At 50.0% G+C, this 57,671-nt stretch carries 51 protein-coding genes (1 of these 51 cut by a window edge); 17 read left to right on the top strand and 34 right to left on the bottom strand.

The genetic code is table 11. The features are described from left to right. On the top strand, window positions 1–1,144 hold the 3' portion of the coding sequence (locus DWY25_RS15230; RefSeq protein WP_244925993.1) for a peptide ABC transporter substrate-binding protein. The gene continues 485 nt to the left of window position 1, outside the view; only the last 1,144 of its 1,629 coding nucleotides appear in the window; its start codon lies beyond the left edge, outside the window; the stop codon is at window positions 1,142–1,144. A gap of 103 nt (window positions 1,145–1,247) precedes the next feature. Here the strand turns inward: DWY25_RS15230 and DWY25_RS15225 are convergent, their stop codons facing one another. The 4 genes from DWY25_RS15225 to DWY25_RS15210 form a co-directional block, all read right to left on the bottom strand. Continuing rightward, the gene (locus tag DWY25_RS15225; protein ID WP_117895939.1) at window positions 1,248–2,204 is read right to left on the bottom strand and encodes a siderophore ABC transporter substrate-binding protein; all 957 of its coding nucleotides are present in this window, start codon (window positions 2,202–2,204) and stop codon (window positions 1,248–1,250) included. Between the two features lie 129 nt (window positions 2,205–2,333). Next, window positions 2,334–3,086, bottom strand: coding sequence for an iron ABC transporter ATP-binding protein (locus DWY25_RS15220; protein ID WP_117895938.1), 753 nt, complete (start codon window positions 3,084–3,086; stop codon window positions 2,334–2,336). Beyond that, window positions 3,080–4,051 (bottom strand): iron chelate uptake ABC transporter family permease subunit, encoded by a 972-nt coding sequence (locus DWY25_RS15215; protein ID WP_117895937.1) that lies wholly within the window; start codon window positions 4,049–4,051, stop codon window positions 3,080–3,082. Before DWY25_RS15215 ends, DWY25_RS15220 begins: the two co-directional genes overlap by 7 nt. After that, window positions 4,048–5,052: an ABC transporter permease gene (locus DWY25_RS15210; protein ID WP_147336701.1), complete on the bottom strand. Its 1,005-nt coding sequence runs from the start codon at window positions 5,050–5,052 to the stop codon at window positions 4,048–4,050. The genes DWY25_RS15215 and DWY25_RS15210 overlap by 4 nt, the downstream gene beginning before the upstream one ends. A gap of 325 nt (window positions 5,053–5,377) precedes the next feature. Between DWY25_RS15210 and DWY25_RS15205 the strand changes: the two genes are divergently transcribed. From DWY25_RS15205 to DWY25_RS15185, 5 genes are all read left to right on the top strand, one after another. Next, window positions 5,378–6,889: a response regulator gene (locus DWY25_RS15205; protein ID WP_117895936.1), complete on the top strand. Its 1,512-nt coding sequence runs from the start codon at window positions 5,378–5,380 to the stop codon at window positions 6,887–6,889. Continuing rightward, window positions 6,886–8,652, top strand: a complete 1,767-nt coding sequence (locus tag DWY25_RS15200; RefSeq protein ID WP_117895935.1) for a sensor histidine kinase — start codon at window positions 6,886–6,888, stop codon at window positions 8,650–8,652. Before DWY25_RS15205 ends, DWY25_RS15200 begins: the two co-directional genes overlap by 4 nt. After that, on the top strand, window positions 8,649–9,929 hold the full coding sequence (locus DWY25_RS15195) for an extracellular solute-binding protein (protein WP_117895934.1): 1,281 nt from the start codon (window positions 8,649–8,651) through the stop codon (window positions 9,927–9,929). Before DWY25_RS15200 ends, DWY25_RS15195 begins: the two co-directional genes overlap by 4 nt. Further along, window positions 9,926–11,644 carry a flavocytochrome c gene (locus tag DWY25_RS15190; RefSeq protein ID WP_117895933.1) on the top strand — a complete coding sequence of 573 codons (1,719 nt, stop codon included), beginning with the start codon at window positions 9,926–9,928 and terminating at the stop codon, window positions 11,642–11,644. The genes DWY25_RS15195 and DWY25_RS15190 overlap by 4 nt, the downstream gene beginning before the upstream one ends. Window positions 11,645–11,746: 102 nt before the next feature. Then, complete coding sequence (locus DWY25_RS15185) at window positions 11,747–13,537, top strand: FAD-dependent oxidoreductase (protein WP_117895932.1); 1,791 nt, start codon at window positions 11,747–11,749, stop codon at window positions 13,535–13,537. Between the two features lie 224 nt (window positions 13,538–13,761). On the opposite strand, the gene DWY25_RS15180 is transcribed toward DWY25_RS15185, so the two are convergent. Continuing rightward, entirely contained in the window at window positions 13,762–14,955 is a 1,194-nt protein-coding gene (locus DWY25_RS15180; protein ID WP_117895931.1) for an FprA family A-type flavoprotein, read from the bottom strand. A gap of 438 nt (window positions 14,956–15,393) precedes the next feature. Here DWY25_RS15180 and DWY25_RS15175 point away from each other — a divergent pair, with 438 nt between their 5' ends. Then, entirely contained in the window at window positions 15,394–15,594 is a 201-nt protein-coding gene (locus tag DWY25_RS15175; RefSeq protein WP_006059981.1) for a cold-shock protein, read from the top strand. Window positions 15,595–15,668: 74 nt separating this feature from the next. Here the strand turns inward: DWY25_RS15175 and DWY25_RS15170 are convergent, their stop codons facing one another. The 4 genes from DWY25_RS15170 to DWY25_RS15155 form a co-directional block, all read right to left on the bottom strand. Then, on the bottom strand, window positions 15,669–16,292 hold the full coding sequence (locus tag DWY25_RS15170) for a hypothetical protein (protein WP_117895930.1): 624 nt from the start codon (window positions 16,290–16,292) through the stop codon (window positions 15,669–15,671). A gap of 149 nt (window positions 16,293–16,441) precedes the next feature. Further along, window positions 16,442–16,981 (bottom strand): rubrerythrin, encoded by a 540-nt coding sequence (gene rbr / locus DWY25_RS15165; protein WP_117895929.1) that lies wholly within the window; start codon window positions 16,979–16,981, stop codon window positions 16,442–16,444. After that, window positions 16,972–17,394, bottom strand: a complete 423-nt coding sequence (locus DWY25_RS15160) for a Fur family transcriptional regulator (protein ID WP_039864911.1) — start codon at window positions 17,392–17,394, stop codon at window positions 16,972–16,974. Before DWY25_RS15160 ends, rbr begins: the two co-directional genes overlap by 10 nt. 164 nt (window positions 17,395–17,558) lie before the next feature. Continuing rightward, window positions 17,559–18,365 (bottom strand): pyridoxamine 5'-phosphate oxidase family protein, encoded by an 807-nt coding sequence (locus DWY25_RS15155; RefSeq protein ID WP_006059977.1) that lies wholly within the window; start codon window positions 18,363–18,365, stop codon window positions 17,559–17,561. A 123-nt stretch (window positions 18,366–18,488) separates the two neighbouring features. Between DWY25_RS15155 and DWY25_RS15150 the strand changes: the two genes are divergently transcribed. Further along, on the top strand, window positions 18,489–19,352 hold the full coding sequence (locus tag DWY25_RS15150; RefSeq protein ID WP_117895928.1) for a helix-turn-helix transcriptional regulator: 864 nt from the start codon (window positions 18,489–18,491) through the stop codon (window positions 19,350–19,352). Between the two features lie 196 nt (window positions 19,353–19,548). On the opposite strand, the gene rsmI is transcribed toward DWY25_RS15150, so the two are convergent. From rsmI to DWY25_RS15115, 6 genes are all read right to left on the bottom strand, one after another. Beyond that, the gene (rsmI, locus tag DWY25_RS15145) at window positions 19,549–20,400 is read right to left on the bottom strand and encodes a 16S rRNA (cytidine(1402)-2'-O)-methyltransferase (protein WP_117895927.1); all 852 of its coding nucleotides are present in this window, start codon (window positions 20,398–20,400) and stop codon (window positions 19,549–19,551) included. After that, entirely contained in the window at window positions 20,397–21,749 is a 1,353-nt protein-coding gene (locus DWY25_RS15140; protein ID WP_117895926.1) for a PSP1 domain-containing protein, read from the bottom strand. Before DWY25_RS15140 ends, rsmI begins: the two co-directional genes overlap by 4 nt. Beyond that, window positions 21,742–22,737, bottom strand: a complete 996-nt coding sequence (locus DWY25_RS15135) for a hypothetical protein (RefSeq protein ID WP_006059973.1) — start codon at window positions 22,735–22,737, stop codon at window positions 21,742–21,744. Before DWY25_RS15135 ends, DWY25_RS15140 begins: the two co-directional genes overlap by 8 nt. Beyond that, a complete protein-coding gene (gene tmk / locus DWY25_RS15130) occupies window positions 22,724–23,359 on the bottom strand; it encodes a dTMP kinase (protein WP_117895925.1) in 636 nt (211 codons plus the stop codon). Before tmk ends, DWY25_RS15135 begins: the two co-directional genes overlap by 14 nt. 207 nt (window positions 23,360–23,566) lie before the next feature. After that, entirely contained in the window at window positions 23,567–25,039 is a 1,473-nt protein-coding gene (locus DWY25_RS15125) for a hypothetical protein (RefSeq protein ID WP_147336700.1), read from the bottom strand. 360 nt (window positions 25,040–25,399) lie between these two features. Beyond that, complete coding sequence (locus tag DWY25_RS15115) at window positions 25,400–27,127, bottom strand: FAD-dependent oxidoreductase (RefSeq protein ID WP_117895922.1); 1,728 nt, start codon at window positions 27,125–27,127, stop codon at window positions 25,400–25,402. A gap of 65 nt (window positions 27,128–27,192) precedes the next feature. Between DWY25_RS15115 and DWY25_RS15110 the strand changes: the two genes are divergently transcribed. Beyond that, complete coding sequence (locus tag DWY25_RS15110) at window positions 27,193–28,005, top strand: MerR family transcriptional regulator (RefSeq protein ID WP_117895921.1); 813 nt, start codon at window positions 27,193–27,195, stop codon at window positions 28,003–28,005. 171 nt (window positions 28,006–28,176) lie between these two features. Here the strand turns inward: DWY25_RS15110 and DWY25_RS15105 are convergent, their stop codons facing one another. The 7 genes from DWY25_RS15105 to DWY25_RS15075 all read right to left on the bottom strand — a co-directional run bounded on the left by DWY25_RS15105 (window position 28,177) and on the right by DWY25_RS15075 (window position 35,384). After that, window positions 28,177–28,905, bottom strand: a complete 729-nt coding sequence (locus DWY25_RS15105; protein WP_117895920.1) for a TetR/AcrR family transcriptional regulator — start codon at window positions 28,903–28,905, stop codon at window positions 28,177–28,179. Window positions 28,906–29,044: 139 nt separating this feature from the next. After that, window positions 29,045–30,655 carry an FAD-dependent oxidoreductase gene (locus DWY25_RS15100; RefSeq protein WP_117895919.1) on the bottom strand — a complete coding sequence of 537 codons (1,611 nt, stop codon included), beginning with the start codon at window positions 30,653–30,655 and terminating at the stop codon, window positions 29,045–29,047. Between the two features lie 346 nt (window positions 30,656–31,001). Next, window positions 31,002–31,529 (bottom strand): QueT transporter family protein, encoded by a 528-nt coding sequence (locus tag DWY25_RS15095; RefSeq protein WP_117895918.1) that lies wholly within the window; start codon window positions 31,527–31,529, stop codon window positions 31,002–31,004. Window positions 31,530–31,936: 407 nt separating this feature from the next. Continuing rightward, on the bottom strand, window positions 31,937–33,148 hold the full coding sequence (locus DWY25_RS17780) for a HipA domain-containing protein (RefSeq protein ID WP_187117674.1): 1,212 nt from the start codon (window positions 33,146–33,148) through the stop codon (window positions 31,937–31,939). A gap of 375 nt (window positions 33,149–33,523) precedes the next feature. Further along, window positions 33,524–34,084 carry a hypothetical protein gene (locus DWY25_RS15085; RefSeq protein ID WP_117895916.1) on the bottom strand — a complete coding sequence of 187 codons (561 nt, stop codon included), beginning with the start codon at window positions 34,082–34,084 and terminating at the stop codon, window positions 33,524–33,526. Then, window positions 34,081–34,905 carry a hypothetical protein gene (locus DWY25_RS15080; protein WP_117895915.1) on the bottom strand — a complete coding sequence of 275 codons (825 nt, stop codon included), beginning with the start codon at window positions 34,903–34,905 and terminating at the stop codon, window positions 34,081–34,083. The genes DWY25_RS15085 and DWY25_RS15080 overlap by 4 nt, the downstream gene beginning before the upstream one ends. Before the next feature lie 38 nt (window positions 34,906–34,943). Continuing rightward, on the bottom strand, window positions 34,944–35,384 hold the full coding sequence (locus tag DWY25_RS15075; RefSeq protein ID WP_117895914.1) for a DUF3788 family protein: 441 nt from the start codon (window positions 35,382–35,384) through the stop codon (window positions 34,944–34,946). Window positions 35,385–35,651: 267 nt separating this feature from the next. Here DWY25_RS15075 and DWY25_RS15070 point away from each other — a divergent pair, with 267 nt between their 5' ends. The 3 genes from DWY25_RS15070 to DWY25_RS15060 are packed head-to-tail and all read left to right on the top strand — an operon-like array spanning window position 35,652 to window position 38,900. Next, a complete protein-coding gene (locus DWY25_RS15070; protein ID WP_117895913.1) occupies window positions 35,652–36,599 on the top strand; it encodes an AAA family ATPase in 948 nt (315 codons plus the stop codon). 7 nt (window positions 36,600–36,606) lie between these two features. Beyond that, entirely contained in the window at window positions 36,607–37,728 is a 1,122-nt protein-coding gene (locus tag DWY25_RS15065) for a DUF58 domain-containing protein (RefSeq protein WP_117895912.1), read from the top strand. Beyond that, window positions 37,725–38,900 (top strand): DUF4129 domain-containing protein, encoded by a 1,176-nt coding sequence (locus DWY25_RS15060; RefSeq protein WP_117895911.1) that lies wholly within the window; start codon window positions 37,725–37,727, stop codon window positions 38,898–38,900. The genes DWY25_RS15065 and DWY25_RS15060 overlap by 4 nt, the downstream gene beginning before the upstream one ends. Window positions 38,901–39,178: 278 nt before the next feature. On the opposite strand, the gene DWY25_RS15055 is transcribed toward DWY25_RS15060, so the two are convergent. The 5 genes from DWY25_RS15055 to DWY25_RS15035 form a co-directional block, all read right to left on the bottom strand. Continuing rightward, on the bottom strand, window positions 39,179–40,186 hold the full coding sequence (locus tag DWY25_RS15055; protein WP_117895910.1) for a type II TA system antitoxin MqsA family protein: 1,008 nt from the start codon (window positions 40,184–40,186) through the stop codon (window positions 39,179–39,181). A gap of 19 nt (window positions 40,187–40,205) precedes the next feature. Continuing rightward, window positions 40,206–40,550, bottom strand: a complete 345-nt coding sequence (locus DWY25_RS15050; RefSeq protein ID WP_244925992.1) for a type II toxin-antitoxin system MqsR family toxin — start codon at window positions 40,548–40,550, stop codon at window positions 40,206–40,208. A gap of 129 nt (window positions 40,551–40,679) precedes the next feature. After that, complete coding sequence (locus DWY25_RS15045; protein WP_117895909.1) at window positions 40,680–41,021, bottom strand: TfoX/Sxy family protein; 342 nt, start codon at window positions 41,019–41,021, stop codon at window positions 40,680–40,682. 2 nt (window positions 41,022–41,023) lie between these two features. Further along, on the bottom strand, window positions 41,024–42,637 hold the full coding sequence (gene ggt, locus DWY25_RS15040) for a gamma-glutamyltransferase (protein ID WP_117895908.1): 1,614 nt from the start codon (window positions 42,635–42,637) through the stop codon (window positions 41,024–41,026). Next, window positions 42,634–43,176 (bottom strand): NUDIX domain-containing protein, encoded by a 543-nt coding sequence (locus DWY25_RS15035; protein WP_117895907.1) that lies wholly within the window; start codon window positions 43,174–43,176, stop codon window positions 42,634–42,636. The genes ggt and DWY25_RS15035 overlap by 4 nt, the downstream gene beginning before the upstream one ends. A gap of 507 nt (window positions 43,177–43,683) precedes the next feature. Between DWY25_RS15035 and DWY25_RS15030 the strand changes: the two genes are divergently transcribed. From DWY25_RS15030 to DWY25_RS15020, 3 genes are all read left to right on the top strand, one after another. Next, complete coding sequence (locus DWY25_RS15030) at window positions 43,684–44,703, top strand: LCP family protein (protein WP_117895906.1); 1,020 nt, start codon at window positions 43,684–43,686, stop codon at window positions 44,701–44,703. A gap of 62 nt (window positions 44,704–44,765) precedes the next feature. Next, window positions 44,766–45,482 (top strand): DUF554 domain-containing protein, encoded by a 717-nt coding sequence (locus DWY25_RS15025; protein WP_117895905.1) that lies wholly within the window; start codon window positions 44,766–44,768, stop codon window positions 45,480–45,482. A 181-nt stretch (window positions 45,483–45,663) separates the two neighbouring features. Continuing rightward, window positions 45,664–46,974, top strand: a complete 1,311-nt coding sequence (locus DWY25_RS15020; RefSeq protein ID WP_117895904.1) for a hypothetical protein — start codon at window positions 45,664–45,666, stop codon at window positions 46,972–46,974. 181 nt (window positions 46,975–47,155) lie between these two features. On the opposite strand, the gene DWY25_RS15015 is transcribed toward DWY25_RS15020, so the two are convergent. Continuing rightward, entirely contained in the window at window positions 47,156–48,526 is a 1,371-nt protein-coding gene (locus DWY25_RS15015) for an MATE family efflux transporter (RefSeq protein WP_181981856.1), read from the bottom strand. 438 nt (window positions 48,527–48,964) lie between these two features. Between DWY25_RS15015 and DWY25_RS15010 the strand changes: the two genes are divergently transcribed. Next, a complete protein-coding gene (locus tag DWY25_RS15010; protein ID WP_244925994.1) occupies window positions 48,965–50,740 on the top strand; it encodes an LTA synthase family protein in 1,776 nt (591 codons plus the stop codon). Between the two features lie 441 nt (window positions 50,741–51,181). On the opposite strand, the gene pbp4b is transcribed toward DWY25_RS15010, so the two are convergent. The 3 genes from pbp4b to DWY25_RS14995 all read right to left on the bottom strand — a co-directional run bounded on the left by pbp4b (window position 51,182) and on the right by DWY25_RS14995 (window position 54,776). Continuing rightward, window positions 51,182–53,134, bottom strand: a complete 1,953-nt coding sequence (pbp4b, locus tag DWY25_RS15005) for a penicillin binding protein PBP4B (protein WP_117895901.1) — start codon at window positions 53,132–53,134, stop codon at window positions 51,182–51,184. Window positions 53,135–53,843: 709 nt separating this feature from the next. Further along, a complete protein-coding gene (locus tag DWY25_RS15000) occupies window positions 53,844–54,506 on the bottom strand; it encodes an HAD family hydrolase (protein WP_006057864.1) in 663 nt (220 codons plus the stop codon). 57 nt (window positions 54,507–54,563) lie between these two features. Then, on the bottom strand, window positions 54,564–54,776 hold the full coding sequence (locus DWY25_RS14995) for a thermostable hemolysin delta-VPH (protein ID WP_117895900.1): 213 nt from the start codon (window positions 54,774–54,776) through the stop codon (window positions 54,564–54,566). 162 nt (window positions 54,777–54,938) lie between these two features. Here DWY25_RS14995 and DWY25_RS14990 point away from each other — a divergent pair, with 162 nt between their 5' ends. Further along, the gene (locus DWY25_RS14990) at window positions 54,939–55,532 is read left to right on the top strand and encodes a hypothetical protein (protein WP_039863782.1); all 594 of its coding nucleotides are present in this window, start codon (window positions 54,939–54,941) and stop codon (window positions 55,530–55,532) included. A gap of 104 nt (window positions 55,533–55,636) precedes the next feature. Here the strand turns inward: DWY25_RS14990 and DWY25_RS14985 are convergent, their stop codons facing one another. The 3 genes from DWY25_RS14985 to DWY25_RS14975 all read right to left on the bottom strand — a co-directional run. Beyond that, complete coding sequence (locus tag DWY25_RS14985) at window positions 55,637–56,665, bottom strand: CPBP family intramembrane glutamic endopeptidase (RefSeq protein ID WP_181981855.1); 1,029 nt, start codon at window positions 56,663–56,665, stop codon at window positions 55,637–55,639. Window positions 56,666–56,921: 256 nt separating this feature from the next. Then, window positions 56,922–57,356, bottom strand: coding sequence for a hypothetical protein (locus DWY25_RS14980; RefSeq protein WP_117895898.1), 435 nt, complete (start codon window positions 57,354–57,356; stop codon window positions 56,922–56,924). A 23-nt stretch (window positions 57,357–57,379) separates the two neighbouring features. Next, the coding region (locus tag DWY25_RS14975) for a hypothetical protein (RefSeq protein WP_220412964.1) at window positions 57,380–57,671 on the bottom strand (292 nt) is incomplete at its 5' end.

Raw genomic sequence — 57,671 nt, 5'->3', positions numbered from 1 at the left:
CGTTGAAACACCGGACGACGCGACGCTCGTTCTGACTCTGAAACAACCCTGCGCCTTTTTCCTGAATTTGTTATGCGGCAACGTCTGGTCGCCATTAAGAGCCGACTTTGCGGATCCGCATGATTCCACCTGGGCGCTGAAGCCGGGTTATCCAAGTATCGGCGCATATCAGCTGGCGGAGTGCAACGAGAATGAAAAAGCCGTCATCGTTAAAAATGACAGCTACTACAATGCCGACGCGATCACGCTGGATCAGATCACCTTCCTCGTTATGCCGGACAGCGACGCCCAGTCATTTGCTTATAAAAATGGTGAAATTGATATCGCACTGAATGTTCCGGTTGACGTTGGCGTCAATTATCCTAACCAGAACGAAGTCTGGAATATTCCGTCTCCGACCTCTTACTTCATCGCGCTCAATTCTGGATCTACCGCTCCGGAATGTCTGAAAGACAGCCGGGTTCGGAAAGCGCTGGCGATTTCAATTGATAAAGAAGCCCTGGCATCCACATTGGGACCGGAAGAATACTATCAGGCTCTGGCCGGCTATGTTCCAGTCGGATTGAATGGGATCGACGGGGACTTCCGGAAGGAAGCCGACGCGCAAGGCACTATGCAGGCCTACGATCCGGAACAGGCGAAGACACTGCTGAAAGAAGCCGGGTATGATGAAACAAATCCGTTGAAAATCAAATACAAATATTCTTCCTCCTTCATCCACGCCGACGTCGCGCAGATCTTGGAAGCGATGTGGAAAACCATCGGGATCGACTGTGAACTGGAAGTTGTGGAATCCGGCGTTTTCTACAATCAGATCGACAACGGCGACTTCGAGCTTTCCCGTTACGGTTATACCGCCAGCGACGATCCTTCTCAATTTCTGACCTTGTGGACAATCGGACAACAAGTTGTTCCGGCCGTCGAGGATCCTGCTTATGATCAAATGATTCAGGAGGCAGCGGCGATCGTCGATCATACGGAATACATGAACGCGCTGCATGCGGCTGAAGAATACCTGATCGAGGAACAATCCTATATCATTCCGCTGTTCAGCTACAACACGCCAATTCTCAAGAGTGAAAAAATCCAGAATGCCACCAAGAAAGGCACGACGCCGTATTACGGCTACGTCACGCTGCAATAGCTTCCAAATTTTCTCTCCCCGCTAAACTCCCTTACACTCGTTTAGAGTAAAAAGGATGAACGTGTGCTTCTCATGAGCGAAGCCGCCTTCATCCTTTTGTTTTTTATTTCAGTAATGCCGCTTCCAGATCCTGAAGCATCACATCCAGCGCGGTAATTCCGCCTTCCGCCAGGTACCAGACCGTCGGCGTGAGGTAGACGATGTTGCCGTTCTGCGCGGCCAGCGTCTTGGCTGTCAGTTCGTTCTTCATGACTTCCTCCGCCAGCTTTGCGCCTTCGGTATTGATCGCAGAATCACGGTCAAGCACGAAGATATATTCCGGATTCAGCTTGACCAGCAGTTCCATCGACGATTCGTTGCCATGCGTGGAATCAATGTCGTTCGCCAGATTGGTAAAGCCGATTTCATTGCCGATCAGCGAGCACCGGCTGCCATTGCCGAGGGTATTGAAGTTGCTGGAAGTGACCATGCCGATCACCGCGGTTTTGCCTTCCGCCGCCTGGCGCAGCGTTTCAATCCGGCTGTCAAAACCGGCCAGCTGCTCCTTGGCTTTGTCTTCCATATTAAATAAGGAAGCTACGGTCATGGCGTTCTGCTTCACACTTTCCACAATGCCCAGCTCAGCGTCCGTACTCAGATACACAACCGGGGCAATCTCAGACAACGCATCGTATTGTGCGCTCAGCCGGCCGCCGATGAAAATCAGATCCGGTTCGCTGGCCATCAGCGCTTCCCTATCCACTTCTTTCAACGTTCCCAGATTCACGATTGCTTCATTTTCATTATACGTTTTCAGATAATCGACCGTTGAGGATTTCGGCATGCCGACAACGCGGCCGCCCAGGCCCCAGCTGTCCAGCATATCCAGCACCGCCATGTCCAGAACCGCAATCCGCTGCGGATCCGCCGGGACTTCCAGCGACACCCTTTCCTGATTGCCGTTGAGCGTCGTGATCGTCATCGTGGGCTTCGATTCCGACTGCCCCTCATTCTGGGGTTTGGCGGTGCAGGCTGTAAGCATTAACAAGCCGGCTGCCATGAATACTGCTAATTTTTTCATTGTTTCTCTCCTTTTTATTTATTTCTTCCAAGTCTTGATCGGGTGTTTCAGGCGGGAACTTCCCCGCCAACTGTCCTTCATTCAAAGTCCGGCGGCAACTTTTCTCTGACCTTCCTGCGAATCAGGTCTTTAATAATAGATCGACAACGGCCGGCCCGCGACCTGTTGGATCTCAAAGTCCACGCCGTAGATTGCCGAAAGGTTTTCCTTGGTGATCACGTCCTCAACGGTTCCAAATTGCGCGACCCTGCCGTTCACGAACGCGCAGATATAATCCGAATAAAACGCCGCGTAGTTAATTTCATGCAAGACCAGAATCACCGTTTTTCCCAATTCATCGCACAGCCGCCGCACAATTTTCATCATGTTCGACGCATGGTAGATGTCGAGGTTGTTCGTCGGTTCGTCCAACAGAATATAATCAGTATCCTGAGCGATGACCATCGCGATCATCGCCCGCTGCCGCTGCCCGCCGGACAGCTCGTCGATAAATTGATCGGCGATCGCTTCCAGCTCCATGTAGGCCAGCGCTTCGTCCGCTTTCTGCCGGTCTTCTTCCTGCAGCCGCCCCTGGCTATAAGGAAAACGGCCAAAGCTGACCAGCTCGCGCACCGTGAGCTTCATCTGAATGTTGTTGGACTGCGTCAGAATCGCCAGCCGCTTGGACAAGTCGCGGCTGTTCCATTGAGCCAGATCCTTGCCTTCAAAATGCACCAGCCCCGCATCCTTGGCGACCAGCCGGGAGATCATCCCCATCACCGTTGATTTGCCTGCGCCGTTCGGGCCGATCAGGGACAGAACCTTGCCCTTGGGAATCTCGAAGCTGACTTCGTCGACAACGCGCTTGGTGCCGTAGTGTTTTGTCAGTTGCTGAATTAACATATCCGCTGCCTCCCTTTGCCAAATAATAAAATCAGGAAATACAAACCGCCGCCGATCGTGATCAGCACGCTGATCGGGATGCTGTAAGAAAAGCCATGCTCGACCACCAGCTGTCCGCCGACCAGAACGATCATTCCCAGCACCGCCGAGCCGAAGATCAGCCAGGTGTGCTTGTACGTCTTAAACAGCTGCCGCGACAGATTCGCGATGATCAAGCCCAAAAAAGAAATCGGGCCAACCAGCGCCGTGGCGATCGCGATCAGCACCGTCACGCCCAGCAATAACCGGCGGATTGTCTTATCCACGTCCACACCCAGGTTAATCGCCTGATTCTTTCCCAGCGCGATCACATCGAGCAGCTTCAGCTCTTTCCGCAGCGCGAAGATCACTAAGCCGATCAACACGGCTGAGATCGCCAGCAGACTGGAATTGACGTTGGAAAAGCTGGCGACCAGCGAGCCTAACAGCGCGTCGTATTCGTTGGGATCCATGATCCGGGTCAGTGTCGTCTGCATGCTGGAGAAAAACGTCGACATGACTGTGCCTGCCAGCAGCACATAGAGAATCTGATGCTTCATCTTTTTAAACAACGTCCCGTAAATCAGGATCGCAGCCGCTCCCATGATCGTCAGATCGACGAGGAATGATAGTTGCGGATGTCGGGCGATCAAACTGCCGGAGCCGAGAAAGAACACCACCGCCGTATGAATCAGGGCATACAGTGAATTCATCCCCAGCAGGCAGGGCGTCACAATCGTGTTCTGAATCAATGTCTGAAAGACAATTGACGCACCGCCGATACAGAAGGCTGTCACGAGCATAACTAACAATTTCGGCACGCGCAGGCGCATTGCGAATTCGACATATTTTGGATTGACATTGAGCGTCAGATAACCGATCACCGCCAGAATGACCAGTGTGATCAGAATCGCTGCTTTTAATTGATTGACATCTTGGCGTTTCATCCCCTGCAGCCTCCTTCCGGTTTTCTGACAATACGGGCTTTCCCGTTGAGCCGCATCCAGAGCAGACCGATGAAGATCAGACTGCCCAGAATCCCGACGATCAGCTCGATCGGCAGCTCATACGGAGCGATGACCACCCGGCCGAGCATGTCGCAGACCAGGACAAACAACGCCCCGAACAGCGCGGTATCGGCCAAAGTTCCGCGCAGCTTGTCGCCCTTGAACATCGTCACCAGATTGGGAACGATCAGTCCTATGTAGGAAATACTGCCGGCCACGACGACGATACTGGCCGTGATCATCGCGGCGATCGTCAGTCCCAGAAACAACACGGCGTTATAGGGCACGCCGAGGTTCTTTGAGAAATCCTTGCCCATGCCGACGATATTGAAATGATTGGCAAACAGAAACGCCGCGAGAACTAACGGCACAACCAGAATGACCAGCTCGTAGCGGCCCTTCATCACTAAGGAAAAGTGCCCGACCAGCCACGAGGAGAGCGCCTGCGTCATTTCATATTTATACGCCAGATAGTTCGTGATTCCGCCGATCACATTGCCGAACATAATGCCGACTAATGGCACCATCACGACGTCCTTGAACTGAATCCGCTGAATAAACGCCACAAAGATCCAGGTTCCCGCAATCGCGCTGACGAAGGCAAAACCCGCGCGCACCCACAGCGTCGAGCCAGGCATGAACAGAAAAGCGAACAGAATTCCCAGCTGAGCGGAGGAAATCGTCGCGCCGGTCGTGGGCGAAACAAATTTATTCATACATAGCTGCTGCATGATCAGGCCCGCGACGCTCATGCCCATTCCGGTGCACAAAATTGCCAACAGCCGCGGCAAGCGGGACAGCACCAGAATTTCCAGTGCTTCCCAGTTCCCGTTCAGCACATCTGACACACTGAAATTGACCACGCCGATAAACAGTGAAAGCACAGAACAGAGAACCAGAACTGCCGCCAGAAGCAGCGTACTTCTAACTCGTTGAAGCATAGCGATCTCCTTTCAGAAATAGTTGTTAGTTTAATCTAACTTCGATCGAAAAAGAAAAGAGTCGACGCCGGATCGATTCTTTCTGTTTAAGTTAGCTGATTCTAACCTTAAGCTCGTTCAGTTTACCATGCACTCTGAAAAAAAGCAAGTCCTCTCGTTTCTGCTTCGCTGGTATATATTGTTAAGAAACGAAAGTCAGTAATTCTCTCATTCTTTCATGGATGGTTTTCAGCTAGCTTGTTTTGTCAAGATAGCCGGGTTCACATTTTGCCTGAATTCCTGAACTATGATACACTGGAATCAATGAGAGAAAAAGAGGGGTGCTATGAATCAATCCGAGTCTTCTTTATGCCGTGTTTTCCTGGTCGACGACGATCTTCTGGTTCTGGATGATCTGCGGGAATTAATCGCCTGGGAAGCGGAAGGTTTTGAAATCATCGGAACCGCCGGCAATGGGGAACAGGCGTTAGCGCAGCTAGCCCAAACCCCGGCGGATCTGGTCTTCGTCGATATCGAGATGCCGCGGTTAAACGGACTAGATTTTATCCGCCGGCTGCGCCAGATCGATCCGCAGGTGCAGACGCTGCTGCTGACCGCCTTTTCACGTTTTGATTACGCGCGGGAAGCGGTCTCGCTGGGTGTCTACAATTACATCCTCAAGCATGAGCTGACCGCCGAGGTGCTGCTTGAAAATCTGCGCGGAATGCGTGAACAGCGTAAGCAGCGCAAGGCCGCCAGCTATCTGGACGAACAAACCCGCTTCCGCCAGCTGCTTTGGGGCAACGATGAAGGCGCATTGGACTCCGCGTCCGAACCGTTTGCTTCCCACAAGGGAATCGGTCTGGTCTGCCTGCGGCATCTGCCTTCACTGGACGAATTGAGTCATCCTGCGGACACGCTGTCCACGGACGTTTTTTTAGCTTCCGTCCAACAAGCTTTGCTTCCGCTGCGCAAAATCCGTTCCTTTCTGGTCTTTCCTCAATCCGCACAGGAATTGTGGTTTGCCGTGGAAGTGGACCAGCCAGGGGACAGCGTACCTTATGAATTCTGCACCGCGCTGCGGGAAGCATTAGAAAACAAACTCACTCCAGCCGGATTCTTTGTCAGTCCCATCGCCCCCGACCGCCAGGAATTACGCCGGCTGTATCGTTTGATGAATCAGCGGCAGACGCAGCTGTTCTACTTTGCCCCCGGCCGGATTACCTTACTCCATGAATGTCCGGTTTTTGATCCCTTCGACGCCGCGGATTGGGAAGTACGGCTGACCCAGACCGACACCCTCGCCGCGCTGCGTCCGGTGCTTTCCGCGTTTCTCGACGCGCTCGCGCAGCATCGGCCGCCGCTGCCGCAGGTCTTGTTAGCGATCAAGCTGATGCTGCAGAAGCTGCAGAAAATGCTGCCGGCTGCCGTTCTCGCTGACGACAATTTTTCCCAATGGAAAACGATCAGCACCTTTCAGGAGCTGAACGCATTTGTGCATCGTTGGCTGCCAGCTTTAGAAACTCAGGCGCAGACCAGCCGCAAAACCAGTTTCATGCTGAACTATTTACAGGAACACTGCGCCGATGAAAACGTGCTCGACGATCTCTCGCAGACGCTGCAGATGAACCGGGAATATTTAAGCAAGCTGCTGAAAAAAGAAACCGGTCAGACGTTGGCTCAGACGCTGCTTGAGCTGCGGCTGCAGAAAGCGATGCGGCTGCTGAAGCAAAACGATTTGAAAATCTATGAGGTCGCGCAGCGATGCGGATTCCATTCCAGCCAGTATTTCGCGATCGTCTTCTATAAGAAATACCACGTTTATCCCAGCGATATACTGAAGGAGCCTTACGCATGAGGCCCTTAATTCTCCGCAGGCGGCTTGCTTCGCTGCTTCCGCCCCGGCTCTCCGTCAAGCTGGCCGCGGCGCTGGGGGCGCTGGTGCTGGTCATGACAAGCGTAACCAGCTTCGTTTCCTATCATTATTTCGCGCACATCCTGACCCAGGAAAACCTGAAAAAAGACGCTCAGGTGCTCCGGCAAAACGCCCAGCAGCTGGAAAGCTCCGTCCAGGAACTGATGATCATCACGCGGAATCTTCTGGCTGACCCCCAGCTTCAGCAATTCTGCCATACCGAAGATCCCAACTATTTCCAGCGCGAGGAAGCCGCCGAGCTGTTAACCCGCTATCTGTCGGTTCAGGATCTGCTTCACAGCGCGTTGATTCTGCGTGAGGATCAGGTTTTATGGAATCTCTACCCGCTCGATCAAACCTTTGATGCGCTGAAAACATCGCCGGATGAAATTCGTCCGGCTGGATTCACGGAAGCCTTCCAAGTTCATTCCGGCGTCGATTCCTTCTGGCTGGCCGCTTATCATACGCCGATTTCCGATCTCGCCCATCCTCAGCAGAAAATTGGTGAGTTGTGGGTTCTGCTGGACCTGCGGCAGTTAGAATCCCGGATCGCAACCTGGAATCTGCCTCAGCAGGAGATGACGCTGATGCAGGGACAAACCGTTCTGATTCCCTCCCCTTCCGGAATCAATGAACAAAGACTAGACGCCGTCAACACCCTTTCAAGCACCGCCGTCCAGCCGGTCCAAAGCGGATACTACCTGACCAGTCCGGTTGAAGGTACGCCCTATACGCTGCTTTCCTACCGGCCGCATGCCGCGCTGCGCGGCCGGGCTTCCTTTCTGATCGTCTTTTTCATCTTGTTTTCCTTGTTGATCTTTCTGTTGTTTTTACTGATTCTTTCGCGCATCGTCAAACAGTTCACCGCCCCGTTAACCACGCTGACCGACGGCTTGAATCAATTTGCATCCGGCGATCTGACAACGCAGATTGACATCCATAGCCACGATGAGCTGGAAGTGCTGGGCGATACATTCAATACGATGGTTGTCCGGATTCATCAGCTGCTGGATCAGGCAGTGGAAGATGAAAAAATCCGCAAGAAGTTAAAATTCGACATGATGATCTCGAAGATTCATCCTCATTTCATCTATAATACGTTAAATTCCGTGATCGTGATGGCCCGCCGGGGCGGAAATCAGGAGGTTGTCGACATGGTGCGGGCTTTGATCTTGATTTTACAGGATGGAATGGCGGTGCATGAGGATCTGTTGATGGATACGATCGCCCGCGAACGTTCCGTGATCGAAGCGTATGTCACAATTCAAAATTACCGTTATAAGCAGAAATTCAGCGTCGTCTACGATATTGAGCCCGGCTTGGAAGAACAGCTGATCGCCAAGAATATCCTTCAGCCGCTTGTTGAAAATGCGATTTTCCACGGGATCATTCCCAAGGATGGGCCCGGACAGCTGACGCTTTCCATTCATCGGCGACAGGATCAGCTGCATGTTGAGGTCCGCGACGACGGCGTCGGTCTGCGCCCGGAACTGGCGGCGCTCATCGAACAGGGAGCGGAAGCGCTCAGCGCCCACCGTCAGGCAGAGAAAAACAGCGTGCATTCGATCGCGCTGGTCAATGTCTGCGAACGACTGGAATTTCTTTATGGTCATCCCATCCATCTGAAAGTACAGAGTGAACTTGGAAAAGGGACGGCCTTTCTCTTCGATCTGCCGCTGGTGACGAAAGGAGGAAGCACCTCATGAAATTTTACCGCCTCAGCTTGGTCGTTTTAACGCTGGCCCTGGCGCTCTTTCTGTCCGCCGCGTTTTCAGCGCCGCCGGCTGCGCCGGCAAATCCGCCGCAGGAAGTGCTCACCGTCTGGGGCTGGGATGATTTTCTCCCCGACGCCTTCGCTGAATACCAAAAAGCGCATCCTGAGATCGCGCTTAACTACACCGTAGTAGAAAAAAGCGAAATGCTGCAGCGATTCAAATTGGCGCTGGCGCTCAATCAGCCGCTGCCGGACATCTGTATTCTGGAAAGTGAAACGCTGGATGGGATCGATGGCTCTGAGCTGTTTCTCGATCTGGAGGAAGCGCCTTATTCTCTGCCCCGCGATCAGGTGCTGGAGTTCCGGCTGGCCCAGTTTGAGAATGAACAGGGACATCTATGGGCCGTGCCGGCAACACTGTCTGCCAGCGGCATCGCCTACAACCGCGCCATTGCCCAGGCTTTCTTACAAACTGAGGATCCTGTTCAGGTTGGCATCGTCTTCAGCAGCTGGGCCGATGTCGTCAGCAAGGGATTGAAGTTCCGGAAGCAGTTCCCGGAGAAGGCGATGTTCGCTTCACTGGAAGACGCCGCGGTGATGTTGTTTGGTCAGTCCCGCACGCCTTACCTTCAAAACAATACGCTGCTTCAGCCCTACCGCTTTCTCAATGCTTTCCAGATTCTGGACGCGCTGCAGGAGGCCGGATTAGCTTTGTCCTATCAACAATATTCGCCGCAGTGGATGAATTCGCTGGAAACAGATCAGGTCTTCTTTTATCCCTGCTCGCTCTGGTTAATGTCGATGGGCATTTTCCATACCGGTCAATCCTGGGGCTTCACCCGGGCGCCCAGCGGCAGTTATGCCTGGGGCGGCACGGTCTGGGCGATCCCCAAGACCAGCCGTCATGCCGAAGCTGCCTGGAACTTCATTCAGGCTGTACTGCTTTCGCCTTCGGGCGCGGCTTACGCGAAGAATCATGGCACCGGCACGCTCATCAGCTACAGTCCAGCCTATGCCGAGGAAGGATATCAGGATCTGATCATGGAAGATTTCGCCGGCCAGAACATCGGCAAGATGTATTTCGATCAGATTTTCCCCGAAGTTCAGACCCGGCCTGCCGGAGAAAATGAAGCGTTGTTAAAGGAAGTCTATCTGCAGACCGTACGGGCAATGATGGGAATGCCGGAAATGAACGGCGAGGAAGCTTACGTCTTGTTTTTACAAAAGCTGCGTCAGCGGCTGCCCGATTACCAGGAGGAATCCGCATGAAAATAAAAATCATTCTGGCCTGGCTCAGCCTGGCGCTGATCAGCGGCTGCGCCGCTTCCTCAACCCGCTGTCAAATCGAAGGTTATCTGGGGCCCATGGAAATCGAAGTCCGCAGCCAGAATCAGCGAATTACTGAACTCCGCGTTCTTTCTCATGAAGATACCGCGGAAATCGCCGATCCCGCCTTTGCGGAATTTATCGCTCAGGTGCTGGAATATCAAACCCTGCAGATCGATGCCGTCGCCGGAGCGACCGAATCCTGCCAGGCTCTGCGTCGGGGGATTGAACAGCTGCTGAAACGTCAGGGTTTTACCGACGAACAATGTTTCCGGCCGCTCCCGGAAACGCCGGTCAAGCAGGAAGAACCGCTTAAGACCTACGATGTCGTTGTGATCGGCGGAGGCGGAGCCGGACTGACGGCCGCGGTGAGCGCAGCTCAGCAGGGTGCGTCAGTCGCGGTGCTGGAGAAAACCGGCAGTCTGGGCGGCAATACGATTCGGGCCACGGCGATGTATAACTGCGTCGACGACGCACTTCAGCGTCCGCTCAACATTGCGGACAGCGAACAACTGTTTTTTGAAGAAACCTACAACGGCGGGCATCAGAAGGCCAAGCCGGAACTCGTGCGGATCCTGACCTCCCAAGCGGATGAAGGATTAGCTTTCCTGCAGGAGCTGGGGCTGCAGATCGACACGGTGATCGACAACTGTCTGGGCGGCGAACATGCCCGCGGACATTACTCCAAAGCGCATAACGGAACGGATTTCATTCAGGTGCTCGGCGACGCCTGCGCCCGGGAAGGCGTCGATCTCTATCTCAATACGAAGGCGGAAGCTCTGCTTCAGGACGACTCCGGCGCAATTATCGGCGTGACGGCGGCGCATGAACGCCAGACGATCCAGTTCGAGGCGCGCCGGGGTGTGATTCTGGCGACCGGCGGCTTCGGCTACAACGTGGAGATGCGGATGCACTATGACCAGAGTTTAACCGGCGACCTGCTTTGCAGCAATGCTCCGGGAACGCTCGGCGAGGGGATCGTCATGGCGGAGGCCGTTGGTGCTTCCTTAATGAATATGGAATACATCGAGCTGTATCCGATGGCCGATATTTATGACGGAGGACTGCACAATTCCATTCCCAACGCGATCAACCACGGCATTCTCGTCAACACGCAGGGCGACCGCTTTATCCGCGAGGACGCCGGCCGCGACGAGCTGGCCGAAGCGATCCGCAGCCAGGAACATGGTTTTGTGTATTCGATCGCCGACGATGATTTTTCCACATTGCAGGAAGACCGTGACTTCCTGGAAGGACTGGTGCTGATGGGACAGGTTGTCAAAGCGGACAGTCTGGACGAGCTGGCCCGCCTGTTGGATCTGGATCCGGTTTTATTGAATACGGCAATTGCCGACTATAACCGCAGTGTCGAGGCGCAGAACGATCCCCGGTTCCACCGCAAAACGCTGATCAACAAAATCGATCATCCCCCTTTCTACGCTACCGCAAAAACCGTCACCGTGCATCATACGCTGGGCGGGGTGGAAATCAATGAAAGGACACAGGTGCTGAATTCGCAGAAGCAGCCGATTCCCCATCTCTTCGCCGCGGGCGAGGTCACCGGCGGAATTCATGGCGCCAACCGTTTAGGCGGCAATTCATTCCCGGACTGCATTGTTTTCGGCCGGATCGCGGGAACTGAGGCTGCCCGGAATTAAATCCGCATCCGGATATCTGAAACTTGAACAGAATGTCCAGTTTTTCGCTCGACCCCCGCTTGTGATTTTTTTATAATTTCCTTATTCAAGGAGGAAAGAGAAATGAAGAAATACCTTGCCCTGATTCTTGGCTTATGCCTGACTGTGGGCTTAGGCGGCTGCGCGAACACGCCCGCCGAAAAAACACCGGAAACCCAACCGGAATCCGGTAACGAACAATTTGACATCGTCATCGTCGGCGCCGGCGGCGCCGGTCTGGCCGCGGCTGTGGAAGCGCATGAACAAGGCGCTGACAACATCCTGGTTTTAGAAAAAATGTCCTTTGCGGGCGGCAGCACAACGATGGCGTTCGGCGGCTTTAACTGCACGAACTCCCGCTTCATGGATGAACAGGGGAAAGAAGAAACCCCGGTGATGTTAGTAGACAAAATCGTCAAAAACGGCGCAGGTTTCGCGGATGTCGACATGGCCGGCATTATCGCGATGGAAACGCCGAAAGTCATCGAATGGCTGGACGGCTTTGGATCCGAATGGGGAAAGATCCGCTATGCCGACCTGCACTGCCCGACCGACGGCACAATCCCGGGCGTTGAATTAGTCAAGGTCTTAAAAGAACAGGCGGAGAAAAACGGCATTGAAATCCGCTACAACAGTCCGGCTGTCGATCTGATCGCCGATGAAAGCGGACGGGTCAGCGGCGTTCAGGTCAAAGATGCCAACGGCGAATATACCATTGACGCTCAGGCTGTCATTCTGGCAACCGGCGGTTTTGAAAGCAACCCGGAAATGATCGCGAAATACGATAATCCAGGTCTGGCCCATATTCATTTAGCGCCAAGCCAGGGAAATATGGGCGACGGCATCGTGATGGCGGAAAAGCTGGGCGCAGAACTTCGCAACATGGATCTGATCCAGCTGTCCTGCGCGGTCGCTCCGTTCTCCATCCAGATGCAGCTGCCGATTAAAAACAACGGCGTCGTTTTCATCAACAAGGAAGGCAAGCGCTTCACTAACGAATACAGCGAAGCCAGCTCCGACCGTCGGATTACCGAGGATATCCTGAAGCAAACCGACGCGGAATGCTTCGGCGTTTACAACGAAACGATTTACCAGACGTTCATGGCAATTGAGGAAAAAGATTTCTTCGATGAATACCGCATGACCGGCATCGACAACAGCGGCACCGTCATCAAGGCGGATACGCTGGAAGAACTGGCGGAAAAGCTGGGCGTCGATCAGGAAACCTTCCTGGCGACCATGAACGGCTTAAAGACAGACAACATCGGCAACGAAGAAGTTGTCAAACTGGCGGATACCTACAAATCAGGTCCTTACTATGCCGTTACCTTAACACCGGGCGTCATGGATACTTTAGGCGGCGTTCTGGCGGATACCACCGGCCGCGTTATCAATAAAGAAGGCAAGCCGATCAAAGGCTTGTACGCGGCAGGCGAAGTCATCGGCAACGTTCAGGGTGCTTATTACTCTGTCGGCCTGGGCGAAGCGGTCGTCTTCGGACGTGTCTCTGCCCGCAATGCGATCGAATACATTAAAGATCGCCAGGGACTGACGGAACATGTTCCGTTTGACCGCGGTACTCCGCAGGAAAATAACGCGGAAACTGCCAAAGGCAATTTCACGGACGGCACGTTTACCGGTGAAGGCCAGGGCAACAACGGTCCGATCAAAGTAGAAGTCACAGTCAAAGACGGCAGCATCACGGAGATCCAGGTTCTGGAACAAGCGGAAACCCCAAACATCTATGCCGGAGCGGAAGAACAGTTCATTCCGGAACTGATCAAAACGCAGAATCTGGAAATTGACGCCGTCGCAGGCGCAACCAATTCCAGCAACGGACTGCGCGAAGCGGTCAAGAATGCGTTAAAGCAATAAACAACACGATTCCCTTCCGTTTTAAACTTCCCTTACTGTAAAGCGTTAACCTGAAGTCGGATCGCGAAGATCCAAAAACAATCTCCCCCCAAAAAAACAGACGATTTCCGCTGCGGCGGCGACCGTCTGTTTTTGTTATTTCACTGTTGGTCTTGAATCGGATCCGAAAGAAAGCGGATTTCTTTAATGACAGAAAGATGGCTTACCGGCTGAAGGAATCCAGCTTATTCCCCTGTGATTTGTTTTACCCAGTCGCGGCCCGCCTGTTCCGCTTCCGCAAGCTGCGCCGGCGATGGCTTAAACCGGACTTTCAAAGCGGGCATAACCGTAATCCGCAGCTGCTTTAACCGTTCTTCCAAATGCGCGAAGGCTTCCCCGCTCCAGCCATAGCTGCCGAAGACCGCGGCATATTTTCCGCCATGCACAACCGGATTCAAATAGGAAAGAAGCGTCCAGACCGGCGGCAGCGCTTCCGCCAGGATCGTCGGCGATCCCAGCAGAAATCCCCGGGCCTGTTCCAGCTTTTCCACCACTTCCGCAGTTGGGGTCTGCGTGAGTTCTACCAATTCTGCCTGCCAGCCGGCGCTTTCAATCCCGCGGGCAATGGCCTGGGCCAGCTGCTCTGTGTAGCCGTAAGCACTGACATACGCCAGAATCAGCTTGTTTTCTAATTGCGGCTCAACGTTCCATTGGCGATATTGCTCTACTATCCCATCCAACCCGCAATCCAGCACCGGTCCGTGTCCCGGACAGATCATCTTTATATCCAGACCTTCAACCTTGTCCAGCGCTTTCCGCATAAATGGACGGAACGGCTTTAGAATGTGATCGTAATAGTATTTTAACGCGCCCTGATACGCTTCGTGATCCTTGACCTCGCTCACGCGCAGCCCTTCAAAGGCATAATGCGCGCCGAAGGAATCGCAGGTAAACAAAATCCCGTCTTCCTGCACCAGCGTGTACATCGTATCCGGCCAATGCAGATTCGGCGCCATGATCAACTGCAGCGTCTTTCCGCCCAGGTCCAGCGTCATGCCTTCTTTCGCAATCAGCGAACGGAAATCCTGATTTACGATTTCCTTTAAGAACTGCAGCGCTGCCGGACTGCCGACCACCGTCAGGTCCGGATTGATTTCCAACAGTCTGGCAATCGAACCCGCATGATCCGGCTCTGTGTGATTGACGATCAAATAATCAATCTGCGCGATCGGCAGCACCGCTTCGATATGCTTTCGGAATTCATCAAAAAACGGCAGCTTGACCGTTTCAATCAGTGCGGTTTTTTCCAAGCCTTTTAACAGATAAGCATTGTAGGTCGTTCCATATTCTGTTTCCATGATAATATCAAAGACCTTCAGCTGCGGATCCTGGACACCCACCCAGGTCAGGTCGTTCGTTAATTGTTGATGGATTGCCATCTTGCATCACTCCTTCATTCATTGTTTCCCAAAATCCGGGAAATTAACAAAAATCTTTTATTCCTGACCATCATAGTCAAATTCTGAACAAATTTCTATCAGAATGCTCAAAATCAGGAAATTTCTGGTTTACGGGCAGAGGAGAGTCAGACGCCCAGGGCATCGAGGAATACGCCGCGGCAATACTATGAAAAACAGGGTTTCCTGACTTTAACACTGTCGTTTTATAATTCTGAATCTCTTCATAAATGCTTCGATTTCGAACAAATATTGACAATTTCGGCGAAGTTTATTATGAAATCCGGATTGATTCTGTCAGAGAATCGTGCTATATTGTAAATAGATTTTTTAGGCTATAACTATAATTTCACATGACGAAAGGATAGTTACTTCCCAAACTCATGTGTCTTTTATTATAGTGGCATAGGAGGACAGCTCATGGTTACAGGAAAAGTCAAATGGTTTAACGCTGAAAAAGGCTACGGTTTCATTACAACGGATGAAGGAAAAGACGTCTTCGTTCATTATTCCGCGATTCAGACAGACGGCTTTAAAACGTTAGACGACGGCGAAGCGGTCAGCTTTGAAGTCGTGCAGAGCGACCGCGGCGAACAGGCGGCCAATGTCTGCAAGCTCTAATCGTTTTCCATTCCAGGACGCGTAAAAGCACTCATTCGAGTGCTTTTTCTTATCTTTCTTCTTGTGAAAACCGGTCAGCTTATAATTTGTTTCTCCCCAGGCGCTTTGTCCGTTAACCGCATTGGCGGATAGATCAGACAGGCGACGTTCATGTCCGCTTTTTGCTTCATCCAGTAACAGGCAACGGGAAACGGCAGTTCTTCCGCGTCCTGTTCCATAGCGTCGTTCTGACGATCCTGGATGAACAGCCACACCGCGGACGGATAGTCCTTGGTTTTAACGCCTTTTAACAGGTGGTCGAGTTCAGCGCTGATCTTCCGTTCCTTCTTCACTTTGATAAAGTCCAGGGTCTGACTTCGATTGAGCGGCTGTCCCTGATGAACGAGCTGACTGATCATCTTCACCAGCCACTCTCCGTTCCACGGCTCGATCAATCCCCGGCGGATTTGCCAGGACGGAATCGCTCTGCATGGTTTGGGACTCAGGACCAGGACCGGTTCGGAAAAAGCGACGGCCAGCTGCGGATCGACAGCGGTTGAGGAACAGAGAATAGTTTGATCCCATTTTTCGGGGCGGCGTGCTGCATCTACGAGTTGGATGTATTCAATGACGAGATCGCCCGTCTGATGCCGGATCCGGTGAACCTGATCCTCGGCCTGCGGGTCAACCGGATCGCATTGCAGAATTCTGATTTTCATAGCGGTACCCTCCGATTCTGTTTTCAGTGTATGTCCTGAATATCCTGAATATGAATGCGATCTGCGGTGAATCGCGCGAAAATCCAAACAGGTAGTTTTTCCGGAAACAAAAAAAGGACCCGCACAGCGGATCCGATGAATCAGAGAAATTAATAGTTTGCTTTTTCAACTTCGAAGAAAGACTTCGCATAGCCGCACAGCGGGCACAGACCCGGAGCATTCTTGCCGACCAGGGTATAACCGCAGATCTGGCATTTCCACATCACGTCTTCTTCTTTCTTGAAGACTTTGTCTTCTTTGACATTGCTCAGCAGAGCGAGGTAACGTTCTTCATGACGCTTTTCGATCTTCGCGACCATATCCATCTGCGCTGCGATCTTGTTGAAGCCTTCTTCACGCGCGATCTTAGCGAATTCAGCATACATGTCTGTCCATTCGTAGTTTTCACCATTAGCTGCATCCTGCAGGTTAACGTCTGTCGCCGGGATCTGATCGCCATGCAGAGCCTTGAACCACAGCATCGCATGTTCCTGTTCGTTGCGCGCTGTTTCCTCAAAGATGTTCGCGATCTGTTCCATGCCCTCAGCACGAGCCTTCATTGCATAGTAAGTGTACTTGTTGCGCGCCTGGGATTCACCGGCAAAAGCTGTCATTAAGTTCTGTTCTGTTTTTGATCCTTTTAATTCCATTGTTCTTTACCTCTTTCTTTCTCTTTTTCCTGTTTGTCTTTACACTGGTTGCAGCAGCCTTCCAACGAAATATTCAGATCTTCCACGCTGACGCCCATCTGGTCTTCAACCTGGCGGATCATCTGCTCCTCCACGGAGAACGAAACGTCGAAATACCGCTTACAGTATCGACAGTAGAAGTGATGATGCTTTTTCGGGTTTCCATCATACATGAACCCGGCGCTGCGGTCCTGGAACTTTTGGATTTCACCCATTTCCGTCAACAGATTCAAGTTGCGGTAGACCGTCGCGATTCCGATGGAAGGATCGGCCTGCTTTACCTTCTGGTAAACCTGGTCGGCATTCATGTGAATTCCTTCTCCGCGCATCACGTCCAAGATCAGCTGGCGTTGTCTTGAATTCCTGCGAATCATCATCCCACCTCCTAATAACGATAACTGTTATCATTATAGCATAAGTTTCCTGGGTGTCAATAGCTCTGCACGGATTTTTCTATAATTTTTCTGCTCTGCCTGCTTCTTTTTTAAAGATGAAAAAGCGAAAAAGAAAAACGGGATGAGGCTCCCGCTTTCTTCCTTTAATGAACGTAATAAACCTGCCGGACAGACTTGCCGAAATACGGACTTTCCGGATCATACCACTCCGGGCGAGTACTTCCTTCTTTGTTATAGGACCACTGCAGTGAGTTCACAACATACTCAGTCGGATCAATTTCAATCCAGTCATTAACTTCCAGCAATTTGGTGATAATCGCCGGCTGTTTCTCTCCCATAGCCGCCCAACCTTCAGCGCCATAGAGTGTTTCCAGATACAATGCAGCTGCTTTTTGCGCCTCTTCTGAAGCTGGATCCATCAGCTTTGCGGTGCCCTTGATCTGAACTCCATAGGAGTTGAAATAATCATTTTTATAAGCGATATATTCTTCTTCCGGTATCTGTTTATACCAATACAGGACAACCTTCGGATTCTTTGCGATATGCACGCATTTTTCTGTTCCTTTTTCACTGGAAGCGTACAGTTTCATAGTTTGAGGATCCAAAACGAATTCCACCGATGACAAACCCGGTTCATTATTGTAGGAAGTGGCGATTTGATACATTTCACGATAAGAATAAATTGTTTGTCCCGCTTCATCCTTTTTTAAAGGCCACCCCCGCAGATAATCCAAAGCCAGCTCACGAATTTCCGGCTGACTCAGCTGTTGACTTTCATCAATGGCAACAGAAGCTGTGGTCAATGCGTCTTCCATTTTGATATAACCGTTAGCTTCTGGATTTTTAACCCAACCTTCTGCTTCCAATTCTGCGTCAGTTTTAGGAGCCGGAGCTGTACTGCAGCCTGTCAGGAGTAAAGCTGCCAAAAATAACATTCTTAATTTTTTCATATTTCTTCCCTCTTTCTATGTTCTTATCATGTCACATTGTTTATTTTTGCACAAGATCCCAATCAGACCGACTAGGATAAAATTCAGAACTTCGATATAATAAAAAAAAGGAGAATCCCGCTTATGAAATACCGCAATTTATTAATACCTAGTCAAAGTTGTATGGATTCTGTTTCCGTTACCCTTCAAAAATATCAATATCAGATTTTTGCTTATCGCCATACTTTTCAGAACCGCGTTCGTCAGTTATCTAATGTCCTCATTCCGCATATCAAACTGGCCGTAATTCGTCAGGGAGAATGTTCAGCCACGATTCAGGGTCAGACCTTCCATGCCGGGCCTGCTGATTTATTCTTGATCCCGCCCTATCTGCTTCACAGTGCTCAGTTCATCACTGATTCTTTAGAAACTTATGAGCTGCTTTTTCAAGTCAGCGGCCTGTTTAATCAGGAACAATGGCTGACCCTGTTTCATCATCAGCTCTGGTTTCAACAGTTGATTGATGAACCGACCTTCAATCTTATACGCTATTGCTTCGATAACGCAGAAAAACAAACAGCGGGTTATGTTTTAGGCCTCCAGCATTTGATCAGTCAGCTTACAGTCATGATGCTCAAAGAGGATCCGAACTCTTTTGCTTCTTCGCGTGCAGACAGCGCTATGCTTTCAACCGCGGAAAAATTTTTATATGAATTAGAAAAATCAAACGAAGCGTTAAGCGTCCAAGACTATTGCGACCGTCTTCATGTTTCGCAAAGTTATCTGTGCCGCTGCACATTAGCCGTTATTCAGCTGTCGCCGCAATCGTTGATTATACAACACCGTTTGTACCGCTCGCTCACGCTGCTTGCCGATCCTGATTTATCTGTCAGGCAGATCTCAGAACAGCTACATTATTTGCATCCCAGTTATTTTTCCAAACAGTTTAAAGCCACTTTTTCCCTGACGCCTAACGAGTATCGGAATCTATACTACCGAAAGCCTTAAGAAACAGACAAGTTGATCTGCAACGATTCGGCTGAAGCACAGATTATTAAATCTTAGGATAGTTTGTTTTTCGATATCCTCATAATATTCTAGGAATTTTCCTTCGAATCTTGATCGACGCATCTATTGTAATTACTTTTAGATAAAAAAAGCTCTTTCCCCAGCGACATTCAGCTGTTAGGAAAAGAGCTTTCTTTTAAGATTCCTGATGATAAGCGCGGTAAATCTCATTCTTAGACATGCCGTATTCCTTGGCGATCTGTTTGATCGCATCCGTCGCCGACATGCCGGACTGAATTCGTTCATTGATCTGCTCGGTAATCAGCGCCATGTCGATGACCGGCTGACTTTCTTCAGCGCAGCCTTCGATCACGACGACCATCTCACCTTTTAATTCGGCGGCCGCTTCCTTGATTTCACTCAATGTCCCGCGCAGAAATTCTTCATGTCGTTTCGTAATCTCACGCGCCAGACACGCCTTGCGATCGCCCAGGACATCCAGGCAATGTCCCAGCATCCGTTCAATCCGGTGCGGGGCTTCATAGAAGATCAACGTAAACGGCAAAGCTTTCAGCCCTTCCAGCTCCTTCACGCATTCGCGGTCGTTGCTGGAAAGAAATCCCTTGAACAAAAACGGCTGGGCTTTCAAACCGGAGGCGACCAGCGCGTTAAGCGAAGCGCTGCAGCCGGAAACCGGCACAACGTTATAACCGGCGGCGGTCACCTGTTCAACGATATTCTGGCCGGGATCGGAAATCAACGGATATCCGGCGTCGGAAACCACAGCGACCGACTGGCCCTGTTCCAGCAGGTTCAACAACCCCTTAGCGCTTTCCCGTTCATTATGGGAATGATGCGCGATCATACGGGTATGGATATCGAACACCTGAAGCAGCTTCATCGTATTGCGGGTATCCTCCGCGGCGATCACATCGACCGAACGTAAGATCTCAATCGCCCGGGGCGTCATTTCCTCAAGATTGCCGATCGGCGTCGGGACGAGATACAACGTTGGTTTTTCATTGGTAAAGCTCTGCTGACGAATCATTTCTGATCCTCGCCCGCCTCGTTTTTCGGCTGACCTTCCTTGCGGTTGGCATGACGGCGACGGCGGTTCGGGCGTTTGCGTTCCTGATTGCGGATTTCGCCTTCCCCTTCCTGAGGCTTGGCTTCGCCTTCAGGCTTACTTTCCTTAACACTTTCCCGCGGCTTTAACTGCTTCCGGTTTTCCTGCGGTTTGCGTTCCTCGCGGCGTTTTTCTTCCGGTTTGCGTTCTTCCGCTTTCTTTTCCGGCTTTTTGTCGGCCGGGCGTTTGTTTCCATCTTTCCGTTCCGGTTTCTTCTCCTCCGGTTTCCGGGCGTTGTCTTTGCGCTCAGCTTTTCGTTCGGCGTCCTTACTTTCCGCGCCGCGGCGTTCCGGACTTTCCTTCCGGTCATTCTCTTTCCGATCTTCTTTCCGTTCGTTCTCCCGGCGCTCATCCTTGCGTTCGCCAGACCGCGCGTCTTTTTCTTTATTCTTCGCGTTCTGGGCTTCCGGCCGGCGGAACACACCCTTTTCCATCAGATCTGACAACGCGATGAACTGGACGTTCTCCCGGTTTTCCAGCTTCGCCGTCCCGTTGATCACGTTCATCGACGTCACACGGTACAGCTTGCCTTCATACTCAACCTGGGCATTCATCTTCGGCAGTCCGGCGCGCAGCTGCTTGTAATTTTCATCCTCAAATTTCAGACAGCACATCAGCTTGCCGCACTGTCCGGAAAGCTTCTGGATATTCAAGGCCAGCAGCTGATTCTTCGCCATGTTGATCGACACGACGTCAAAATCATCCATGAACCGTGAGCAGCAGGTTTCCATCCCGCAGGTGCCTAAGCCGCCGATGATTTTCGCTTTGTCGCGGGGACCGATCTGACGCAGCTCAATCCGGCACTTGAAAATCCCCGCCAGTTCTTTTAACAGCTCGCGGAAATCGACGCGCTCGTCCGCAACGTAAACAAAGATAATCTTGCTTCGATCCAGCGTATATTCGCAGCTGATCAGATTCATATCCAGCTTGAGCCGCGCCACTGCTTCCTGACAGCGGGCCAGCGCTTCCTTGGCCAGATCTTTATTTTCAGCGTACATCTCGCGGTCATGCCGGGTCGCTTTGCGCAACACCGGCTTTAACGGCGTATTCTGGGTGTGCATCGACACATCGCGCAGATTGCTGATGATCTCGCCCATCTCCACACCCCGCACCGTTTCCACGACGACATAATCGCCATATTCCAGCGTTTCGTCATTTGTTCCAAAGCTGTACGCTTTCCGTGAATTCTTAAACCGTACCGATACGACATAGCGGTACGCAGGAACCGGCTTGACTTCTTCCGTTTTTACAGTTTCCTGATTTTCACTCATCTTTCATTCCCTCCTTCATTTGATAAATTAACTGATCCGCCAAAAGCGGCAGATTATAACTACGGGATAACTTGTCCCGGCATTCAAGTAAGACGATGATCAGCTGATCGAGCCGCAGCGGACGCTGATTCCATTTTACAATCTCTTCCGCCATCCAGGCCGGACCTTCCGTATGTCCTACCGCGGCGTCACGAAGAAATTGAAGCAGGCAGTCGATAAAATAGCCGAAGGTTCGCTTATCCTTCTCTTTATCCTTGCTTCCGAGATATTCCGTCTGCATCCAGACAAGCACTTCTTCCTCCCGCAGCGGGAATTCACGGATAAACCGGCGCATCATCAGCATACCATTCTGATAGGCTTCATCCTCGGCGGTCTGCTTAATCTGATCGACATCGCGGATCAGATGCGATAACAGATAGCCGTCGGTTTCATCAAGCTGTTCCTCCAGAGCGATCTGATGGATCTGGCGTTGCGTCAGCGGCCGGAAGGTCAGCGTCTGACAGCGGGACACAATCGTCGGCAGGATCCGATCCTGATTTTCCACAATCAGAATCGCGAGGGTATCGGAGCCTTGCGGTTCTTCGAGAAATTTTAACAGGCTGTTGAGCGCTTCCGGGGTCGTGTTCTCCGCGTTGTTGAGAATATAGACCTTCTGTCCGCTGCGTTCCAATCCAGTTTTGTTAAACCGTTCCTGCAAAGACAGGATTTCATCTTTTTTAATTGACTTGGACGCGCCGTCCAGCAGAATCAGATCGGCGTAATTCGCTTCAGCGATCCGCTGGCAGTCGCTGCATTCCTCACAGGCGAATCCGTCGTGGACATGCTGACAGATCAGACTCTGCGCTAACAACAAGGCTGTTTCCAGCCGCGGCGTGCCTTTCTGTCCGACAAACAGGAACGCGTGCGCCAGTTTTTTCTGCACTAGCGCGTGTTTCAGCGTCTGATAGACAACCGGCTGCTGCGCCTCCAGGCGTTCAGCGAACTTCACGATGAATCAACGCTCCTATCGCTTTGACACAGTCCGCAATCACCTGATCGACAGGCTGAGCTGCGTCGATCACGATCATCCGTTCAGCAAACCGGTCACGCACCTGCCGATAGCCTTCGCAGACGCGCAGGTGAAAATCAATCTTTTCCTGATCGAGCCGGTCTTTGTTTTGCCGGGTGGCGATCCGGTCCAGTCCCTGCTGCGGAGCCAGATCGAGATACAGGGTTTTATCCGGCCAGTGGCCTTCGATCGCAAACTCGTTGATCGATAAAACTTCCTCGATCCCTAAATTACGGCCGACGCCCTGATAAGCCAGCGAACTGTCGACAAAGCGGTCGCAGATCACGACTTTCCCCGCTTCTAAGGCCGGTAGCACTTTTTCAATCAAATGCTGACGCCGGGCCGCGGCGTAAAGCAGCGCTTCCGTCTTGCTGTCCATCGCTGTGTTGGCGGGATCCAGAATCACGCTTCGGATTTGTTCCGCGATCTCGATGCCCCCGGGTTCCCGGGTATATATGGATTCAATTCCGGCTTCCTGCAGCCGCTTCGCTACCGCAGTGCTGACGGTGGTTTTCCCACTGCCGTCCGGACCTTCAAATGTAATAAAATATCCTTTTTTCATGTGCTTTCACCCTTGATCTCTTGTGCTATTATATCACGGTTATCCACCATTACGCCACAACCTTTCCCTTCCTGTTGTCCCCCGTTCACTCATAAAAGAACACTACCCGCGCTCTGACGGATAGTGTTCTTTTTATATTTTCGTTTTCCAGTTTATCTTCCGCCTGACATCGCAGGCCAGCGGAGTTTTCACCGGGTATTCCCGGGTCTAATACCGGACAGCCCAAAGCAGACGATAGAATTGATCGTCGCCGGTGTCTTCCAGCTCCGCGGTCCAGTGCGGCATACGATCCAAATTGTCTTTCACCGTTTGAATAACCTTGGGGTTGGCATTCCACTGCCCATTATCATTTTCCACCGGAATCCCTTCTACAATCAGCTTATCCTCCCATTGAGGCACATAGGTCACAAAATCCACGGTGATTCGATTGTCTGATTGCTTTTGATCCAGCACCATGACGCCGGGACTGGCTTCCAGCCAGTCGCCTTCACGGGAATAAGCGATATAGCTGTTCACGCTTTGACTGTAAACGACGCCGCTGCTTAATTTCCGGTTGTCATAATCATCATAAACATAATCCTGCCCGCTTAACACCTTTGCCGCCTTGTTCATGTCCGGCTGGGTGACCAGCGAACCATAGCCCTCGCGGATCGCGTAGTCCGCAAACCGCACCTGCCCTTCGGCATTCAAGCAATATCGGCCATCGCAACCATATTTAGGAATTGCACTCATCAAAGTTGGCGCCAGCGCTTCCCAATTGATCGCGGACGGATCGTCGAAACCCTGGTCCATCGCCGTGAACAGGTACAACGTTTTCTCAAGCTTTGACGTGTTCTTTAGATAGATCGTATCTTTATCATTGAAATTCATTTCCACTTCCAGCGTGATCTCCGGCGTCACGCCATTCGGTTCCAGAACATTGACCGGATTTTCCGGGGTTTTATCAACCCGGATTGCAATGTTGTCCGGATCGATTCCCCGCTCAAGCTTCGTAGCGGTCACTACCATCGCTTTGATAATCATCCTCTGTTCAATCGACTGATTCCAGTACCGCTTAAAGAAGCTCAGACATTGGCCGTAAAGCGACGGTGCAAAATTCATTTTCTGTCCTAACGTTTCAGAACCTGCTTCGCCATCCTGGATCTCGGCAGTCTCCGGATCAAACTGAATCACGAAGCGCTGATCGTCTTCCGTCACGATTTCCGCATTCCAGGAGGATTCTGATCCTTCCAGCGCCATCGTAAGTTCAGCGGAGAACACCGCGGTCTTGACGATGCGGTCTTTCTTTTTGTACTCAAGGGTTACGTCAGAAAAAGCAAACTTAATTTCTGAATCGGTCAGGTTAACGATAATGTTTCCCTTACCTTTCGCATCGGTAAAGATCCACTCTTTGTCGTGGATAACCAGCTCATATTCATGGCTGAATTCATAGATTGTGGAATTCAAAGCCTGAATCAAGCCTCGATCCTTGAACAGCTTTGGCAAAAGCGTTTCCATGTCCGGCATCGGCGTCGGAACCAAGGTAGGCATCGGCACGTCCGTTGTGGACGTGGGCGAGGGATCTGGTCCTTCCTGCGCTGGCTGCGCGGCGCAGCCGCAGAGGAGTGTTACGATCAACCCGACTGTCAGTATTTTTATCCACCGTCGTTGCTTCTCTCTCTGCTTTCTTTCTCTTCCCATGGTTTCACCCCCTTATTCATCATTTCTTCTTTAACTTCATTGTAAAGGATAGACCGGAAGGAAGGCAAGGCATTCCTTAAATAACGCCGGATTTGTCCACGATTGAATAGTCGGTCATAGATCAAAAGCAAAAAAGAGAAAACCCGCCCTTCGTTAACGAAGGAACCGATTTCCTCTGCTGTGATATTCCAAAATTTGGATGCTGTTTTAATCCTAAAGCCGTTTTTATTCATGGTCTTTGCTTAGTAGCCGGCTTTCACAATATACCCGATGCAGCGCGGTTTCACGTCCATAAAGCTTCGGCACGTTCCACGGGAATCGTTTACATATGCATCGCACAAAAATGTCTGCTGCCCTATTTTATTGTGACAAAGCAAAGCTAGCCGCATTTTCACCGCTGATTTTCCCAAAAACAAGATTGGTCGTCATCGGATTTAAGCCATTGACGCCTTCCTGCGCACATTCACCGACAGCATAAAAACCCGGGATGATCTCACCTTTGGAATTGAGTACTTCAGTTTCTGTATTCGTCGGAATCCCGCCAAATGTTCCCTGAATGGAAGGCTTAACAACGATACCATAGAATGTATCTCCACTAGTTAAATCCGCAAGTGTTTTTCTTGAAAACTCGACGTCCACTCCATTTTTAACCTGTTCTTGGTATTTCTCTATCGTTTGCACTAATGCATCGGCATCGATTTCCATTTTTTCAGCCAGTTCCGGAAGGGATGAAGCGACGGTGAAATACCCTTTCTCAGCGTAAGCTTTTATCGTTTCATTTGTTTCCAGAAGTGTGTTGTCAAACAGAACGATTGCTTCCTGTTTCGTCTGACTATTGATCACTGGTGAAATCCCGTAGCTTCCCTGTTCGTTAACAAATCGTTTTCCTTCATGATTGACTAAAATCGCGCCGGCGTTAACTGCGGCATTCATTGTCAGGGCATGGGTTCGATCATAAAAAACGAGGGGATTCGCTTTCATCACAGTCATATCTACCAACTCTACACCAATTTCTTGTGCCATCACTAAACCGTCGCCGGTATCGCCGGGAGAACAGTAATAAATTGAATCCTTCCATTGCGGCAGATACTGACTGACCATTTCTTTATTTGCGGCATATCCGCCGGTAGCCATGATCACGGCTTTAGCTTGAATGTTATATTCACCGCCCTCTGTTGTAACGCTGACGCCTTTGACTTGATCCCCTTCGGTTAAAATATGTGTGGCTTTCGTCCCGGTGCGAACGTCGACATCTAATTTTTCAAGTTCGCCATTCAGAGCAGGAATCACCATCGCTCCCAAGCCAGAGCCACCCTTCGGAGCTAAAATAAAGGCGCTGGATGTATGGTCAAGCTCAACACCCAAGCTGATTAAATATTCCGCGCGTTCTGCAGCGTTTTCGGCTAAAATCCGCGCAGCTTCGGCTTTTGCGTAGGCGCCTGTCGCCGCTTCCTGCTTCATATAATTCTGATACAAATCCTCGACCGTTTCTGTCTTTCCTTCTTTCTGATGAACGGAAGTCCCTACCGAACCAAACATACTGTTGGACAGCAGCGAGGTACCTCCCAGAATATCCTGTTTTTCAATCAGGATTACCTTGGCTCCCTGCTGAGCGGCAGAAATCGCCGCCGTCATCCCCGCAGCTCCTGAACCGATAACTACGATATCACATTGTGCGTCTTTCACTTCTATCCCTGACTTTTCAGGTTTGATTTCCCAGCTTTCCGTTTCCCCGGCAGCTTCTTCGAGAGCATTTTTGACTGCATTTTTAATTCCATTGCTCGTCATCGTTGCTCCGCTGAGAGCCTCTACCGCGATAGATTGTGTCTTGACAATCTGTTCCGGAATAACCGTAAGCGGTAAATCACTAATCCCCTTGGTTTCCTGATGATCCAGAACTTCAATATTTTTTATTGAACCTGCTTCCAGCGTAATTTCGACACGGATTTCGCCGTTGTTCCCCCAGGCGGTTCCCTGATAAACGCCGCTGATTTCTTTTTCCGGCTGTTGAGCTGACGGGCTGGGCTTAACTGAACATCCGGCAAGCATCCATAGGAAAGCCGCCGTGCAGAGAGTAAATCTTTTCATCTTCTCATTCCTCCTTCGCCCTTTTATAATAAACTGTGTATAAAGTACCCAGTCAAGGAGCGAATATGAAAACAAAAGATCTTTGTCAGCTTTTTGATCTTCCTCGAAGCGCTGTCCGGTTTTACCGCAACGCCAGCTTATTTTCTTTGCAACAGGATGAAAATGGTTATTTTCACTATGAAGTGGAAGAAATCGCAGCACTGTATGAAGTCTTAAAGCATCGGCGAAAACACGACCTGTCATTGGAGGCCATTACCCAGCGGTTGAAGAATCAAAGCAACCATTCTGACAATGAAGAAATGATCAATTTATTTCAAAATCAGATCGATGCCCTGGAACAGGAGATTCAAACGCTGCGCAGAAAACAACAGGGTATCAAACAGTCTTTAACTTATCAAAAATTGATTCAAAGTGCTTATAATCAAATTCAATATGTGGAGGATTGCGACGGACTGAGTTATATTAAAGAATCAGAATTTCACGATCATCTTCCTGCTCTGCACGAGCTTTTAGAAAGCGATCTATCTTATCAATCCTTAGTTTTTTCCTATGAAGAATTGGAAAAAGAAACTTTCCGGCCCACTTATGCCATTGGAATTACCCATCACAATCAAAATCGAGCGAAGCTTGCCAGCTCCTTCCCGCATTGTATCGCGCCTCATCAGCGAGGTCTTCGGTTTATTTTAGCGCTTTCCTCACTTCAGCAGCTCGACAGTGCAGTCTTCGTTCCAGTTCAAGAATACATCCGCGAGCATCATTTAAAAGTAACTGAGGAAGTAACCTCCATCATTTTAAAAACAGAAAGCATTCCAAGTTATCGTTTCGTTGTACTATTTCGTTTCATTGTTGCGGACAAAGAACCAGACAAAGCCGGTTAATTACAAAATCTGCATGCTTTCGGTTCACTTAAGTTTTCCCATTGTTCGATCTTCGCAACTTTCTCTTTCCTGAATGAAAAAAGAGAAAACCCGCCCCTTGTTAACGAAGGAACCGATTTCCTCTACTGTGTTAATCCAAAATCAAATGCTATTTTAATCCTGCATCCGTTTTTATTCATGGACTTTGCTTAGCAGCCGGCTTTCGCAATATTCCCGAAGCTGCGCAGTTTCCTGTTCATAGAGCTTCGGCACATTTTGAATGGGAATGACCTCGTTGACGGCGCACAGCTGATACGGATATTCCGCATGATAGCGAAAACCCTCAAACAAAATCGGCATATCCTGCTGCATCCGAGTCATCAGATCATAATCGCCGTCCATGCTTGCCCAGTCAAAATTATATCCGCGCGTGGCCGCCATCACCAGATCCGCCAGTTCCTGAGGCGTCCGGTCAGCCCGGATCTGACGGCGCACCTGTCCGTTATAAATCACTGTACAAAGAATGATGAAATAAGGACGGTTGCGGGGAAACAGCTGCTCCACAGTCAAGGATACACGTGCCTTTAAGTATTCCAGTGTCAGCGTTTTATCTGAAATGGAAGCATCCCGGCTGAAAAAATGCGCAAATTGAATCAGACTGTCCAGCGCGTTGGGATTGTCGATCAGCTGATGAGCGACGTCCAGAAATCCCATATCAAACTTTTTAAACTGACTGATGATCAGATCGTTCTTATTATTAAAATAATGATAAAAGGTGCCGACAGATACGCCGGCCTCTTCACAGATATCGGTAATTAGGGTGTACGCCATGCCTTTTCGCATAAAACACGTATTGGCCGCCTCAATAATTTTTTGTTGGGTTCTGATTTTTTGTTCTTGACGGCTTGTCATTTTTTCCATGTTTGCGCCTCATTCTCTTGTTTATTATAAGGAATGTCAAAAGAGGTGTCAAATAGAAGAAACCCTCCCGGATATTTCCCAAGGTCAGAAAATACGCGGAAGGGCTGAATTATTTATGACTTAAGCACGTAAATTTTTATTATTTCTGCGCGGCAGCGTTAGCGCCCGCAATTTTACCGAAGACCAACGCATCCGGAACAGCGTTGCCGCCGACACGGTTGGTTCCGTGGATACCGCCGGTGACTTCTCCCGCCGCGTAGAAGCCTGGAATCACTTCGCCGGAAGCGTTCAGAACCTGCGCTTCGGTATTGATCCGCAGACCGCCCATCGTATGATGAACCGCCGGCGTATAGGAAGCCGCATAGTATGGCGGATTATCCAGCCGCGCGCCCCAGGTAGCCCGGCCGAATTCATCCTGCTGCGCATCGACCGCTTTGCCGTAATCTTCGATCGTCTTTTTCAGATTATCGGCTGGAACGCCCATGTTTTCAGCGAGTTCTTCAATTGTATCGCCTTTGAATAACATGCCGTTTTCAACCATGTAATCCAGGTTCGCCTGCGGAATCTGAACGCTGTCGATTTCCGTCTGATCGTTGATCACAAAGAAAATTTTATCCGTCTGATTCAGCGCGCCCTGTGCCAGAACATCACGCCGGTTATCTTCGTTGACATAGCGCTGACCTTCTTTGTTGACGTAGATAGCGTTGTTGACATAACCGGAAATTCCGCCGCCGCTGACCGGGAACAGCGGCATCAGCTGAATCCAGCCCATATCGACTAAATCCGCGCCTACCGCTTCACCCATCACAATCCCGTCGCCGGTCGCACCCGGATGATTGTTCGTCGCAATGGTTTCACCTAAATCATCCCATTCCGTATTGTATTTCACGCGCATCTCGACATTCGCCGCAAATCCGCCGGTCGCCATGACAACCGATTTCGCGTTGACCGTCACCGTCTTGCCTTCAGCGTTGGTGATCGTTGCGCCGACGACTTTGCCATTTTCCTGCAATAAGCTTTCAGCTTTGGTGTCCAGATAAATCTGAGCGCCGTTTTTCTCCGCCTGCGTGCTCAGCGCTGCGATAAAGTCAGCACCTGAAACATTGGTCGTCTGCGCAGAACGATTCCATAATGCGCCGATTACCGTGCGGATCGTTGGATCCCAGGTCGTACCGTTGGCCGTCAGCCATTTCTTGGTATCCAGTGTGTTGCGGGTCAGTGTCAGGATCAGATCGATGTTGCCGATGTAGTCGCCAGCGTCCAGCGTCTGCAGCGCATGCCATTCCGGCGAATCAAATAACGAATCCGAGCCTGAAGCGAGATATTCGTCATATTGTTTCTGAACATCTTCGATCAGCTGCTTGTGCGCGTCGCTGACCGGTTCGACAGCAAGCAGTTTTTCGACGGTCGCTTTTAACGAATCGTCCATTTTTGTACTGGCCTGACCTTCCGGATCATAGCTGTTGAATGCGCCGCCGCTGCGCAGCGTATTGCCGCCCATCATCGACATCTTTTCAACGACAATGACGCTGGCCCCGTTTTCCGTCGCCGATACCGCCGCACTTAAACCCGCGCCGCCCGCGCCGATGACTAAAACGTCAACATCGCTGTCCTGAAGCGCTGTCGAAGTCTCCTGCGGATCTGTTGAAGGCTCCGCGGATGGCGTTGGCTTGTTCTGCGTACTGCAGCCGGTCATTCCCACCAGAACCAGGCTGAGCATCAGACAGAGGATTTTTTTTGTTCCTTTCATTTCTTTCTCTCCCTTTCCGAATTCTCATTGAATTCATTTCATTGAATTATATTCGATGAATATTCTTCGATAGAATGATAACAAATAAATGTCATCTTTACAACTCCTTTTCAGCGCTTTTGTAAAATTTTTAACATGATTTTATCAACCATTTTGTTTTAGATAAAATCAACCCAGCGTTATTCCTTATTCCTGAAGCACCGGTCAGTTTTAAATCTTGTTTCTGGTCTGCACATTTGCCGTCTGCATGTCCATTGGCTGACCAAACAAAAAGACGCCCGAAAGCGTCCGAAATCCCTTTAGCTGTCTGTCTTGAGAGGTTTTCTTAACAGAGTCGATCTTACCTTTATAAGCTGAAGCGCTTGGCCACCTGCGCTTTATCCAGCGCCTTGACTAACGGCAGGCCCAGAACGAAGCAGGCGATCAGTTCGCCCAATCCAACTTCCAGCGCATTGATCGCGAAGCCGGTAACCAAGGCAGTCGGATAGAGGACATAGGCCAGTTCCGCACCGACAATCACGGCGTTGAACAGCACCGGCATCAGCGCTGAAACAATCGGCAGTCCCTGAATACAGAGCTTACGGAACTTCCAGGTCAGAAGCGCCGCCAGGAAGGTTGCCAGCGTCCCCGCCAGCACATCAAAAAAGCCTAACAAATTGACGCCCATGATCGCACCGATCAAGTTGGTCAAAAAACAGCCCAGCGTCACACCGGCAATCGCCTCCGGGAATAAAACCGGAAGCAGCGTCATCGCTTCCGCAATCCGGATCTGAACCGGTCCGAACGAAAGCGGCGCTAACGCCAGAGAAACGGCGGCGTATAACGCGGCGATCACCGCGCTGATACAAAAACGAACTAAAGTCTTGTTTTTCATTATCTTATTGAATTCCTTTCGTGTTTTGTTTATTGTCAGGGGATTGCGACTGACATTTCTTCTCTCAAAACGTTTATCATTATAACAGATTCTATGAATTAATAAAGAGGAAGAAAATAATTGTTTTCCCAGCTGTCTAGTGCGGTTATACATTGGATTTCGAAAAAAATCATATGGATATTTTCAGCATCAACTGTTCCATCCACTGATAAACGTTGTCTATGTTTTCGTTTCTTTTATATTAGCGTAGAGGATTCTCACTTGCGACTGGATTGTTCTTTTCGATGATTTCGCATTGTGCTGGTTATCCACTTAAATGCCTTGTCTAACTTCGCCGCGTTGGACGAACTTTTCTTCATTCATAATGGAAGACTTTATTATTCAAAGCAATTCTTCCGTCTCGCCCGTCATTCAACGATCAAGCCCTTCATTTTCAAAACCTTTTCAAACTGATCAACACGGCTTAACCAACCAGTCGTCAGCGTCTCCATAATTTCTCGATTAAGATGATCGCGATCGGCAACACTTTCCAGCAAACTCTGATAAGGCCTCACCAGTTCCCGTAAGGCGTTAAGCTGCTTTCGGGAAACTGATATCGTAAAAATATCTGTAAGGCATGAACAAGCGCAAAAGTTTCTAGTGAAAAATTTAATTTCTGCTTTCTCATCATCAAACGTCCAATAATCCCGGGATAAGGTTGTGTTCATCGCTCGGCCTGTATCATAAATCGGACAGATCCGTGTCCATTCCAACGTCCGACCATCGCGGATAATGCCAAAGTTATTCAAATGACGATCTTCATTCATCATTAAATAATCAAGCATCCACATCTTTTGCAGATACTCTTCTGCTCGGGGAACATTTTTATTTTCCAGTCTTCGTAAATACTCGCAATACATTGTCTTTCCTTCGCTTTGATCTGCGGTTCGCAGAATATCCGAAGCCGTGACGATTTCTTCATTCTCATTGATCATGCAGGGGCAAACACTCACTGTATTCTTTCTTCTCCGGTCAGTTAACCGTTTTATTTTATAAGGAACATGAGGCACTTCCAAACATTCGCAGATCAGCGTCGCTAAAGCCTCGTTGACAGGTTCCAAATTAAAATTGGAATTCGCCGCTTTATAAAGATAATTTTGACCGTTCTGATCCCGTAGCCAAACCTTTCGGAGCATTCCCTCTGCCGTATTGTTAGGCGTATGAAAGGGATCAAGACCGGACGTATACGATAAGCCCGACGGATTCGTTGACGATCCGAAAGTCCCGTCGGAAAACGCAAGGCTGTTGTAATCATTTTGAAAAAAATTGACTTCTTCCCAGGTGAGATAAGATTCCTCCGGACACAGCCAGTATTGATCACTTAAAGACAAAGCCAGGTTCTTTAACGCCAGATCCGCGGTCGTCGGAATTCCTAAATAGCTAAGTAAATCGTTCAATCCATCGCGCAAAGAAGGAATTCTCCGTCTGCGCAGCCAGTTATTCAAATTTTTCAGAGATATCTCTTGATTATCTATCAGCGACAAAGGAGCATAGGCAGAATTATAAATGGCAGTGATTTCCGTCGCCGCCTGGAAATCTTCGTCATAATTCAGATCAAGTACCGCCTTCTTCTGATTCATTAGTGTATAAATCATTGATATCCCCTTCCTTTTTATTTTTTAAGATCTTGACCTGCCGTTTTCTTTATTTTCATTTTACCCTGATCAACTTCTTGATGCTGTTGGAGTAAGTGATTCTTCTTAGGAAGAAGGCTTCTTTTTCTTGATCGAAGAATCACTCTCTTCTGAGTTAATTATACTTCTTACTGTCCTTCATTTCAAGTTCATGCCTAGGATTTCTGTTTTTCATATTCATAAAATCGAGTCCTCCGAATAAAATCAGGAGCTCATTCTTCATACCTGAAATGCACTTTCCAAATCATCCCATTCCGTTTTATCGTTATTTTCACTCGCCAAAATGAACAAAAAACCGGCGAACCGGTTTTCTGATCAGATTTACATTCTCGCTTCTTCCTCGCGCGGCAGCAGCGAGTCGCTTTCCGAATACAGCATAACGCATGCCATCAGCATGCCGTAAACCAGCCGAATGATCAGCTGGACGATCTGCGAGGCCCAGGCCGCCCCGATGAACCAGCAGGCCGCCTCGGCGATTGCGCATAGAGTGAACGCCAACATATAGATTTTCATGCGGAGATCTGTTTCCTTCGCTTTTTCCCGCAGCCGGCGCCGGCGGAACTGCCACCAGCAGCCTTCAAACATTTTCGCAAAACCGAACAATTCAAAGATCCGGCACACCAGCATCAGAATTCCACTGTATCGCAGCGGCAGACTGGCCGCCAGCGACAACAGGCAGCAGATCATCGCGCCCAAAAGACCGACGCCGGAGATCAGAAACGCGCGGATTTCGCTGACTCTGAAGGTCATCAGCATGCCCGCTGCGCATAAGCCGTAGCCAATCATATTGAAACCCCAGACCAGACCTTCCCAAGGCAGTTCCACGATCGTCAGTGTCAGAAACATCAAGCCCCAGAAAATCAGAAGCATACCCTTTTTCATTCGCTGCCTCCTTTCCGTGTGGTCGACAACAGGTTGAAGACGTTGAACCCTTCCTGCCGTTTACGCTCGGTGGTGAACTGGAGATCAAACGGATTACCTTTTTCATCCTCCAACGTCATCGTCGGACTCAGCCGCATCGACTGCAGCGGATCAACCGTTTTGTCCTTAAAGCTGCCCTGGATCACAATCTCCCCCTGCGGCACCAGCAAACCTTTCCATTCCTCCACCGGCTTGTCGTTGATGATGAGTTCCAGCACATCCAGCACATTTTCCGCTGCCGTGCTGGAAATACTGGCGAAATGCAGCATTTTTGTCGCATTTAACCGGATCACAAAACTGCCGTCGTCCTTGGACGTCATTTCCGTAATTTCATACGGACCTTCATTCTTTTCTTTTGGCACCAGCTTCAGCTTGCCCAGCCGGATCTGTTCCTCGCTGCCGTCGGTGAACGTCAGAATCGCGTCGGACAAATCCAAACCGCCGCTTTCCGGCCATTCCGTGTCCATCGGCGCGATGACCGCCTGCACTGTCGTCACTTCAAACGGGCCGAAGCTCTGCGTCGTGCGGCCGATCACGTAGACCGGAAAATCCTTAGCGACAAAACGCAGGGTCTCCACAGTTTTCGATTCGTCCTGAGCGCTTAAATAGCTGAATTCAAAGCCCATCATTTCCGCCGAACTGCTCTGGTAGATCAATTCGGTATTTTGTTCAATAATCGTCAGGCTTTCCACCCGGAATACGCTGACCAGAAGCAGCAGCACCGCGGCGCACAGCCCCAGCAAGCCGGTCATGATCAGTAATAAGCGATTTCCTTTTCGCATAGTCAGCCCCTTTCCTTCATTTGTTTCAGATCTGATAATTACCGTTTTTTCGGCGGTGCTTTTTTGATCGCAATCAGCCGGAGGACTTCTTCGATTTCGTCCGGCTTCAGAATCCGATAGCGGATCCATCCGCCTTCCTCACCGCAAGGATAACGGTTTTCCCACAGCGACTGAGCTTTATCACTCAACGAGGATAAACATTCTTTCAGCACCGGAACACGGCCATCGCCGATCTGAAGCATTACGGTAAACGCTCCCTGCTCCAAAAAAGCATACGCTAAATGAACGGCTTTGTGGCTGTACTTGATGCCCCAGCCGTAGTCCTTGCCAAACGGAAACCGAAGTTCTTTGCGCAGATCGTAAAGATCCGCCAGCCGCGTTTCCAGCCTGGCCAGGTGAGCGCAAGCTTCCCTGCCCAGCGTGTTTTGAATTTCCTCCGGGGTTGGCCGGTGTCCGCCTTCCAGCATCCGCTCAAACATGGTCTCCGCCTCCTGTCTGGTTTTTGATTGACCGCCGAACGTTTCCCTCAGGCCAGGAAACGTCAATTTCCGATTGGTTTTATTATCTCATTGAATGCTTTCAGATTCAATGAAGGAGCGGTGAACAGTTTGGGACTTTTTGTCTAATTTCATCAAAATTATTTAAAATTTTTGTTTTTTTCCAATTTCCCCGGCTATTTTCAACCGACTTTCCGAATCCCAAGCGTAATTCATGTTAAAATAAGAAAAATCGCAGGAGGAATATCCATGAACTGTCAGGAAGCCGCATCCTTATTAAAGAAGAATATCGAACAGATCATGGTCGGCAGCGAACAGAGCTGCGGCCTGATCATGATGAGTTTATTAGCCGGAGGCCACATTCTTTTAGAAGACGTACCCGGCACCGGAAAGACGACGCTGGCCAAAGCGGTCGCCCAGTCGCTGAATCTCTCGTTCAAGCGGGTCCAGTTTACACCGGATCTGATGCCGTCCGATTTGATCGGCATTCAGTTCTACAATCAGGCTAAAGGGGAATTCGAGTTCCGTCCGGGCCCGTTGTTTACCCAGCTGGTGCTGGCGGACGAAATCAACCGCGCCGCGCCGCGTACCCAGTCGAGCTTGCTGGAAGCGATGGAAGAACATCAGATCAGCGTGGAAGGTACGACTTACCCGCTGCCGGAACCCTTCTTTGTCATCGCGACGCAGAATCCGATCGAAAACCAGGGAACCTTCCCGCTGCCGGAAGCTCAGATCGACCGGTTTATGATCCGGATTCATCCCGGCTATCCTTCACCGCAGGAGGAACAGCGAATGTTGAAAAATCTCAGCGTCCAGGCGGCCGCGCCGCAGCTCTCGCCAGTGCTCGACGGAAAACAGCTGTTAGCGCTGCGGGATGAGGTCGATGCGGTCCGGATCCACGATGTATTGCTGGACTATGCGCTGCAGGTTGTTGGCAGAACGCGGGCGCATGAACGGATTCAATTAGGCGTCAGTCCCCGCGGAGCCCTGGCCTGGGTGCGTTGCGCGAAAGCGATGGCCGCGATCCAAGGCCGTGATTATGTTCTGCCGGATGATTTAAAAGCCTGCGCCCAGCCGGTCCTGGCTCATCGGCTGATTTTAGGCGGATTAAGTCTGGGGTCCGATCGGCAGGCGGAAGCCGTACTGGCGCAGATCCTGGAAGAAATCCCGGTTCCGGTTGAAAAGTTCCAGGGTTGATTCCCCCATGACGTTGTTGTTGATCTTCGTCCTCGGTCTGGTTTTCGTTCAGCTGGGACGCTATGATTTTGAACGCCGGGGCGCCCGCGGTCTGTCGGTCACGCTGCTCAGCGATGTCAGCCGGCTGGAACCGGGACAGACGCTGACGCTCACGGTGATTCTTGAGAATAAAAAGCGGATGAGTGTGCCGCATGCCGCGGTGCGGATTACGTTTCCCGCGATCCTGGACTGCGAAGAAACGGATCTGACGCTGACCGGCGAAAGCGCGACGAACGCCTTTGTCCTGCATACGACGCTCGCCGGACGCCAGAAGAAAACCCGCTCGCTGCGGTTTACTGCGAAACAGCGCGGAGCCGGTGAATTCCGGGCTTCGACGATCCTTTCTGATTATCTGAATCTGACCCAGCTGGACGGTCCTCCGACTACGCCGCGCTTATGCGTCGTCCATCCCTTACGGCAATTCCCGGCGGCGCTCGAAGCCAGTCCCTGCGGACTTCAGGGGCAGCAGTCAGTACGCCGCTGGCTCTACCCGGATCCGATCTTTTTTACCGGTGTGCGTCCCTATCAGCCGCAGGACAGCTTCCGCGATATCGACTGGCGGGCGACGGCGCGGTATCAATCCTTTTACGTTAAAGAATACGATCACACTTCCGACCCGGCATTTTCGATCTTTTTAATCCTGCAGTCGATCCAGAATCTGTTTGCGGACGATGCGGAATTTATGGAAAGCGCGGTGCAGTTCGCCGCGGCGATCCTTGATCAAAGTCAGCGCCAGCAGCTGTCTGCGGCCCTGGTCACCAATGCCGTCGTGCGTTTTTCCGTTGCGGATACCTCGGTCTGCGACGCCAGTCTGAACCACACGGTCAGCTGTCTGGATTTGTTAGCCTGCGCCGCCCCTTATCCACTGAGCGAGCCGACCCGCTTGTTTCAACGATATCCGCAGCTGTTGGACGCCTCGCATCATTGCCTGTTCATTCTGAATTCGCTGACGGAGGCCATCCGCGAGTGGGTGATGAAGATCTGCGCTCAGGGCACCGCCGTGACCTTGGTCTGTTGGACACTGCCGGATCCCAAGACGCTGCCGGCGCGATGTCAGGCGCTGCCGCTTCGGAAGGAGGAAACAGAATGAAACGCTGCATTCTGTATCTCCTTGCCTTCCAGCAGGTTCTCTGCGGACTCTGGATCATGATCATCTTCGTGCAGGCTTTTCTGCCCGGAACGCTCTTCCTGCCAGGGTGCGTCCTGTTTTTCATCCTGCAATGGGGTCTGTCGCTGCTTTCCCATGAGAAAAAAACAGCGCTGCGGTCTGGCTTATACTTCCTGAACATTGTTCTCTTTGCGTTTGGACTTCCGATCCAAAAAAATATTCTGACGCTGGTGCTAACCGCCGTCGGGTTGATTCTGGAAACCGGCCTGATCCTGACACTGGAAGATCTGCGGGATTGTTCATGGGGAAAGTTGGGGATCGGCGCGCTGATTCTGATTCTGGTCAATACGGTCAGCGCCGGCCCGGATCTGATCCGCAGCTCGCTGCTGCTGGTCTTGGCGGCGTTATGCCTGCGCATCCAGTCCCAGTTTTTCAACCCTTCTGATCCGGCCGCGATGTCCCAGCTGGATCCCGACCAGGAAAAGCTGTTGCTTAAGCTGGCGGGAATTCAACTGGCAGCTACCTTGGCAATCGGACCGCTGAGCGCTTTGATTCTCGCGGCTGCCGGGTTGTTCAGTCAGGGATTGACCTGGATTTTAAGCCGGTTGATCGAAGCCTTCGCATTTGTCTTCTCGGCGATCATCCTGTCGCTGCAAAGTTTGATCCGCTGGATTCTGGCCCATCAAAAGGGAACGGAAGCCACGACGCAGACACCCCAGACCGAGGTCATCCTAACGCCCGATCCGGAATCCGCCAACGCCGCTTCGTCTGCTTTCAACGGAATTCTGGCCGTGATCGCCATGATCGCCGTCGGTTTGCTTCTGTTTTTCCTGCTTCGCTGGTTCCTTCGTTTGATTCGGAAATCCCGGTCTGTTTCCCTGGAGAAGGGGTTCCGCAGCGAAAAGATCGCAGCTTCCGCGTTAGGAGAACGGCCAACACTGCGTCAGCGCCTGCATTCCTGGCTGCATCCGGAAGTGCTTTCCCCAGTCCGAAAGCAATACAAAGAGGCAGTGAACGAGCGTATTCAACGAGGTTATCCATTCGCTTCTTCCGAAACACCCTGGGAGTACTGGCAGGAAGTCCAGGATCAGGAGCCGGACGATCAGTTCAAAGAGCTGACCCACGCTTACAATAAAGAACGCTATCGTCCTTAACCACTTGTAAAATTAATTATTTAAATGTCTGTTATTTGAGATAGAAAACGAGGGATTTCCATTTTGGATTTCCCTCGTGTTGTTTTAGATCCGCATCCTTATCCGAAACCACAGTTTTATCTCAGTGCTTAACAGCTTAGCTTGGTCTGTAAGCTTTCAGTGATGAATGACTGAAACAAGTCTGATCATTATGACTGAGATGAAAAGGCAGAAATTTATACAGAGTTTCTTATCGGCGTAAGCGATCTCTAGTAAAATTCAGGCATTTCTTCTTTATCCTATTCTCTGTCTAACTCAATGTCTTTTGCATAAGAATAGGATATGATCTCGCCTTTTCTGGTTGAACTGTACCCTTTTTCTCTGTGTGAGTATTCCGAAATTTCAGCGGATCCAAAATGTGCGAATTTATTAACTACACGTTCCAAAACTTTAAGTTCTTCATCAGAAAATTCATCGGACGGAATGTCACGATCCGGAATTATCTGATGTTTTTCATATCCATTATCATAAATAATCTCAATATGAGCTATATGATCCATTTGCATTTTTTCCAAAAGGATTTCAAAATGATTCGGTACCGGGCCATAGGGAAAATGAACATATTTTGAACCCGAGAGCGAGATACCATTTTCCTTGTAAAAAATCATATCCGAGTAATTAAGCAATTTCATTAGCTTGGTTTTAAACAATTCACTGCTTTTATGGGCAAAAAACAAAACCATCGCACAGAATTTGTCATAATCAAATCCCTTAAACCCATTCTCCTCGCAGGGAATATTGGAGAACAGATTAAGGATTCGACAGCTTGTGCAAAACTCTTCATCTTCTTCTATCTTTTCGATTCTCTTTAAAAGTTTGGTAACTTGTCTTTCATCCAAAGTTACTTCATTCTCTGTAAGATACGTTCTCATATTTTCAGGTTCACGAAGGAATAAAAGAATGCTATTATGCGCTTTATCCTGAATAGACCCATTTTCATATCTGCAAATAGTTTTATCTCCCCAGTTGAGCAGCTTCGCAAAACTTCTTTGACTTAAGCCATATTGTTCTCTTATTCTTTTTATTTCTTCTGGAAGTAAAAGCTTATGCACTCTGCGATATTCATTGTAAGCCTTCACCAATGTCGCATTGTCTAATTCTTCGCAAAAAAGTTCATCGCCGCATTCTGAACAGACCAGGACTTGAGCGTCAACTTCAATTAACTCACCGCAAACTTGATAAGCTTCTCGTTTCGTTATCACTTTTGTTTCTGCTTCTTTTTCACATTGTTCACAATACTTTCTCATTAACGCTGCCTCCTATACGCTAAGAATAATCATCTTCATGAAATCCAAGACATTTAACGAACTCTTCACCGTTCACGTGTACGATTTTAACTTTAATATAGAACTGTTTTTCATTACCATTTTTCTTAAATTCCCAAATATCTCCGAGTCGATGAGGGTCTAAATCTTGCTTAGGTCCTTTATAGTAATCTCCAACGGTTAAACTAAATATCACATCTTTTGCATCTAGGATAGTCAATCCATGCTGAGCTAATGCCTGCATATTTTTTCGCCGCGGAACAAAATCATAGTTTCCTGCGGATAATTGACGCTTCATCTTCGCAAGAAACGCCGAAATGTCTTGTGTATTCGCTTGAGTCCCCACTTAGACACCTCCTTAATTCTATTATAGCTCATATTAACAAGATGTCAACAAAATTGCGGTTATATGACCGCGTTTTATTGGCGCAGTCAACTAAAAAAAAATAGAACAGAGTCTTTCCCTGTTCTATCTCTATCTTGATTCAGTTTTCGAAGTTTTCGGCCGCCGGAATTTGGGTTTCGCCAAAGCGTCGCAGGTTGCTCTGACGATTTCCGCTAACGTTTCCCGGTCGTCCAGATCTTCAATTAAGAAACTTTCCTTTGCGCCGGGATAGGGCGGCGCTTTCGGACAATCCGGAATCCTGGCTGCCACCTCCGGCGTGATTTTAATAAACAGCTGATCGTCGCAGATCACCGCGAAGAACACCTGATCGCAATATAAGCCAACCTCCCCGAACATCCGCTTCCAGGTAATTGTGCCGGCCAACGCCAGCTGATCGGTCACATACGTGACAAATTCCAGTGTTGAAGCCATTGTCAGAAACAGGCAATGTTGCTATCAGTGCGGGATTCTGTCCCGCCGATCAACGTGCCGTTCTCCATTCTGAGAATCATCTGTCCCCTGCCGAAAACGCCGGGATCCAGGCAGACTTCAATCCGGTGTCCCCGCTTCTGCAGCGCTTTTGCCAAAGCGGTTGGGAAGTGGGGTTCAACGTAGATCCGGTTGTCCCGTTCCCACAGCCAGCGCGGCGCATCCAGCGCCATCTGCGGATTGAGATGGAAGTCGATCAGGTTCATCGCCACCTGGACATGCCCCTGCGGCTGCATATAGCCGCCCATGACGCCGAATGGGCCGACCGCTTTGCCCTCTTTCATCAAAAATCCCGGAATGATCGTGTGATACGTCCGCTTGCGCGGCTCTAAATAATTGGCATGCTGATCATCCAGCGAGAAATCATGACCGCGGTTCTGCAAGGAAATCCCCGTGCCCTCCACGACGATGCCGCTGCCGAATCCCATATAATTACTCTGAATGTAGGACACCATGTTGCCTTCCTCATCCGCCGTGCATAAATACACCGTTCCGCTCTGCGGCAGCTCGCTGACCTGCGGATCCTGCGCGGTATCCGTGATCTGATCGGCGCGCAGACGTCCCAGCTGCGGATCAAGCAAATGCTCCGTTTTCACCTTCATCGCCTTCGGATCTGTAATATAGAACAAACCGTCCTTGAACGCCATCTTCATCGCTTCCAGCTGACGGTGCACCGTTTCCACGTGCAGCTTCTCCTGAAATTGGAATTCTTTCAGGATATTCAGCGCCATCAGCGCGACGATCCCCTGCCCATTCGGCGGAATTTCACAGATTTCATAGCCGCGGTAATTCAGCCGGATCGGGGTAACCCATTCATTTTCAAACGCTTCCAGATCCGCTTTGCGGAGATACCCGCCATATTTGCGGCTGCAGGCGTCAATTTGATCGGCGATCTGACCCTGGTAAAAGCTGTCAGCTTGCGTGCGGCCGATTTCTTTTAACGTTTCCGCGTGATTTTTTAAGGTGATCTTATCTCCGGGCTGCGGCGCATGACCTTGCGGAGCGAACGTCGCAAACCATTCGTCAAATTCCGGTTTCCCGGCAAATTCTTTTTTGTATTTATCAAAAGCGGCCTGCCAGTAATGGGCTAAAACCGGAGAACACGGATAGCCTTCCTCGGCATAGCGGATCGCCGGGGCCAGGCATTGCGCCAGCGTCAGCTTTCCGAAGCGTTCGTTCAGACTTTTCCAGGCTTTGACCGCGCCCGGCACCGTGACCGGCGTCCAGCCGAAGGTCGGCATCGTCGAATGGCCTTGGGCTTTAACCTGTTCAGCCGTGATTGCTTCCGGAGCGAAGCCGGAGGAATTCAGCCCGATCAGTTCTCCTTTGTGCCAGACAATCGCAAACGCGTCGCTGCCCAAGCCGTTGGCCGTCGGTTCCACAACCGTCAGCGCGGCCGCCGTCGCCACCGCTGCGTCGATCGCGTTGCCGCCTTGCCGCAGCATTTCCAAGCCGGCTGCCGAGGCCAGCGCGGAACCTGTACAAACCATCCCCCGGCGCGCCATCACCGGATAGCGGTTAGATGGGTAAGGTTGATCAAAACAGTCGAAATTCATCATTCTTCTTCCTCCAGCAATTTCTGTAATTTCAGCGTCATCGCAATCGTTTTTCCGTCGATGATCTCGCCGCGCATCACCTGATCGACGACGTCTTCCAACGGCACCTTCACGCAGTTCAAGAATTCATCGTCATCCAGGTGCGTGCCGACAAAAGTCAGCCCTTTCGCCCTGTACATCTGAATTGTTTCTTCCAGATATGCACCGGTCGGCACCATTTCCCCCAGAAACTCAAAGGTTTCAGCGGTATAGCCGGTTTCTTCCTGCAGTTCGCGCTGGGCGGTGACTAACGGATCCTCGCCCGGTTCTCGTTTTCCCGCCGGAACTTCACGCATAATCCGCTGCTGGGCATAGCGGAATTGATCGACGAGAAGCAGTTCGTTCTGATCGGTCAGCGCCGCGATCGCCACGCCGCCGGGATGTTCAACGACCTCACGGATCGTTTCCGTGCCGTCGGGCAAAGTGACTTCATCATGCCGCACATGAATCAAACGCCCGGTAAATACTCGTTTTTGCGAATTGGTTTTCTCTGTCAGTTCCATATTCTCCCCCTGTTTCGTTTTCTGATCGTTTCCCGCAGACTCCTTGGAAACTGAAGTCGGCACGAGAGACTCTGATTTAGTTATAGAGATATTTTGAAGAAAAAGCAAGCTGAAAATGTTCTTCCATTAACTTCATGAAATAGAAATGTTGAATAAAGCGATTTAACAAAAACAAAACCTGACCTTCAGTCTTGCAAAAGGATATTTGCTTAACAAACTGCCAACTGCGGACTTCCTTCTACAATTTGTTTGGCTTGGATTTTATTGTTTTATTCCACCTCAGGAATTCGCTGGCGATGACGGCTTCCCAACGGCTGGATGCAAGTCCCCCTTCCGCTGCCTCCGGAACACGGATTAAGCTCTGAGATCGTGCAAATCCAAATTTATAGTTATTTTCGCAGAAAAGAAACTTTGGCGCTTTTTCCGTTTCGCTTCGGTCTCAAACTGGTATAATAAAAACGATAACTTGATTTATCGGATTCTTAGATTATTGCAGAGGTGAAGGAATTGAAAAAGGGTGTTAAAACAGGACTGCTTGTTCTTGCCGTCATTCTGTTGATCGGCAGCTGCGGTTACAGCGCGGCGAATTGGGCCATGGATTCCATGTTGAACAAAATGGAACATGGCGAAATCATCGAAAGCGATACGGCGGCGATCGCGCCTGAGGTCAGCGAAGCGGTGAAAGAACGGAAACTCGTGAACATCGCTTTGTTTGGCGCGGACAACAGTCAGGGACCGACGGGCACCGACGAAGACCGCAGCGATGCGATGAAAATTGTATCACTGGATTTTGATAATAAGAAATTAAAAATCACCTCTATTGAACGCGACGTCGTCGTCTGGATTCCCGGCGATCATCAGAAATACGGTCATTTCAACTGGGCTTACTGGTTCGGCGGCGCTGCGCTGGCCGTTCAGACCTTGAATTATAATTTAGACCTGGACATCACGCAGTATGTGACCTTCAGTTTTAACGCCGTGGAAAAGCTTGTCGATCTGATCGGCGGGGTTGACATTGATCTGACGGCCAAGGAAGTCGGGGCACTGCGGGGAAACACGAAGAACAGCGTGCACACCGGTGTTAATACACTTAACGGCTATGACGCAATGATGTATTGCCGGCAGCGGTACATTGACAGTGATTTCGTGCGGATGGACCGCCAGAACAACGTGATCAACGCGATCATTGCCAAACTGAAGCATAAGAATATTCTGGAACTGATGGAGATCGTCAACGATATGCTTCCCTATATTACGACCAACCTGACGAATTCTGAGATCAAAGAGTATCTCGTTTCGCTTTTAAGCTTCGATCTGACAAACATTGAAACTTATAAAGAACCGAGCGGTGAATATGACGATATCATGCGTTGTCCGGGGCTGGGCGGGTATCTGGTGCGCAGCTACAGCGATATGGTGCGGCATCTGCACGCGAATATTTATGGGGATGAGGATTACCAGCCAAGTCAAACGGTGATGGACAATGAGGAAAAAACCTATAAGACTTATGGGGAATTTAAGAAATAACAGCGGAAATGCCGACTGATTTCAGCGTAGTTTCTTTATTTGAAGAGAGAGGGGGTTCAATTATGCCGGGTTTGGGAACATTGATCAATGGGCTAGCGGTCATCGGCGGCGGGCTGTTGGGACTGATTTTCCGTAAAGGCTTACCGCAAAGGTTTCAAATCACGTTGATGCAGGCGCTGGGACTGTCCTCCATTTTTATCGGGATAGCCGGCGCGCTGGAAAAAATGTTGGTGATTCAAGCCAGCGGCGTCAGCGTTCAGGGCACGATGCTGGCGGTACTCAGCCTGGCGGCCGGCGCACTGTTGGGCGAGGGAATCAATCTGGAATACCGTTTTGAACAATTCGGAAGCTGGCTGAAAAAGAAAACCGGCAGCGATGAAGACGACCGGTTCATGGAAGCATTTCTCACCGCTTCGTTAACGATCTGCGTCGGCGCGATGGCGATTGTCGGCGCGCTGCAGGATGGTTTGGCCGCCGATCCGTCGTTGTTGATCACCAAAGCCGTGCTGGATTGTCTGATCATCATGATCTTTACCTCAGCCTTAGGGAAAGGCGCTATTTTTTCCGTCATTCCGCTTGTCTTGTTTCAAGGTTCGATAACCTTATTAGCGCGGCTGATCGCACCGGTGCTGAGCGACGGGATGATCGCCAACCTGGCGATGACGGGTTCGATGTTAATCTTCTGTGTCGGCGTCAATCTGATGTTCAACACGAAGATCCGGGTTGCGAATCTGCTTCCAGCCTTACTGATCGCCTTATTATTAACACCCTTATTTTGATGAAGGCTAACGCAAAGCTGATGTGGAATAAACGTTTATTTCGAGTGCGGGATTCCGGACAAAGGATCCCGCATTTTTAAAAGTGAAGCCGGGAACAGGATTGACCGTTTCAAATTCAATCGTATCTCTTGTGAATCCCGTTTTCCCCGCATCACGTTGATCGCGGAAAGGAGGCAGATGTATGTTCTTTAAAACCCGGAACTCCGTAAAAATTTTGGATGTAGATTTAGATTTGTCCGCCATGCCGTCTATGCGCTCGGCGAAACTCATTTCTATCGTTGGAAGCGGACAGCTGAAAAAACAGATGGCCCCGTTAGAGGATGAACGCTACGCTTATCATTCGCTCATCACTATGACGTTAAATCAGATTCCGCTGGTCCGGATGATTCAGCCCGGGTGTCCGACCTGCGCCAGCTTGTTAGCGGCCGGACTGGGCATCGAACACGCGGATTGTGAAGCGCTGCGAAAGCTGGAAGATCCGCTGAATCAACCGTTTGTTTCATTGGATCAATCCATCACTCAGCTAAAACCACTGCTTTCCCTGCTGGAATCCGGACTTTATGTGGTTGCCGAAGGGATCTGCATGCCTACCGATGGCGAAGGTCATTTCTTCTGGGATATTCAAAATACCTGGACAGAATCCGCGGCAACTGCCGGAGCGTTTATCAGACCGGATTATGAATATGTCAGCGGCTGGCCGCTGTATCTCTATCCCACAGAAACCTCGGCCTGTCTGAATCCGGAACGTGTAACCCATTATGAAGAACTTTTCCGGACTTCGGCTGCCCGCCCGCGCGCTGTTGTCTATCATCTGAATGAGTTCATGAACTTCATTCTGGATGGTCATCACAAAGCCTGCGCTGCCGCACGGCTGCGTCAACCCCTGGACTGTTTGTTTATCATCCCCGTCAGCGGCATCGCTTATTCCCGCGATTCAAAACGACAGCCGAAACAATTTTATTTTTCCTCCATTCCGGTTTCCGCAGATCAGCTGCCCGTCCGTTTTCATGCCACGTTCCACCCTTTGCGGCGGGAGGAAAAGGCCGTTAAGCTTCAGGATCTTCCAGCTTACCCGCTGAACTCAACGTCATGGGATGCCGCCTACCGAAACAGCGCACAGTTTTATCCGACGGTGGTGGAAGCCGCGGAAATGGCCGCTGCGGGTCTAAATTGGAACAGGGCCCTGGACGACGAACAACTTTACGCTTTCCTGCGGATGGACGTTCAGGACAAAGAACTAAAAACAATCGCGTTGTTCAACTACTTGCGCTGCCGCCGCGATCCGCGGCTGAAAGCGTTAGCGCTGACCTGCCTTGACGATCAAACGCCCAAAGTGCTGCGCAAAGCAGCTTATCAGGCACTGCGGATATTCCCGGAGGATCCCGAGGTTGAACAGCGGTTCATCGATTATCTTGTGCAATGCGACGACCCGCATGACGAAATCCTGCCGCTGATCCACAGCTTCTGGGATCAGCAAGATTCCTGTCGGTAGCTTTTCTAACAGAAAAGCCGCCGCTGCTTCTCATCAAAATCAAAATAAAAGCTTATCGCCCTGGTTGTCATCCATTGATTCTGGAAATTCAGAATTTCAGAATTGATCTAACCGCTAAGGAAGATAAGCTTTTTTAATGGGGATCATTTCCCGTTTTCCACAGGTTTGACGGCGATCGATTCTACGCCGGATCCACCTCGGCCGCCGCTGCCGGACTCTCCGTCAGGTTTTTCAGCCAGTTGCCCTTTTTCAAAAACCAGGTTGCCAGACAGACTTTAACCAGACCCGCCCCTTCGACGATGCAGTAAGCCGGAAACAACGAAACCCGAAATACCCGCGCAACCAGAAAGCTCAGCAAGACCGGCCCAAACCAGGTGAACAACCCATCGATGATCAGCACCGACTTCGTATCGCCGCCGGAACGCAGAATATAATAAACCGTGTTCGCATAGCCCTGCGTCCAGGCCAGAAACGCCTTCGCCAGAATCAGGGACGCTGCCATTGAAACATTCGCCGGACTTAACGAGAACCAAACCGGAGCCCAGCGGTGGATCGCCACTAAAATCAGTCCCCCCGCCAGATACACCGTCAGCGCAAAGCCGATCATTTTCTTTGCGTCCTGTTTCGCCTGTTCCAACCTTCCTGAGCCCAGCGCCTGACCGATGATCACCCCGACCGCCACCGAACAGCCGCTAAAGGCGACATAAACAAGATTACTGATGTTGTCGACTACCGTGATCGCCGGAATGTACTGTTCCGCAATAAAGCTGTAATTGATAAAGATCATATTCAAGCCCAGCGACCAGATCAATTCGTTTCCCATCAGCGGCAGCGCCTTGCGGATAACCGTCCAGCGCATCGACGCCGGCAGATGATTTTTTAACCGCAGCTTCAATGCGGTCAGAGATTGACGGGAAGCATAGAACAAGTAGGCCGCTTCGAGAAACCGCGCAATCATCGTCGCTACCGCCGCACCGATCACACCCCAGCGCGGAAAACCGAATAAGCCATAAATCAACAGTGCATTGAAAACAATGTTGACCAGACAGGAAATCACGCCGGAAATCATCGGAATGGCCGGCCGTCCCATTACACGGCACGCCACGCTGATCATGGACGTACAGGCAAACGGCAGCAGCGTCCACAACAGTACGCCCAGATACGCTTCTGCATCCGCCAGCACAAGCGGATTCTGAACAAATAAACCGAGAATCGGCTGGGGGAAGACGATCAGAATCCCAGTGACCACAATTCCCATGACGCAGCACAAACCAAGTCCGAAATTATACAGATCCGTGATCTGATCCTCCTGCCGCGCCCCCATATACTGTGAAATGAAGATTCCAATTCCATTGCTTAACCCGAATAAAATCAGCTGATAAACAAAAAAGACTTTGTTGACAATCGCCACCGCGCTGATCGCATTCTCGCCGATCCCGCCGATCATCATTGTATCGCACAGATTCAGCATATTGGTCAACAGCTGCTGGATCATGACCGGCAGCGAAAGTAAAATCACCCGTTTCAAAAACGCCCAGTTTTCCCGTTTCATCTTGAATTCCCCCTTATCCAAGCTGGTTATGAGAGATATTGTAAGGCGAAAAGACAACGAATGCAAGCCGGCGTCGGAGGACTTTCTGCCAAAAGCCGGGTATTCTTCTGTTTTTGCGGAATCCACTTTTCCCGTTTTTAAATTCATGATGCCGAGGATGAAATGCCTTGGCCTGATTGCGAATCCCGGCAGATCCGCTGTGATGATCGCCCGGGAAAAAGTTGGATGGGATCCCCTGCTTTTGACACAAAACCATTCTTAAAATGTGGGAATTTTTAGTGAATTGCCCCGGCTTTCTTGATCTTTCCCCAGAACTCGTTTAAAATAAGCCAATATGTTCAATTTGTGAAAATGAACATCGAAAGGGGGATGAATTCCTTGCTTCCTTATATCGAGAAGATAAAAAAGAACCGACTCCGGATCGGGAGACTGTTCTTGATGATAGCGACGCCGTTTACCGCCGTCTTTCTGATGCAGTATGTTTACTGCGGGGATCCGTGGCAGATCTCAGCGCCGGCTTTTCTGGCCAATGCGATCTGCGTCGGCGTCCTTTATTACCTGATCTGCGCGCTGCTTCGCAAACCGGCCGCCGGCAGCTTCCTGATCCATACCGCCTGCGCACTGCTGGGCGCGATCAATTATTTCGTCACCGTCTTCCGCGGCACGCCGGTTTTACCCTGGGATCTGACCGCGCTGAACACCGCGCTTGCCGTGTCCTCCACTTATGATTTTACGCCGAACGGGCCGATGATCGTCACTGCAGTCCTCTTAACGGGATTTCTGCTTGCCGTTCTGCGCTTTCGCAAGCTTGACGTTCTGCCCCGCTCGCTCTCCGCGCGCTTTCCGCTGCCGGTACGGTTAATCTGCCTGGCGCTGACTTTGCTTTGCGCATTCCTGGCTTCGCCGCAGAATTTAGCCCGGTTTAACGTCCGGACGGATGTCTGGGATCAGTCCGGCGCTTACCAGAAAAGTGGTATCCTCGCCACCTTCTTACGCAACACTGAGTTTATGAATGTTGAAGTCCCGGCGGATACGTCGGCGGAAAAATTAGATCAGATTCTAAGCACGGTGTCCTTGGAGGGCGCATCCGTGACTTTAGATCAAAAACCGCATATCATTGCCATTATGAACGAATCGTGGGCGGACTTTGAGGAATTCGGCCAGCTTCAGCTCAGTGAAAGCGTCATCGACGGCTTTTCCAGCTTGGAAAACGCCCGGTTCTCCCATGCTTATGCCTCCGTCTTCGGCGCAGGCACCAGCGCGAGCGAATTTGAGTTTCTGACCGGGAATTCAATGGCTTTTCTGCCTTCCGGAAGCATTCCTTACCAACAATACATTTTAAAGGATTCCTTCTCCCTGGCCTCCCAGCTGAAGCAGCTCGGCTACCAAACGGCGGCGTTTCACCCGGGTGAGCGAAGCTCCTGGCAGCGCGATCAGGCCTATCCGCGGCTCGGCTTCGATTCATTTAAAAGCGTGAAGGAGCTGGATGTTCCCCTGACCCTGGAACATGGCTATGTCAGCGATGAATCGGATTTCAACCAGATAATCTGGGAATATGAACACCGCGATCCAAACAAACCGTTATTTCTGTTCAATGTTACAATTCAGAATCATGGTGCGTATACCGTGAAGGATTATCCGGCTCAGATTGTTCTGACCGATCAGCCGGGGGCTTACCCGATGGCGGAACAGTATCTGACGTTGATTCACAAAACAGAGGCGCAGTTTCTGCAGCTCACGGAGTATTTCAGCCAACAGGATGAACCCGTTCTGATTCTGATGTTCGGCGATCATCAGCCGTCTGTGGAGCAGGCGTTCCTGGATCAAGCTTATGGGGTGGAAGAGGGCGCGATGTCCATGGAAGAGTATATGAATAAATTCCGCGTTCCGTTTGTTCTCTGGGCCAACTATCCGCTGCCCGAGGCTCCGCTGCCGGAAACCAGTCTGAATTTTCTGTCGGCGCTGCTGCTGGACTATGCCGGAGTGGAAAGCGACGCGTATGGGCAATATTTACAAACGCTGCGCACGTCGCTGCCGGTCGTAACCTTCGCGGGCTACATGGATACTCAGGGAAACGCGTACAGTCATTGGGAATCAACGGATTTCACACCGCTCATCAAAGACTATCAAACCTTGCAGTATGAGCGCTTATTCGGCGGCAGCTACTTTAAGGATCAGATTCAAGGGAATTCTGAAACTCTGTCGCAGCCCTGATTAAGCTATGGAAGTCATCGACACAAAACACTTAGCCCTGGGATTGAGAATTGAAAAAAGAAACCAAAAAAACAGCGGATTGTCAAAGTCGTGAATCACGCCGGACCGTCCGCTTTTCTTATTCTTTGATCAAGTCCCGTATCAAACAGGAAATCCGCCGGGAATGAATCAAAGTGGGGAAAATCATTGCCAGGTGAAACCGATCAGCATGAGCAGATGTTTTTTCCTTGATCTTCTTTATCAGCCTTCATCAAGAGAAATTCTCTCTCGCGAGTTGAAAGAGTCAAAAAAGAAGCGGATTGATTTCGCTTCTTTTTACTTCGATTCTATTTTAGAAAATTTCAGCACATTCAGCAGAATAGGTCTGAAAGCAGGTTCTTCACGGCTTGGATTTCAGCCTTCCCGCTTGTCTGAAATCCTGATACACAGGAAGAAAGCTGCTTATTTCACCGCGGCCAAACGTTCGTTCAGCGCCGTTTTCACCGTTTCATCGCTCAGCTTGCCGATCAGTCGTTCAGCCTGACTCTTCACGGCGGCAGAGCCGGTCTTTTCCACGCGGCTGACCAACAGATCCATCAAGGCTTGCAGCGACTGTTCATCGGCAGCATTCTGATAGCCTTCGTCCGTTTCGATCAATGTCAGCTTGTTCGCAACCATCTGCGCTAACAGGGAATCCGTGCTGTCCATCGACGTCGGATTCAGCGCGTCATAAGTAAGTGTCGCCACACCGCCCAGGGTGCCGCCGACAAAATGGTTGCCGTAGAAATAATTGGGATTGACCGTCGGATCGACAACCGGACTGTTGATTTTGTTGGACAGCCAGATGACGATCATGTCGTTTTCCGGATCGATCAGACTTAACGTTCCTGTCCAGCCGGTATGACCATACGTCGAAGCTCCGGCCTGCGGACCGAAATACCAGCTGTAGCCGTGATCGCCCATCCGCCGCCAGCCCAGTCCATAGGTCTGACTTGTAAACTTCGGCTTGGTGAACTGATCAATCGTCTGTTTCGAGAACAGCTTCACATCGCCGTAACCGCCCTGGTTCAGCATAACCTGCGCCAGCCGCCCCAAATCCTGCGCGTCGGCAAACAGACCGGCATGTCCGGAAACGCCGTTCATCGCATAGAAAGCTTTTTCATCATGAACTTCGCCCTGAATCGTATCAGTGCGGTTAACGGTAAAGGAAATCGCCCCGTCGCGGGAATTTCCGTTCAGCTCGGTCGCCGCGCACTGATCCTTTTCAAATCCCTTCTGCAGCGGATTGAAAACGATGTGATCGAGGCCGAGCGGTTTGTAGATATTTTCTTCGACATACGCATCCAGCTCCATGCCGGTAACCTGTTCAACGATCAGTCCTAAAAGCATGTAGTCGACATCGGAGTAAACGGTTTTGCTTCCCGGCTCATACTGCAGCGGCGTTTTCAGAATCATTTCCCTGGTCGTGGCTTTTTCCACCGAATACAGATCATTGACACCGTTGACAATTCCATCATCTTTGTCATACGTATCGTTATGATACTGCGGATCGGCTGGGAAGCCGGCCTGGTGTTCCAGAATATTCTGAAGGGTCATCGTATTCTTTCCCAGGATTGCCGCGCCGGGTTCGTCCTTGAACTCCGGGAAGTAGCTCTGGATCGTATCGGTAATGTTAACCTTCCCTTCGCTGACCAGCATCTGCAGCGCATAGTTGGTCGCGTACATTTTGGTATTGGAGGCTAAATCATATAAGGTCTCCGTCGTGCTCGCTACCGGATTTTCAATCCGTGTCCCATCTTGATTATAGGAATTGGCATAACCATAAGCTGTGTTTTTGATCATCTTTCCGTCTTTGATGATGACCAGCTGGCCGCCAGGGAAACCATATTCCACTTCCGTGTTCAGCAGATCGTCAATGAAACTCAGCTTTTCGCTGCTGAAACCGACTTCCTCCGGCGTTCCTTCGATCACCGTCGGATAATCAACTTTGATATTCACGCTAGCGGTTTCCGGAAGAATGTTCGTCACCTGAATCGTGTTGATCTCGTTGGTGGCCAGGGCGGAAAAATCCACCGTGAAAGCCTTCCCGGCAAATTCGCTGTGATCCACCGCAGTGCCGTTGATAAACAGATCGAAGCTTTCCGCACCTTCCGGCGTGACAGAAACCTTGCCTTGTCCGGCATACGTTTTAATCGTGGTCAGGTTGTTCATGGCCAGCGTGTCGTCCAGTCCTTCCAGCGGATAGGTAACATCCGCCTGAACCCCTTTAACACTGACGCCTTCGCTCAGCGTCACGCCGCCCGTTTGGCTCGTCGGCGCCGATGGCTGGCCGGCGGGGGACGAGTTATTCGTGCTGCATCCTGCCGCCGTGGTGGCTAACACTGCGGCCAGGACTAAAATCATCAGTTTTTTCATCCTTTTTCCTCTCTTTCGTCGTACTCTCTTTCCAGAGTCTTCCTTTCGACTTTTTCATCATAGCAGCATCTGGTCTGACCAGTCAAGAGAAAAATGAAGCGCTTACAAAATTGTTTTTTTCACAAACTGAGGACTATCAATTTTATCCGTTGAAAACAGCCTGATCCAGCAGAGAACCTGAAGACGCTTCGGTTTCCTTTTTTATCCGATTTCTGAGCTTTAAAGTTCATTCCCTGAGAAACGCTGACTTCTGCTTACTGGAAACTAGTTTATTCGATTGAACCTCTGCTTTTTGTCGAAATCGGAATTGTGTAAATCTTCTTTATCGGATTTCCCACATTTTTCCTTGAAAGATCATCCTCTGAGGATAGACCGCCAGAAGACGAAAGTCCCCTCGGTCTCTGATGCGCAAACCTGCAACAAAAAAAAGACTGTTCCCTCATGATGAGTGAGTGACTCAGTCCTCTGTTTAAAAATAGAGCGGAACCGGAACTGCGAGGTTGGTGAGAAAGCTTCCAACGATTCCTTCAAAGTCGAACGTTGGCATTCATAAAAACATCTTGAACTTTTTCAGCAATTTCCCGTCAAAAGAGCGATTCTAGAAAAAGCAAGAATCGAGATTCATTCACGGTCTTGAACTCAAAAGATAAATTATTTCTTGCCCATCGATCATCCATGATTCCTTCGGTTCTGAAAAGTCTATCTGAATTTAACGCTCAAGCTGGTCGACAATCGCCGGGACTTCCTGTAATTGCTTTACAAAATAGTGAGCCTGCGACTGGTCCATCGGGAACCGTTCGTCCTGCCGGGCGATGACCGTCATCCCTGCCGAAACTCCCGCCTGAATTCCATATTGCGAGTCTTCCACCACAAGACACTGATGCGGATCCAGCTTCAGCTTCTTTGCGGTGAACAAATAGATTTCTGGATTCGGCTTTGATTCTTTAAACATTCCGCCAGATGTGACCAACTCGAAATAAGCATACAACCCCGTGTCCGACAACATCTTTTCTATTGAGGCAAAGGAACTGGAGGAAGCCAAAGCCAGCTTCTTGCCACGAGCTTTGAGTTGTTTCAAAGTTTCTTCCACTCCGGGAAACAATAACGGCCGATAGTCTTCGATTCCCTGGGCATGGCGATATTCCCGCAAACCAACCATGAACTCGTCATACGGCTGCGGCAGCGTTATTCCCTCCAGAATCTTGGGCCACAAATTCATTTTACCGTTGGCCCCGACCAATAGATTCAGCCGCTGCGGCGGTAAATCTACCTCCATCGCTCTGAAATATGCCATTAACCGATCTTGATAATACTGTTCCGAATCAATCAGAACGCCGTCCATATCAAACACAACCGCTTTGATCTGCGTCACGTTATCACCCTCTTCAATCGCTTTTAGTTTAGCGGATTTCGCAGCGGGAGTAAAGGCTTATTCTCCCTCGTTTATGGACTTATTATGAATTTCGTCGATCAATTCAAAATAATCTGCCCAGCGTTCTTCCCGGATCGGCATCGGCGGCTCGTTATCAAAATACAATACCAGGGCCGGCGCAATTTGATTCCAGCGGTCTACCAATTCAAAATGCGTACAATGACCTTCACGGATCAGACGCATCGCTTTAGCATGATAATTAAAATACATCGCAAATCTCCCTTCCCCGCTAGTTTTACCCGCGGTTATCCTGCTTATTCGGCTTTCACTCCGACTGCAGCCTATCCTGTGCCTTGTCCTCCGCAACTTTCTATGGTAGAATTCCCGGTGAACAAGCATTTTTTCAAAATTCATGCAGAGAGGAGTCTTTTTATGTCAGAAGAACGTTATCTTACAGCCGGCAAAGCCTTGAAACTGATTTTTATCGGTCAGGTAATCGCGCTGTTTGTCAGCCTGCCCAGCGTAGGTAATTTTATCAGCTTGATCGCCGGAATCACAATTTTAGTCGGGATCGTTAAAGCGCGCAAAGCCGATGCTTTATATAACCGGGCCTTCATTATGGTTCTGTGCAGTCTAGGCTGCAGCCTGATCCTGTCAATGGCAACGGTTTACTTTTCCAACCTGTATGCCGGAGGCAATACCGGAGCCGCTGAGACATTTATGATCGTCGCGCTGGTCTTGTCCGTTATCGCCGCGGTCTTCGGCTTCCTTCAGAATTTCTTCATCATCAAGGGAACGACCAAGTTCCTGGGCGAGCTGCAGGAAGAAGCGCTGGTCAAGCATGGTGAAACAACCTGGAAGCTGATGATTGTCAGTTACGGCCTTAACATTCTGTTTTCCATCTTGTTAGTATTTATGTCAAACTGGTCCGGTGTTCTTTCGATTGCCAGCAACGTCATTAATCTGGCGATCACCCTCGTTTACATCCTGTTCTTATACCGCAGTGAAGTCCGGCTGTTAGCGTAAGCTCAAGCAGTTCAGTACTGCGATCCGATTTCTGACTTGTCCATAAGATTAAAAACGCGTTTTATCCTGTTGCTTCAGGATCGAACGCGTTTTACTTTGGATTTTTACAATTCTGTCTTTTCAGCTGGACTGGCAGCCTTGGATTCCGCTGGAAGTTCTTGATCGGTTTCCCGTTGAAAATCGCCGGCCGCTCCCTCTTTGACTACGGATTGATCCCCCGCTTTTAGCTGAGCGATCAATCCCGGCAGTTGTTCCCTGGTCCGCCAATACCAGACGCCGATCATCAGAAGAATGACCGCTGTGACAAGCAAACCACCCTCCGGTCCGAAAGCGCCGCCGTTGAGCAGCGAATTGCCTTTCATATACGTTGTCAGAAGACCGTTTTCCTGACCGCCGCTGACGGAAAAGCCGTAAATCGGGCCCTGGAAAAAATTCCAGAAAATATGGAAGCCGATGGCAGGATATAAGTTGCCGCTGGTCAGCGTAATCAGCGACAGGAACAGCCCGATCAAAAAGATATTGAGATAAGGAATCAAGCCGATCCCCTGATTTGCCGAGTGCAGCAAGGAAAAAATCAGCGACGGCACCAGAATGATCAGCCAGGGATTTCGCGTTTGCCGCATCACGCCCTGAATGTATCCCCGGCAGATAATTTCTTCCGAATATCCGACCAGAATATACAAGATTAACATCAAAAGCAGCGAAGGCGACAGCTGCGGAACCCAGGTCAGAACCTGCGCGCTGTCCGTCACCAGAAGCAGTAAGAAGGTCAGCGTCATTGATCCCGCGCCGATTGCCAATCCCTGAATCATCGCGCGTCCATGTTTTGACAATGGTGGCAACCCCAGCGCCGACTTCGCTTTTTTTAATCGTCGTGTCCACAAAAGAATCGGCACCACGATCATCACCGCGGACTGAATAAACATCATCGATCCATTTAAAAGAGCCGCTATCTGATAAGCAAACGGCGTGGCCATCCCTGTCGCCTGATCGAGATTGCCAGTCGTGATCATCACAGACGTAAATCCAAACTGAATCACAAAAATCAAGAGAAACAATACGCCGAAGACAATTCCCAGCATCTCTGCGATTTTCCATCCGGAACGAATCTCCCCGTTTTTATTTCTAAACATCATACCCCTTCTTTCGCGGTTTATGATAGGAGTATATCATGATTCTTTCCCGGCAACTCTTAAATCTTATTAAAGTTTCTATGACAATTCACGCAGAGCCCTCATCCTGATTTTTTTAAAGAACAACCCCCTCTTCTTTTCTAAAATACAATCTGAAGTTCTCACTGATATCGTTTATTTTACAGTCTGTCCATTTAGGCTGTGGAATAATGTCTTACCGTTAAAATGAGATGTTCAAAGTCTTCTTCTAACTTCATTACAAGCTTCTGACTTTTAAAGACTGATTAAACTGATCATTAGCATTCATTCTTTGATTTACAATTTCATGAACCTGTTCTTCCAGATCTTCGGATGTCTTTATCATTTCATACCGCTCTGACAATAATAAAAGCTCATCACCATTTAATTGCTGAAGCAGTTCAGTTTCTTCTTCTCCCATCGGAAGCTGGATACTCAACATCTGTTGAAGCATCCTTCTTTGTCTTGCTTCCCCTTGCTGTCTGCCAATGAGTTCCCCTTGCTGTCTGCCTATACGCTCTCCAATGCATTCCCCGATCTTCTTCCCTAACCGCTGTCCTTTTTCATAAATCTTCTGTTCATCAATTTCATCAAACCGTGTCCGCATTAATGCGATGTCCAAGCTTGTACTTCTCAAAAACTCCGCCCGCTGTTCTTCTGTCATTCTGATCATTGGGATCACCTCTGCAGATAATTCTAAACCGTGACCGCCAGCTTAGGCTGTGGGGTTGAGTTCGTTCTCTGATTTACAATTTCATGAACCTGTTCTGCCAGATCTTCGGATGTCTTTATCCTCTCATGCCGTTCTGACAATAATAAAAGCTCATCACCGTTTAATTGCTGAAGCAGTTCAGCTTCTTCTTCACCCATCGGAATCCGGATACTCAACATCTGTTGAAGCATCATTCTTTGTCTTGCTTCCCCTTTGCGTTCTCCAATGAGTTCTCCTTGCTGTCTGCCAATGTGTTCTCCTTGTCGCCTGCCAATA

Origin of the sequence: Holdemania filiformis (genome assembly GCF_003459085.1) — a bacterium.
GTDB classification, from domain to species: domain Bacteria; phylum Bacillota_I; class Bacilli_A; order Erysipelotrichales; family Erysipelotrichaceae; genus Holdemania; species Holdemania filiformis.
The sequence above is the reverse complement of the archived record's forward strand: the minus strand, read 5'-3'. Positions and strand labels throughout refer to the sequence as shown.

Excerpts from the sequence above, each read along its gene's own strand:
- DWY25_RS15225 (WP_117895939.1), bottom strand. The coding sequence starts at position 2,204 with ATGAAAAAATTAGCAGTATTCATGGCAGCCGGCTTGTTAATGCTTACA.
- DWY25_RS15220 (WP_117895938.1), bottom strand. The coding sequence starts at position 3,086 with ATGTTAATTCAGCAACTGACAAAACACTACGGCACCAAGCGCGTTGTC.
- DWY25_RS15215 (WP_117895937.1), bottom strand. The coding sequence starts at position 4,051 with ATGAAACGCCAAGATGTCAATCAATTAAAAGCAGCGATTCTGATCACA.
- DWY25_RS15210 (WP_147336701.1), bottom strand. The coding sequence starts at position 5,052 with ATGCTTCAACGAGTTAGAAGTACGCTGCTTCTGGCGGCAGTTCTGGTT.
- DWY25_RS15205 (WP_117895936.1), top strand. The coding sequence starts at position 5,378 with ATGAATCAATCCGAGTCTTCTTTATGCCGTGTTTTCCTGGTCGACGAC.
- DWY25_RS15200 (WP_117895935.1), top strand. The coding sequence starts at position 6,886 with ATGAGGCCCTTAATTCTCCGCAGGCGGCTTGCTTCGCTGCTTCCGCCC.
- DWY25_RS15195 (WP_117895934.1), top strand. The coding sequence starts at position 8,649 with ATGAAATTTTACCGCCTCAGCTTGGTCGTTTTAACGCTGGCCCTGGCG.
- DWY25_RS15190 (WP_117895933.1), top strand. The coding sequence starts at position 9,926 with ATGAAAATAAAAATCATTCTGGCCTGGCTCAGCCTGGCGCTGATCAGC.
- DWY25_RS15185 (WP_117895932.1), top strand. The coding sequence starts at position 11,747 with ATGAAGAAATACCTTGCCCTGATTCTTGGCTTATGCCTGACTGTGGGC.
- DWY25_RS15180 (WP_117895931.1), bottom strand. The coding sequence starts at position 14,955 with ATGGCAATCCATCAACAATTAACGAACGACCTGACCTGGGTGGGTGTC.
- DWY25_RS15175 (WP_006059981.1), top strand. The coding sequence starts at position 15,394 with ATGGTTACAGGAAAAGTCAAATGGTTTAACGCTGAAAAAGGCTACGGT.
- DWY25_RS15170 (WP_117895930.1), bottom strand. The coding sequence starts at position 16,292 with ATGAAAATCAGAATTCTGCAATGCGATCCGGTTGACCCGCAGGCCGAG.
- rbr (WP_117895929.1), bottom strand. The coding sequence starts at position 16,981 with ATGGAATTAAAAGGATCAAAAACAGAACAGAACTTAATGACAGCTTTT.
- DWY25_RS15160 (WP_039864911.1), bottom strand. The coding sequence starts at position 17,394 with ATGATTCGCAGGAATTCAAGACAACGCCAGCTGATCTTGGACGTGATG.
- DWY25_RS15155 (WP_006059977.1), bottom strand. The coding sequence starts at position 18,365 with ATGAAAAAATTAAGAATGTTATTTTTGGCAGCTTTACTCCTGACAGGC.
- DWY25_RS15150 (WP_117895928.1), top strand. The coding sequence starts at position 18,489 with ATGAAATACCGCAATTTATTAATACCTAGTCAAAGTTGTATGGATTCT.
- rsmI (WP_117895927.1), bottom strand. The coding sequence starts at position 20,400 with ATGATTCGTCAGCAGAGCTTTACCAATGAAAAACCAACGTTGTATCTC.
- DWY25_RS15140 (WP_117895926.1), bottom strand. The coding sequence starts at position 21,749 with ATGAGTGAAAATCAGGAAACTGTAAAAACGGAAGAAGTCAAGCCGGTT.
- tmk (WP_117895925.1), bottom strand. The coding sequence starts at position 23,359 with ATGAAAAAAGGATATTTTATTACATTTGAAGGTCCGGACGGCAGTGGG.
- DWY25_RS15125 (WP_147336700.1), bottom strand. The coding sequence starts at position 25,039 with ATGGGAAGAGAAAGAAAGCAGAGAGAGAAGCAACGACGGTGGATAAAA.
- DWY25_RS15115 (WP_117895922.1), bottom strand. The coding sequence starts at position 27,127 with ATGAAAAGATTTACTCTCTGCACGGCGGCTTTCCTATGGATGCTTGCC.
- DWY25_RS15110 (WP_117895921.1), top strand. The coding sequence starts at position 27,193 with ATGAAAACAAAAGATCTTTGTCAGCTTTTTGATCTTCCTCGAAGCGCT.
- DWY25_RS15105 (WP_117895920.1), bottom strand. The coding sequence starts at position 28,905 with ATGGAAAAAATGACAAGCCGTCAAGAACAAAAAATCAGAACCCAACAA.
- DWY25_RS15100 (WP_117895919.1), bottom strand. The coding sequence starts at position 30,655 with ATGAAAGGAACAAAAAAAATCCTCTGTCTGATGCTCAGCCTGGTTCTG.
- DWY25_RS15095 (WP_117895918.1), bottom strand. The coding sequence starts at position 31,529 with ATGAAAAACAAGACTTTAGTTCGTTTTTGTATCAGCGCGGTGATCGCC.
- DWY25_RS17780 (WP_187117674.1), bottom strand. The coding sequence starts at position 33,148 with ATGAATCAGAAGAAGGCGGTACTTGATCTGAATTATGACGAAGATTTC.
- DWY25_RS15085 (WP_117895916.1), bottom strand. The coding sequence starts at position 34,084 with ATGAAAAAGGGTATGCTTCTGATTTTCTGGGGCTTGATGTTTCTGACA.
- DWY25_RS15080 (WP_117895915.1), bottom strand. The coding sequence starts at position 34,905 with ATGCGAAAAGGAAATCGCTTATTACTGATCATGACCGGCTTGCTGGGG.
- DWY25_RS15075 (WP_117895914.1), bottom strand. The coding sequence starts at position 35,384 with ATGTTTGAGCGGATGCTGGAAGGCGGACACCGGCCAACCCCGGAGGAA.
- DWY25_RS15070 (WP_117895913.1), top strand. The coding sequence starts at position 35,652 with ATGAACTGTCAGGAAGCCGCATCCTTATTAAAGAAGAATATCGAACAG.
- DWY25_RS15065 (WP_117895912.1), top strand. The coding sequence starts at position 36,607 with ATGACGTTGTTGTTGATCTTCGTCCTCGGTCTGGTTTTCGTTCAGCTG.
- DWY25_RS15060 (WP_117895911.1), top strand. The coding sequence starts at position 37,725 with ATGAAACGCTGCATTCTGTATCTCCTTGCCTTCCAGCAGGTTCTCTGC.
- DWY25_RS15055 (WP_117895910.1), bottom strand. The coding sequence starts at position 40,186 with ATGAGAAAGTATTGTGAACAATGTGAAAAAGAAGCAGAAACAAAAGTG.
- DWY25_RS15045 (WP_117895909.1), bottom strand. The coding sequence starts at position 41,021 with ATGGCTTCAACACTGGAATTTGTCACGTATGTGACCGATCAGCTGGCG.
- ggt (WP_117895908.1), bottom strand. The coding sequence starts at position 42,637 with ATGATGAATTTCGACTGTTTTGATCAACCTTACCCATCTAACCGCTAT.
- DWY25_RS15035 (WP_117895907.1), bottom strand. The coding sequence starts at position 43,176 with ATGGAACTGACAGAGAAAACCAATTCGCAAAAACGAGTATTTACCGGG.
- DWY25_RS15025 (WP_117895905.1), top strand. The coding sequence starts at position 44,766 with ATGCCGGGTTTGGGAACATTGATCAATGGGCTAGCGGTCATCGGCGGC.
- DWY25_RS15020 (WP_117895904.1), top strand. The coding sequence starts at position 45,664 with ATGTTCTTTAAAACCCGGAACTCCGTAAAAATTTTGGATGTAGATTTA.
- DWY25_RS15015 (WP_181981856.1), bottom strand. The coding sequence starts at position 48,526 with ATGAAACGGGAAAACTGGGCGTTTTTGAAACGGGTGATTTTACTTTCG.
- DWY25_RS15010 (WP_244925994.1), top strand. The coding sequence starts at position 48,965 with ATGATAGCGACGCCGTTTACCGCCGTCTTTCTGATGCAGTATGTTTAC.
- pbp4b (WP_117895901.1), bottom strand. The coding sequence starts at position 53,134 with ATGAAAAAACTGATGATTTTAGTCCTGGCCGCAGTGTTAGCCACCACG.
- DWY25_RS14995 (WP_117895900.1), bottom strand. The coding sequence starts at position 54,776 with ATGTATTTTAATTATCATGCTAAAGCGATGCGTCTGATCCGTGAAGGT.
- DWY25_RS14990 (WP_039863782.1), top strand. The coding sequence starts at position 54,939 with ATGTCAGAAGAACGTTATCTTACAGCCGGCAAAGCCTTGAAACTGATT.
- DWY25_RS14985 (WP_181981855.1), bottom strand. The coding sequence starts at position 56,665 with ATGTTTAGAAATAAAAACGGGGAGATTCGTTCCGGATGGAAAATCGCA.
- DWY25_RS14980 (WP_117895898.1), bottom strand. The coding sequence starts at position 57,356 with ATGATCAGAATGACAGAAGAACAGCGGGCGGAGTTTTTGAGAAGTACA.